At 42.1% G+C, this 57,671-nt stretch carries 53 protein-coding genes and 1 pseudogene (1 of these 54 running past the window's edge); 29 read left to right on the top strand and 25 right to left on the bottom strand.

The features are described 5' to 3' along the window. The 13 genes from murF to BKK48_RS07845 all read left to right on the top strand — a co-directional run. A protein-coding gene (murF, locus tag BKK48_RS07905) for a UDP-N-acetylmuramoyl-tripeptide--D-alanyl-D-alanine ligase (protein ID WP_077427579.1) crosses the window boundary here: on the top strand, positions 1-380 show its end. It extends 994 nt beyond the left edge of the window; 380 of the gene's 1,374 nt are visible here — the last part of the coding sequence; the start codon falls outside the window, past its left edge; the stop codon is at positions 378-380. Further along, positions 374-1,456 carry a phospho-N-acetylmuramoyl-pentapeptide-transferase gene (gene mraY / locus BKK48_RS07900; protein WP_077427578.1) on the top strand — a complete coding sequence of 361 codons (1,083 nt, stop codon included), beginning with the start codon at positions 374-376 and terminating at the stop codon, positions 1,454-1,456. The genes murF and mraY overlap by 7 nt, the downstream gene beginning before the upstream one ends. 115 nt (positions 1,457-1,571) lie before the next feature. Then, positions 1,572-2,882 (top strand): UDP-N-acetylmuramoyl-L-alanine--D-glutamate ligase, encoded by a 1,311-nt coding sequence (gene murD / locus BKK48_RS07895; protein WP_077427577.1) that lies wholly within the window; start codon positions 1,572-1,574, stop codon positions 2,880-2,882. A gap of 11 nt (positions 2,883-2,893) precedes the next feature. After that, positions 2,894-4,078 (top strand): putative lipid II flippase FtsW, encoded by a 1,185-nt coding sequence (gene ftsW, locus BKK48_RS07890; RefSeq protein WP_077427576.1) that lies wholly within the window; start codon positions 2,894-2,896, stop codon positions 4,076-4,078. Between the two features lie 8 nt (positions 4,079-4,086). Continuing rightward, positions 4,087-5,145 carry an undecaprenyldiphospho-muramoylpentapeptide beta-N-acetylglucosaminyltransferase gene (gene murG / locus BKK48_RS07885; protein ID WP_077427575.1) on the top strand — a complete coding sequence of 353 codons (1,059 nt, stop codon included), beginning with the start codon at positions 4,087-4,089 and terminating at the stop codon, positions 5,143-5,145. Positions 5,146-5,226: 81 nt separating this feature from the next. Next, positions 5,227-6,654: a UDP-N-acetylmuramate--L-alanine ligase gene (gene murC / locus BKK48_RS07880; protein ID WP_077427574.1), complete on the top strand. Its 1,428-nt coding sequence runs from the start codon at positions 5,227-5,229 to the stop codon at positions 6,652-6,654. Positions 6,655-6,732: 78 nt separating this feature from the next. After that, positions 6,733-7,653 carry a D-alanine--D-alanine ligase gene (locus BKK48_RS07875; protein ID WP_077427573.1) on the top strand — a complete coding sequence of 307 codons (921 nt, stop codon included), beginning with the start codon at positions 6,733-6,735 and terminating at the stop codon, positions 7,651-7,653. After that, positions 7,653-8,417: a cell division protein FtsQ/DivIB gene (locus BKK48_RS07870; RefSeq protein ID WP_077427572.1), complete on the top strand. Its 765-nt coding sequence runs from the start codon at positions 7,653-7,655 to the stop codon at positions 8,415-8,417. The genes BKK48_RS07875 and BKK48_RS07870 overlap by 1 nt, the downstream gene beginning before the upstream one ends. A gap of 23 nt (positions 8,418-8,440) precedes the next feature. Beyond that, complete coding sequence (gene ftsA / locus BKK48_RS07865; RefSeq protein WP_077427571.1) at positions 8,441-9,718, top strand: cell division protein FtsA; 1,278 nt, start codon at positions 8,441-8,443, stop codon at positions 9,716-9,718. 84 nt (positions 9,719-9,802) lie between these two features. Further along, positions 9,803-11,101: a cell division protein FtsZ gene (ftsZ, locus tag BKK48_RS07860; protein WP_077427570.1), complete on the top strand. Its 1,299-nt coding sequence runs from the start codon at positions 9,803-9,805 to the stop codon at positions 11,099-11,101. A 39-nt stretch (positions 11,102-11,140) separates the two neighbouring features. Next, entirely contained in the window at positions 11,141-12,058 is a 918-nt protein-coding gene (lpxC, locus tag BKK48_RS07855) for a UDP-3-O-acyl-N-acetylglucosamine deacetylase (RefSeq protein ID WP_077415744.1), read from the top strand. Positions 12,059-12,154: 96 nt separating this feature from the next. After that, positions 12,155-13,804, top strand: a complete 1,650-nt coding sequence (gene ushA, locus BKK48_RS07850) for a bifunctional UDP-sugar hydrolase/5'-nucleotidase UshA (RefSeq protein ID WP_077427569.1) — start codon at positions 12,155-12,157, stop codon at positions 13,802-13,804. An 8-nt stretch (positions 13,805-13,812) separates the two neighbouring features. Further along, positions 13,813-14,970 (top strand): chorismate mutase, encoded by a 1,158-nt coding sequence (locus BKK48_RS07845; RefSeq protein WP_077427568.1) that lies wholly within the window; start codon positions 13,813-13,815, stop codon positions 14,968-14,970. A gap of 191 nt (positions 14,971-15,161) precedes the next feature. Here BKK48_RS07845 and gyrA read toward each other — a convergent pair whose 3' ends face one another. The 5 genes from gyrA to moeA form a co-directional block, all read right to left on the bottom strand. After that, on the bottom strand, positions 15,162-17,807 hold the full coding sequence (gene gyrA / locus BKK48_RS07840; protein WP_077427567.1) for a DNA topoisomerase (ATP-hydrolyzing) subunit A: 2,646 nt from the start codon (positions 17,805-17,807) through the stop codon (positions 15,162-15,164). A gap of 137 nt (positions 17,808-17,944) precedes the next feature. Further along, on the bottom strand, positions 17,945-19,336 hold the full coding sequence (locus BKK48_RS07835) for a DegQ family serine endoprotease (protein WP_077427566.1): 1,392 nt from the start codon (positions 19,334-19,336) through the stop codon (positions 17,945-17,947). 172 nt (positions 19,337-19,508) lie between these two features. Further along, positions 19,509-20,048 (bottom strand): hypoxanthine phosphoribosyltransferase, encoded by a 540-nt coding sequence (gene hpt / locus BKK48_RS07830; RefSeq protein ID WP_077427565.1) that lies wholly within the window; start codon positions 20,046-20,048, stop codon positions 19,509-19,511. A 94-nt stretch (positions 20,049-20,142) separates the two neighbouring features. Then, entirely contained in the window at positions 20,143-20,883 is a 741-nt protein-coding gene (gene moeB, locus BKK48_RS07825; RefSeq protein WP_077427564.1) for a molybdopterin-synthase adenylyltransferase MoeB, read from the bottom strand. 3 nt (positions 20,884-20,886) lie between these two features. After that, on the bottom strand, positions 20,887-22,101 hold the full coding sequence (gene moeA, locus BKK48_RS07820) for a molybdopterin molybdotransferase MoeA (RefSeq protein ID WP_077427563.1): 1,215 nt from the start codon (positions 22,099-22,101) through the stop codon (positions 20,887-20,889). 138 nt (positions 22,102-22,239) lie between these two features. Between moeA and folE the strand changes: the two genes are divergently transcribed. The 3 genes from folE to BKK48_RS07805 all read left to right on the top strand — a co-directional run bounded on the left by folE (position 22,240) and on the right by BKK48_RS07805 (position 26,127). Beyond that, on the top strand, positions 22,240-22,896 hold the full coding sequence (gene folE / locus BKK48_RS07815; RefSeq protein WP_077427562.1) for a GTP cyclohydrolase I FolE: 657 nt from the start codon (positions 22,240-22,242) through the stop codon (positions 22,894-22,896). 376 nt (positions 22,897-23,272) lie between these two features. After that, entirely contained in the window at positions 23,273-24,610 is a 1,338-nt protein-coding gene (locus tag BKK48_RS09945; RefSeq protein WP_077427561.1) for a hypothetical protein, read from the top strand. Positions 24,611-24,684: 74 nt separating this feature from the next. Beyond that, positions 24,685-26,127, top strand: a complete 1,443-nt coding sequence (locus tag BKK48_RS07805) for a surface lipoprotein assembly modifier (RefSeq protein WP_077427560.1) — start codon at positions 24,685-24,687, stop codon at positions 26,125-26,127. A 70-nt stretch (positions 26,128-26,197) separates the two neighbouring features. Here BKK48_RS07805 and BKK48_RS07800 read toward each other — a convergent pair whose 3' ends face one another. Then, positions 26,198-26,752: an NAD(P)H nitroreductase gene (locus BKK48_RS07800; protein WP_077427559.1), complete on the bottom strand. Its 555-nt coding sequence runs from the start codon at positions 26,750-26,752 to the stop codon at positions 26,198-26,200. A gap of 109 nt (positions 26,753-26,861) precedes the next feature. On the opposite strand from BKK48_RS07800, the gene sppA reads away from it, so the two are divergent. Further along, a complete protein-coding gene (gene sppA, locus BKK48_RS07795; RefSeq protein ID WP_077427638.1) occupies positions 26,862-28,718 on the top strand; it encodes a signal peptide peptidase SppA in 1,857 nt (618 codons plus the stop codon). Between the two features lie 175 nt (positions 28,719-28,893). On the opposite strand, the gene BKK48_RS07790 is transcribed toward sppA, so the two are convergent. From BKK48_RS07790 to BKK48_RS07765, 6 genes are all read right to left on the bottom strand, one after another. Further along, on the bottom strand, positions 28,894-29,826 hold the full coding sequence (locus BKK48_RS07790; protein WP_077427558.1) for a bile acid:sodium symporter family protein: 933 nt from the start codon (positions 29,824-29,826) through the stop codon (positions 28,894-28,896). Between the two features lie 62 nt (positions 29,827-29,888). Further along, the gene (locus tag BKK48_RS07785; RefSeq protein ID WP_077427557.1) at positions 29,889-30,698 is read right to left on the bottom strand and encodes a peptide ABC transporter ATP-binding protein; all 810 of its coding nucleotides are present in this window, start codon (positions 30,696-30,698) and stop codon (positions 29,889-29,891) included. A gap of 3 nt (positions 30,699-30,701) precedes the next feature. Further along, complete coding sequence (locus tag BKK48_RS07780) at positions 30,702-31,754, bottom strand: peptide ABC transporter ATP-binding protein (RefSeq protein WP_077427556.1); 1,053 nt, start codon at positions 31,752-31,754, stop codon at positions 30,702-30,704. Positions 31,755-31,756: 2 nt separating this feature from the next. Then, positions 31,757-32,644 (bottom strand): ABC transporter permease subunit, encoded by an 888-nt coding sequence (locus tag BKK48_RS07775; protein WP_077427555.1) that lies wholly within the window; start codon positions 32,642-32,644, stop codon positions 31,757-31,759. Next, complete coding sequence (locus BKK48_RS07770) at positions 32,634-33,599, bottom strand: ABC transporter permease (RefSeq protein ID WP_077427554.1); 966 nt, start codon at positions 33,597-33,599, stop codon at positions 32,634-32,636. The genes BKK48_RS07775 and BKK48_RS07770 overlap by 11 nt, the downstream gene beginning before the upstream one ends. Further along, a complete protein-coding gene (locus BKK48_RS07765) occupies positions 33,599-35,296 on the bottom strand; it encodes an ABC transporter substrate-binding protein (protein ID WP_077427553.1) in 1,698 nt (565 codons plus the stop codon). Before BKK48_RS07765 ends, BKK48_RS07770 begins: the two co-directional genes overlap by 1 nt. A gap of 123 nt (positions 35,297-35,419) precedes the next feature. Here BKK48_RS07765 and BKK48_RS09970 point away from each other — a divergent pair, with 123 nt between their 5' ends. Genes BKK48_RS09970 through BKK48_RS07755 form a run of 3 tightly spaced genes read left to right on the top strand, consistent with a single transcriptional unit; the run spans position 35,420 to position 37,312 of the window. After that, positions 35,420-35,593 (top strand): hypothetical protein, encoded by a 174-nt coding sequence (locus tag BKK48_RS09970; RefSeq protein ID WP_167366162.1) that lies wholly within the window; start codon positions 35,420-35,422, stop codon positions 35,591-35,593. Continuing rightward, positions 35,586-35,870, top strand: a complete 285-nt coding sequence (locus tag BKK48_RS07760; RefSeq protein WP_077427552.1) for a type II toxin-antitoxin system RelE/ParE family toxin — start codon at positions 35,586-35,588, stop codon at positions 35,868-35,870. The genes BKK48_RS09970 and BKK48_RS07760 overlap by 8 nt, the downstream gene beginning before the upstream one ends. Further along, positions 35,870-37,312, top strand: coding sequence for a YcjX family GTP-binding protein (locus tag BKK48_RS07755; protein ID WP_077427551.1), 1,443 nt, complete (start codon positions 35,870-35,872; stop codon positions 37,310-37,312). The genes BKK48_RS07760 and BKK48_RS07755 overlap by 1 nt, the downstream gene beginning before the upstream one ends. Position 37,313: 1 nt before the next feature. On the opposite strand, the gene BKK48_RS07750 is transcribed toward BKK48_RS07755, so the two are convergent. After that, on the bottom strand, positions 37,314-38,195 hold the full coding sequence (locus BKK48_RS07750) for a VirK/YbjX family protein (protein ID WP_077427636.1): 882 nt from the start codon (positions 38,193-38,195) through the stop codon (positions 37,314-37,316). Between the two features lie 81 nt (positions 38,196-38,276). Here BKK48_RS07750 and BKK48_RS07745 point away from each other — a divergent pair, with 81 nt between their 5' ends. Further along, positions 38,277-39,335 carry a TIGR01620 family protein gene (locus BKK48_RS07745; protein WP_077427550.1) on the top strand — a complete coding sequence of 353 codons (1,059 nt, stop codon included), beginning with the start codon at positions 38,277-38,279 and terminating at the stop codon, positions 39,333-39,335. Between the two features lie 83 nt (positions 39,336-39,418). Here the strand turns inward: BKK48_RS07745 and BKK48_RS07740 are convergent, their stop codons facing one another. The 5 genes from BKK48_RS07740 to cls all read right to left on the bottom strand — a co-directional run bounded on the left by BKK48_RS07740 (position 39,419) and on the right by cls (position 46,748). Beyond that, a complete protein-coding gene (locus tag BKK48_RS07740) occupies positions 39,419-41,431 on the bottom strand; it encodes a TonB-dependent siderophore receptor (protein WP_077427549.1) in 2,013 nt (670 codons plus the stop codon). 37 nt (positions 41,432-41,468) lie between these two features. Next, positions 41,469-43,439 carry a Fe(3+)-hydroxamate ABC transporter permease FhuB gene (gene fhuB, locus BKK48_RS07735; RefSeq protein WP_077427548.1) on the bottom strand — a complete coding sequence of 657 codons (1,971 nt, stop codon included), beginning with the start codon at positions 43,437-43,439 and terminating at the stop codon, positions 41,469-41,471. After that, the gene (locus tag BKK48_RS07730) at positions 43,433-44,446 is read right to left on the bottom strand and encodes an iron-siderophore ABC transporter substrate-binding protein (RefSeq protein ID WP_244154886.1); all 1,014 of its coding nucleotides are present in this window, start codon (positions 44,444-44,446) and stop codon (positions 43,433-43,435) included. Before BKK48_RS07730 ends, fhuB begins: the two co-directional genes overlap by 7 nt. A 1-nt stretch (position 44,447) precedes the next feature. Further along, a complete protein-coding gene (locus BKK48_RS07725) occupies positions 44,448-45,212 on the bottom strand; it encodes an ABC transporter ATP-binding protein (protein WP_077427547.1) in 765 nt (254 codons plus the stop codon). Positions 45,213-45,287: 75 nt separating this feature from the next. Then, positions 45,288-46,748 carry a cardiolipin synthase gene (gene cls / locus BKK48_RS07720; RefSeq protein WP_077427546.1) on the bottom strand — a complete coding sequence of 487 codons (1,461 nt, stop codon included), beginning with the start codon at positions 46,746-46,748 and terminating at the stop codon, positions 45,288-45,290. A gap of 18 nt (positions 46,749-46,766) precedes the next feature. Between cls and BKK48_RS07715 the strand changes: the two genes are divergently transcribed. The 3 genes from BKK48_RS07715 to BKK48_RS07705 are packed head-to-tail and all read left to right on the top strand — an operon-like array spanning position 46,767 to position 49,063. Further along, positions 46,767-47,447: a TIGR01621 family pseudouridine synthase gene (locus BKK48_RS07715; protein ID WP_077427617.1), complete on the top strand. Its 681-nt coding sequence runs from the start codon at positions 46,767-46,769 to the stop codon at positions 47,445-47,447. A 30-nt stretch (positions 47,448-47,477) separates the two neighbouring features. Then, positions 47,478-48,281, top strand: coding sequence for an exodeoxyribonuclease III (gene xthA / locus BKK48_RS07710; protein WP_077427545.1), 804 nt, complete (start codon positions 47,478-47,480; stop codon positions 48,279-48,281). 8 nt (positions 48,282-48,289) lie between these two features. Next, on the top strand, positions 48,290-49,063 hold the full coding sequence (locus BKK48_RS07705; protein ID WP_077427544.1) for a TIGR01619 family protein: 774 nt from the start codon (positions 48,290-48,292) through the stop codon (positions 49,061-49,063). 94 nt (positions 49,064-49,157) lie between these two features. Here the strand turns inward: BKK48_RS07705 and BKK48_RS07700 are convergent, their stop codons facing one another. The 6 genes from BKK48_RS07700 to cysS all read right to left on the bottom strand — a co-directional run bounded on the left by BKK48_RS07700 (position 49,158) and on the right by cysS (position 53,810). After that, positions 49,158-49,820, bottom strand: a complete 663-nt coding sequence (locus BKK48_RS07700; protein WP_077427543.1) for an NAD(P)H-dependent oxidoreductase — start codon at positions 49,818-49,820, stop codon at positions 49,158-49,160. 198 nt (positions 49,821-50,018) lie between these two features. After that, positions 50,019-50,411, bottom strand: coding sequence for a 30S ribosomal protein S9 (gene rpsI, locus BKK48_RS07695; protein WP_017806615.1), 393 nt, complete (start codon positions 50,409-50,411; stop codon positions 50,019-50,021). Positions 50,412-50,427: 16 nt separating this feature from the next. Continuing rightward, on the bottom strand, positions 50,428-50,856 hold the full coding sequence (gene rplM / locus BKK48_RS07690) for a 50S ribosomal protein L13 (protein ID WP_077416350.1): 429 nt from the start codon (positions 50,854-50,856) through the stop codon (positions 50,428-50,430). Between the two features lie 279 nt (positions 50,857-51,135). Then, positions 51,136-51,588 carry a ClpXP protease specificity-enhancing factor gene (locus BKK48_RS07685; RefSeq protein ID WP_077427542.1) on the bottom strand — a complete coding sequence of 151 codons (453 nt, stop codon included), beginning with the start codon at positions 51,586-51,588 and terminating at the stop codon, positions 51,136-51,138. Further along, positions 51,588-52,226, bottom strand: a complete 639-nt coding sequence (gene sspA / locus BKK48_RS07680; protein WP_077427541.1) for a stringent starvation protein SspA — start codon at positions 52,224-52,226, stop codon at positions 51,588-51,590. Before sspA ends, BKK48_RS07685 begins: the two co-directional genes overlap by 1 nt. Positions 52,227-52,430: 204 nt before the next feature. Then, positions 52,431-53,810, bottom strand: coding sequence for a cysteine--tRNA ligase (gene cysS, locus BKK48_RS07675; protein ID WP_077427540.1), 1,380 nt, complete (start codon positions 53,808-53,810; stop codon positions 52,431-52,433). 106 nt (positions 53,811-53,916) lie between these two features. Between cysS and BKK48_RS07670 the strand changes: the two genes are divergently transcribed. The 5 genes from BKK48_RS07670 (at position 53,917) to BKK48_RS07650 (ending at position 57,389) form a co-directional block, all read left to right on the top strand. After that, positions 53,917-54,426: a peptidylprolyl isomerase gene (locus tag BKK48_RS07670; protein WP_077427539.1), complete on the top strand. Its 510-nt coding sequence runs from the start codon at positions 53,917-53,919 to the stop codon at positions 54,424-54,426. A 70-nt stretch (positions 54,427-54,496) separates the two neighbouring features. After that, positions 54,497-55,285, top strand: coding sequence for a TatD family hydrolase (locus tag BKK48_RS07665; RefSeq protein WP_077427538.1), 789 nt, complete (start codon positions 54,497-54,499; stop codon positions 55,283-55,285). 119 nt (positions 55,286-55,404) lie between these two features. Next, entirely contained in the window at positions 55,405-56,331 is a 927-nt protein-coding gene (locus BKK48_RS07660; protein ID WP_077427537.1) for a LysR family transcriptional regulator, read from the top strand. A gap of 12 nt (positions 56,332-56,343) precedes the next feature. Further along, positions 56,344-57,063 (top strand): azaleucine resistance protein AzlC, encoded by a 720-nt coding sequence (gene azlC, locus BKK48_RS07655; protein ID WP_077427536.1) that lies wholly within the window; start codon positions 56,344-56,346, stop codon positions 57,061-57,063. Then, a complete protein-coding gene (locus BKK48_RS07650; protein ID WP_077427535.1) occupies positions 57,060-57,389 on the top strand; it encodes a branched-chain amino acid transporter permease in 330 nt (109 codons plus the stop codon). Before azlC ends, BKK48_RS07650 begins: the two co-directional genes overlap by 4 nt. 145 nt (positions 57,390-57,534) lie before the next feature. On the opposite strand, the pseudogene BKK48_RS07645 reads toward BKK48_RS07650, so the two are convergent. Further along, positions 57,535-57,671: pseudogene (locus BKK48_RS07645) on the bottom strand (IS1595 family transposase); the annotation flags it as partial.

The following is a 57,671-nucleotide window of genomic DNA, read 5'->3' as shown; positions in this document are numbered from 1 at the left end:
ATGATACCTATAATGCGAATCAAGATTCGCTATGTGCCGCTATTGATGTACTAAAAAATTATTCCGCTTTCCGAATTTTGTGTGTGGGGGATATGAAAGAGTTAGGCGAAAATTCCCTTGAGATTCACCGTAAAGTGGGGCAATACGCTAAAATGGCCAATTTAGATTTCGTTTGTTCTTTTGGTAAGGAAAGTGCGGTCATTTCTGAGGCTGTTTTAGGCAAACACTTCACCGACAAAGAAGAAATGGCAGATTTTTTAGTGCCAATGATTGAGGCGCAATTAAAACAAAATAAAGATGTTGTGGTGCTAGGGAAAGGCTCCCGATCAATGAAAATGGAAGATGTGATTGATTTATTAAAAGGTAAAATTAAATGTTAGTTTGGCTTGCTGAATTTCTTGTTCATTATGAAACGGCTTTTAACGCAATTTCATATATTACAGTGCGTGCAATTCTTGCGTTGTTGACCGCTCTTTTTATTTCTCTTTGGATAGGCCCCAAGGTCATTAAACGCTTACAGATTTTAAAATTTGGTCAAGAAGTGCGTAACGACGGGCCGGAAAGTCACTTTGCCAAAAAAGGAACACCAACAATGGGTGGGGTTATGATCCTTTTTTCTATTGGGGTGAGTACATTACTTTGGGCTAATTTAGCCAATCCTTATATTTGGGTTTGTTTATTTGTCTTATTCGGCTATGGCGCAATCGGTTTTGTTGATGATTATCGCAAAATTACACGAAAAAATACCGATGGCTTAATTGCCCGTTGGAAATATTTTTGGATGTCGGTGGTTGCCCTTGCGGCGATTATTTGGTTGTACTGGCTTGGTCATGATACGGATGCCACCCGTTTAGTGGTGCCTTTCTTTAAAGATATCATGCCTCAATTAGGGCTATTTTATATCGTATTATCCTATTTTGTGATTGTGGGCACCGGCAATGCCGTGAATTTAACTGACGGATTAGATGGTTTAGCCATTATGCCGACATCGCTGGTTGCAGGGGCTTTTGCCTTGATTGCATGGGCAACAGGAAATATCAATTTTGCTGAATATTTGCATATTCCTTATATTAAATATAGCTCTGAAGTGGTGGTATTTTGTACGGCTATTGTGGGCGCAGGGTTGGGCTTTCTTTGGTTTAATACTTATCCTGCGCAAGTCTTTATGGGCGATGTGGGATCATTGGCATTAGGTGGTGCATTAGGCGTGGTAGCTATTTTGGTTCGCCAAGAGTTTTTATTGGTGATTATGGGCGGTGTTTTTGTGGTTGAGGCCCTTTCAGTAATCTTACAAGTGGGATCTTACAAATTGCGTAAGCAACGAATTTTCCGAATGGCACCGATTCATCACCACTTTGAATTAAAAGGTTGGCCGGAACCTAGAGTGATTATACGGTTTTGGATTATTTCATTAATGTTAGTACTCATGGGGCTTGTCACCTTAAAACTCCGTTAATCTTTCTTATGCTCGCTCTTTCAATGTTTGGAAGAGCGACCTTCTTTCTTTTATATGGGAAAGAAAGGGAATTGCAGCACTTAATCATTCAACAGAATTAAAAAGACAAAATAAAATGAACAATTACCAAAATAAAACGATTACGATTATCGGACTAGGCAAAACAGGGTTATCCTGTGTGGACTACCTTCAATCTCAGCATGCCAACATTCGGGTGATTGATACCAGACAAAATCCGCCGGGTGCAGACCAATTATCTCCGATTATTCCTCTCCATACCGGTGGCTTAAATCAACAATGGCTAAACGAAAGCGATATGATTATCATCAGCCCGGGGCTTTCGGTAAAAACAGCGGAAATTCAGACCGCACTTTCCAACGGCGTGGAAGTGATTGGAGATATTGAATTATTCTGCCGTGCAGCAACCAAACCTATTGTGGCGGTTACCGGTTCAAATGGTAAAAGTACCGTCACTACACTGGTATATGAAATGGCAAAAGCGGCCGGTGTAAAGGTGGGGATGGGGGGGAATATCGGTATCCCTGCACTCTCTTTGTTGACAGAACCCCATGATCTTTATGTGCTGGAATTATCCAGTTTTCAATTAGAAACCACCTATCACTTAAAAGCAGCGGCGGCAACGGTGTTGAATGTGACAGAAGATCATATGGACCGTTATGAGAATTTAGCAGCGTATCGTCATGCCAAATTACGGATTTATCACAATGCTGCCGTTGCTGTCGTCAATAAGGAAGATCCACTCACTTTCGGCGAAGGGGAAAACCAAGCCGAACGCTGCTTGTCCTTTGCCGAACACAATGCCGATTATTGGCTGAAAACCGAAGAAGGCAAACAATATTTAATGGTGAAAGACGAGGTGTTGTTAGCTTGCGAAGAAGTGGGGCTTGTCGGGAGACATAATTACATGAATATTCTTGCCGCAACCGCATTGGCACAAGCAGTGTGCGTTCCTTTAGATGCAATTCGTACCGTACTTCGTCAATTTAAAGGGTTGGATCACCGATTTCAATTGGCGTATCAAGAAAAAGGGGTACGTTGGATTAACGATTCTAAAGCAACCAATGTGGGCAGTACGGTCGCCGCACTTACCGGTTTATTTGTAGAAGGTAAACTGCACTTATTATTAGGTGGGGACGGCAAAGGCGCCGATTTTTCAGAATTGGCAACCTTGGTTAACCAACCGCACATTATTTGCTATTGTTTTGGTCGGGACGGTGCTTTGTTAGCAGCGCTTTCAGCACAAAGTCATTTATTTGACACTATGGAACAGGCAATCGGCTTTTTACGTCCAACCCTCAAAAAAGGGGATATTGTTTTATTATCGCCGGCTTGTGCAAGCCTTGATCAGTTTGCTTCCTTTGAAAAACGTGGCGAAGAATTTATCCGTTTAGCAAAATTAAATTAATTTACAAAACCATGGATTTTATTCAGAAAATTAAACAGAACTTTGATCGCTGGACAAGAATTACGCCTCAGGGATTACTCTATGATCGGGCGTTATTCTTACTTTTCATCATTCTATTAATCATTGGTTTGGTGGCGGTAACCTCAGCCTCTATCCCTTACAGCTCAAGATTATTTAATGATGCCTTTTATTTTGCAAAACGTGATGCATTTTATGTATTTCTTTCTCTTTTGACCTGTTATTTCACCATGCAAATCTCTACGGCAAAATGGGAAAGGTGGCATGCCAAAATCTTTTTCCTTGCTATTGCTTTACTTATTGCCGTGTTGATTGTGGGTTCATCGGTCAATGGGGCAAAACGTTGGATTTCCCTTGGTATTTTGAATTTCCAACCGGCAGAGTTTGCAAAATTAGCTTTGACATGCTTTTTAGCCAGTTATTTTACCCGCCGTTATGATGAAGTGCGGTCAAATAAATTAAGTGCTTTCAAACCCTTTATTGTGATGGGGGCAATGGGCGGCTTTTTACTGCTACAACCGGACTTAGGAAGTACGGTGGTGTTGTTTGTAGTGACCTTTGGCATGCTATTTATTGTCGGGGCGAACTTTTGGCAATTCGTAGCCTTGATCGGCACCGGTGCTTTATTGCTTTTTTGGTTGGTGATTTCGGCTTCTTATCGTTTAAAACGTTTTACCGGCTTCTTAGAACCCTTTAAAGATCCCTATGGCACAGGATTTCAGCTGACAAATTCCCTCATGGCATTCGGACGTGGGGAAATTACCGGTGAAGGCTTAGGCAATTCCATTCAAAAATTAGACTACTTACCGGAAGCACACACGGATTTTATTATGGCGATCATTGGTGAGGAATTTGGCTTTATTGGGATTTTAGTCGTGGTGTTTTTACTTGGGCTATTAGTTTTCCGTACCCTAAAAATTGGTCGTGAATCCTTACAATTAGAACAGCGTTTCCGGGGATTTTTTGCCTTTGGCATCGGGTTTTGGATTTTCTTCCAAGGCTTTGTCAATTTAGGTATGGCACTGGGGATGTTGCCAACCAAAGGGTTGACCTTCCCATTAGTGAGTTATGGTGGTTCAAGTATTATTATTATGTCGGCAACCATCGGTATTTTGCTTCGCATTGACCACGAAAACCGTTTACAACGGGGTGGGCAGGCACGTTTGCGTGATGATTAGGAATAACAATGAATAAACAGAAAAAATTATTAGTGATGGCAGGTGGCACAGGCGGACATATTTTCCCTGCCATTGCGGTGGCTCAAACCTTACAAAAACAAGGATGGGCTATTTGTTGGTTAGGCACAAAAGATCGAATGGAAGCCCAACTGGTCCCTCAACATGGGATCCCAATTTGTTTTATTCAAATTTCAGGTCTTCGTGGTAAGGGCATAAAAGCACTGCTTGGTGCACCTTATGCGATTTTACGCGCCGTGCTTCAGGCGAAAAAAATAATTCAAGAGGAAAAGCCTGATGCCGTATTAGGCATGGGCGGTTATGTTTCAGGCCCGGGTGGTGTGGCCGCCAAACTTTGTGGTGTGCCGATTATTTTACATGAACAAAATGCCATTGCAGGGCTTACTAATCAATGGTTGGCGAAAATTGCAACCCGAGTATTACAAGGCTTTCCAAAGGCCTTTCCCCATGCAGAAGTGGTGGGAAACCCTGTTCGTCAAGCGTTTTTTGATAAACCAGAACCGCAAGAACGCTTTGCATTGCGTGATGAAAAATTAAGAGTATTAGTGGTTGGCGGCAGCCAAGGGGCTAGAGTATTAAATCAAACCTTACCGAAAGTGGTCGTTCCGCTTGCAGAGAAATTAACGGTTCGTCATCAGGTCGGAAAAGGCATGGTCGATGAGGTGGCGGCGCTTTATGGCGAATATGCCTCACAAGTGCAGATCACCGAGTTTATTGATGATATGGCGGAAGCCTATGCTTGGGCTGATGTGGTGATTTGTCGCTCCGGTGCTTTAACCGTATGTGAGCTTGCGGCGGTGGGGGCAGCGGCAATTTTTGTCCCATTCCAACACAAAGACAGACAGCAATACCTGAATGCGAAATACCTCGCTGATGTGGGTGCGGCGAAAATTGTGGAGCAGGCGGATCTCAGCCCGGACGTGTTAATTGACTATTTACAAAATTTCACTCGAGATGAACTGTTAACCATGGCAATAAAAGCGAAAACGATGGCCACCCCATTGGCTGCACAACGTGTTGCCGAAGTGATTATTGAAAATGCAAAATAATGTAAATATTCTTTGGAATTTTTGACCGCACTTTTAGAATAGGCGGAAATTTTTCTAAAGGGTTAAAGGAAAAGAAAAAAGATGAAACATTCTCACGAGGAAATTAGAAAAATTATTCCTGAAATGCGCCGAGTTCAGCAAATTCATTTTATTGGTATTGGCGGTGCGGGAATGAGTGGTATTGCTGAAATATTGTTAAATGAGGGATATCGAATTTCCGGTTCGGATATTGCAGAGGGGCCGGTCACTCAACATCTTGCCCAAGCGGGAGCAAGAGTTTTTATCGGTCATTCTGCCGACAATATTGACGGGGCAAGCGTAGTAGTGGTGTCGAGTGCGATTAATGAAGATAATCCGGAACTGGTTGCGGCAAAACAAAACCGTATTCCTGTGATTCAGCGTGCACAGATGTTGGCGGAAATTATGCGTTTCCGTCATGGTATTGCCATTGCCGGCACCCATGGAAAAACCACAACAACCGCAATGATTTCCATGATTTATACCCAAGCAAAATTAGATCCGACCTTTGTTAATGGGGGATTGGTGAAATCGGCAGGGAAAAATGCCCACCTTGGTGCAAGCCGTTATTTAATTGCAGAAGCAGATGAAAGTGATGCCTCATTTTTACATTTACAGCCGATGGTATCGGTGGTAACTAATATGGAGCCTGATCATATGGAAACCTATGAGGGCGATTTTGAGAAAATGAAAGCCACTTATGTGAAGTTTTTGCATAATTTACCTTTTTACGGTTTGGCGGTGATGTGTGCCGATGATCCCGTGTTAATGGAACTCACCCCGAAAGTCGGGCGCCAAGTGGTAACCTATGGCTTTAGTGAGCAGGCGGATTACCGTATTGAAGATTATGAACAAACCGGCTTCCAAGGGCATTATTCGGTGATTTGTCCAAATGGTGAACGAATTAATGTGTTATTAAATGTACCGGGTAAACATAATGCCTTAAATGCCACCGCAGCCCTTGCGGTCGCAAAGGAAGAGGGCATTGAAAATGAAGCGATTTTAACGGCACTAGCCGATTTCCAAGGCGCCGGACGCCGTTTCGATCAATTGGGTGAGTTTATTCGTCCGAATGGTAAAGTTCGCTTAGTAGACGATTATGGACATCACCCGACAGAGGTGGGGGTAACGATTAAAGCCGCGCGTGAAGGCTGGGCGGGCAAACGTGTTGTGATGATTTTCCAACCTCATCGTTATTCACGAACCCGTGATTTATTTGATGATTTTGTTCAAGTGCTTTCGCAGGTTGATGCGTTGATTATGTTAGACGTTTATGCCGCAGGCGAAGCACCGATTGTTGGGGCGGATAGCAAAGCCCTTTGTCGTTCAATCCGTAATTTGGGGAAAGTTGATCCTATTTTAGTATCTGATACGGAACAATTGGGTGATGTGCTTGATCAAATTATCCAAGATGGCGATTTGGTATTGGCACAGGGTGCTGGAAGTGTGAGCAAAATTTCTCGCAATTTGGCAGCCTCTTGGGAAGATTAAAAAGCATAAAAAAATGGACGTAGGATTAAATCGTTCATATTTAAAAATCAATCAAAACAAAAGAAGAATGGGATAAAAATGAATTTAAAACAAGAAAAAATCGCTGTGTTATTAGGGGGAACTTCCGCCGAACGTGAGGTTTCGTTAAACTCAGGGAAAGCCGTGTTAGAAGCATTGATTGCTCAAGGCTATAATGCGCATCCTATTGATCCGAAAGAATATAACGTAGCCAATCTGAAAAAGGATGGATTTGATCGGGCTTTTAATATTTTGCACGGTCGGGGTGGGGAAGACGGCACCATGCAGGGATTGTTAGAGCAAATCGGCTTACCTTATACCGGCTGCGGTGTGATGGCTTCGGCACTAACAATGGATAAAATGCGCACAAAAATGTTATGGAAAGCCTTTGGTCTGCCGGTTGCGGAGATGGAAGTGGTGACGCGTGAAACCTTCGCTCAATTAGATCCGCAAGCAGTTGTGGCAAAATTAGGCTTGCCGTTAATGGTGAAACCTTCTTTGGAGGGATCGAGCGTAGGGCTGACAAAAGTGAATGCGGTGGAAGAGCTGAAAAGTGCGGTCGAATTTGCGCTTAAATTTGATAATACGATTTTAATTGAAGAATGGCTTGCCGGTGATGAGTTGACAGTGCCGGTATTGGATAGCCAAGTCTTACCTGCCGTGCGCATTGTACCGGAGGGTGAGTTTTACGATTATGAAGCGAAATATCTTTCCGATAATACCCAATATTTCTGCCCAGCGGGTTTAACGCCTGAACGTGAACAGGAATTAGCCTTATTGGTAAAACGTGCTTATGATGCGGTGGGCTGTCGTGGCTGGAGCCGTATTGATGTGATGTGTGATGCCAAAGGGGATTTTCGTTTAGTTGAAGTGAACACCAATCCGGGAATGACAAGCCATAGTTTGTTTCCAAAATCTGCAGCGACAGTAGGGATTTCCTTTGAACAATTGGTGGTGAAAATTCTGGAGTTGAGTGCGTAATGAATGTGCTGAAACGCAAAAGTACGCAAAATGTTCGCTATGGCGAAGCCCCTTTTAAATACCTCATTCCTTTTCGTTTGTTGATAATACTTGCGTGTGTGGGAATGGGCTATTTTGTTTATTCAAATTGGCAGGATTGGCTGGAGCGTTTTGACTCTAAGCCTATCACGGCCTATGCCCTTGTGGGAAAAACCGAATTTACCGATTATGCGGATGTGCATGATGTGCTCCTTAAAATGGGTACCTTAAAAGGGTTTTGGGGACAAGATGTGAAATCGATTCAAACACAATTGGAAACCTTGCCTTGGGTGAAAGGGGCGGTTGTTCGGAAAATTTGGCCAAACCGTTTGAGCATTTGGTTAACGGAATATACACCGGTGGCGATTTGGAATAAAACCGAATTTGTTACAAAAGATGGGACGGTTTTTCAGTTGCCAATGGATCGTTTGAAAAACCAAACCTTACCTTATTTAGGGGGGCCTGATTACCAAAGTTCAAAAGTGCTTGAAGCATGGAACCAGATTTATTCGGATTTTAAAGCGAAAAATTTAAACGTAAAAGGGGTAACGATTGATGATCGTGGGGCATGGCAAGTGACTCTTGATAATGATATCGTGTTAAAACTTGGACGAGGTGAATGGCAATCAAAACTGGAACGTTTTGTTACAATTTATCCGCAAATTGAAGTTTCTGAAAATAAGCGAATTGATTATGTTGATTTGCGCTATAAATCAGGAGCGGCAGTCGGAATGGTAGAGAAATAAAATTCAGTGGGTGTAATAAAGAAATGGCAAAAGTAGTTGAAACAAAAGCAATTGTCGGACTGGAAGTCGGCACATCGAAAGTAGTGGCTGTTGTAGGTGAAGTGCTACCCGATGGCGTAGTGAATGTGCTTGGTGTGGGAAGTTGCCCTTCAAAAGGGATTGATCGAGGAAGCATTACCGATTTAGATGCGGTGGTTAATGCGATTCAACGAGCGATTGAAGCAGCAGAGTCTATGGCAGATTGTCAAATTATGAGCGTAACCTTGGCAATTACCGGTGAGCATATTCAAAGTTTAAATGAAAGCGGATTTGTTCCCATTGGAGAAATGGAAGTGACCCAAGAGGAAATTGATTCTGCACTATATAACGCCAGTACGATTAAATTGCCGGAAGGGGTTTCTTTACTCCACGTTATTCCACAAGAATATGCCGTTGATCGCCAATTAAATATTAAAAACCCTCTTGGCTTACAAGGGGTGCGTTTAAATGCCCATGTGCATTTAATTGCCTGCCATCAAGATTGGCAAAATAATTTGAAAAAAGCAGTTGAACGTTGTGGCTTGCAAGTAGACAAAGTAGTGTTTTCCGGTTTTGCGGCAACCCACTCGGTGCTAACTGAAGATGAAAAAGATCTCGGCGTTTGTTTAATTGATTTTGGTGCCGGCACAATGAATGTGATGGTGTTTACAAACGGTGCATTACGCTTTAGTAAAGTCATTCCTTATGCAGGCAACATTGTTACCAATGATATTGCGCACGCTTGTACGATTTCTCGTGCGGAAGCTGAACGTGTGAAAGTGAATTACGCCAGTGCCATTTATCCGGCTCGTTTACATGGCGATAAAAAAATTGAAGTAGCGGGAATTGGCGGTCGCGCCCCTCGATATCTGACAAAAAGTGATTTATCTTTAATTACAGCAGCACGTTATACGGAACTTCTTGGCGTTGTGAAGGACGAATTAGATAAACTTAAAGCAGATTTAGAACGCAAACATATTAAATTTGAGTTAATTGCCGGCGTTGTTATTACAGGCGGTGGAGCACAAATTGAAGATTTAAAAGAATGTGCCATGGAAGTGTTTGGTTGCCAGGTGAGAATTGGTAGCCCGTTAAATATCACCGGATTAACGGATTATGTGAATCGCCCACAGTATTCAACGGTGGTCGGATTATTGCAATATAGCCATAGTAATAGTGATGATGACCTTATCGGTAACGATCATTATTCTGAGGGCAATCTCTTCGGAACAATTTGGAGCGGAATTAAAAAAATTGCAAATAAAGTGCGGTCAGAATTTTGATTATTTTGATTTTTCATCTACAATACGAAAAATTTAACTTTTATTAATGTGCTAGCAGAGTATTTAGCGGAACGGAGAACACAAATGTTATACCCAGATTACGGTGATTTTGAAGAACAATCAGGCGCACTGATTAAAGTGGTCGGTGTTGGTGGCGGCGGTGGCAACGCTGTTAACCATATGGTTGCGAATATGATTAAGCAAGACATCGGCGGAACCTTTCTTGGGGAAAATTCGTTTGACAGTGAAGAGCATGGGAAAATCATTTTCTATGCTGTAAATACTGATGCTCAGGCATTGCGTAAAAGCCAAGTTCAACAAACTGTACAAATTGGCGGTGCTACCACAAAAGGCCTTGGTGCCGGTGCCAATCCGAATGTTGGGCGTAAAGCGGCGGAAGATGATCAAGAAGAAATCCGTAAAATGCTCGAAGGGGCGGACATGGTTTTCATCGCTGCCGGTATGGGTGGCGGTACTGGTACAGGTGCTGCGCCGGTTGTCGCAAAAGTCGCAAAAGAATTGGGTATTTTGACTGTCGCTGTGGTGACTAAGCCTTTTGCCTTTGAAGGCAAAAAACGTATGCAATTTGCCGAGTTGGGAATTAAGGATCTTGCACAATACGTTGACTCAATGATCATTATTCCAAACCAGCAAATTCAAAAAGTTCTCCCTAAAAATGCCACATTAATTGATGCTTTTGCTGCTGCGAATGATGTATTGCGTAACTCCGTGATGGGTATTTCCGATATGATCACCTCACCGGGTATGATTAACGTGGACTTTGCCGATGTGAGAACCGTTATGTCTGAAATGGGCCAAGCAATGATTGGCTTTGGTTCGGCAAAAGGCGCACCGGGTGAGGGAAGAGCAGAAGAAGCCGCAAGAATTGCAGTTCGTAACGATTTATTGGAAAAAGTCGATTTAACCAATGCGAAGGGTATCTTAATCAATATTACCGGTGGTTTTGATATTGCTTTTGATGAATTCAATGTGGTGGGGGATACCATTCACAGTTTTGCATCAGAAGATGCCACTATTGTGGTGGGAACAACCTTAGTGCCGGAAATGAGTGATGAAATTCGTGTGACGATTGTTGCGACAGGCTTGGGCGAAATTGCACCTAATGAAACCATTCAGCTGCAAAAAACGATGCCGAACCCAGATCCTAGAACGTATCCGAATGAAAGTGGCAAACCGATTGAATTAAGAACACCGAATTCATTGGGCGGCTCTTTAAAACGACCTGAGCCAATTTCTTCTTACTCTCAAGAGGTAAGCCCAAAACCGGAAGAATATCGTAGCGAATTGGACAAACCGATTACAGATCGTTTACCTTCTTTCCAAAGGTTTGATCCAAGTAGCATTGATAGAAACGATAAATAGCAAATAAAATCTTGTTGTTAGGCAATAAGGTGAACAATTATGATTAAACAAAGAACATTAAAACAAACCATTAAAGTCACAGGTGTTGGCTTACATAGTGGTAAAAAAGTGACATTAACATTGCGTCCGGCTATGCCAAATACCGGCGTGATTTATTGCCGTACAGATTTAAACCCACCGGTCACTTTTCCGGCTAATCCCGAATGTGTCCGTGATACGATGCTTTGTACTGCCCTTATCAATGAACAAGGCGTACGCGTTTCCACCGTTGAGCATTTAAATGCCGCATTAGCAGGGCTTGGCATCGATAATATCATTATCGAAGTCGATGCGCCTGAAATTCCGATTATGGATGGTAGTGCAAGTCCATTTATTTATTTGCTCTTAGATGCAGGTATTGAAGAACAAAATGCAGCGAAAAAATTTATTCGTATTAAGCAAAAAGTGCGTGTAGAAGAGGGTGATAAATGGGCAGAATTTAAACCTTACAATGGTTTTCGTTTGGACTTCACCATCGATTTTGAACATCCTGCCATCAGCAAAGATGTCCGTAATTATGTGATGGATTTTTCTACACAATCTTTTATTCACCAAATCAGCCGTGCAAGAACCTTTGGCTTTATGAAAGATATTGAATATCTTCAATCACAGGGTTTAGCCTTAGGTGGTAGTTTGGATAATGCCATTGTATTGGATGATTATCGTATTTTGAACGAAGAAGGCTTGCGTTTTAAAGATGAATTGGTTCGTCATAAAATGTTAGATGCCATCGGCGATCTTTATATGGCGGGTTATAATATCATCGGTGATTTTAAAGCCTATAAATCCGGTCATGGTTTGAACAATAAATTACTTCGAGCGGTGTTTGCAAATCAAGAAGCCTGGGAGTTTGTTACCTTTGAAGATAAGGAAAAAGTCCCGCAAGGCTATGTTGTTCCGGCTCAAGTATTGATCTAATTATTTTTGGTAAAAAAGCTATATTTCGACAAAGAAGTATAGCTTTTTTGTTTCTATTTGCTTTGAAAAAGAGCGGTTAATTTCGGGGGACTTTTCATGAAAAAATTATTCAGGGTTTTACCTTTGGTTTTGGCAACATCAGCAGCAATGGCTTATGAACAGGACAAAACCTATCACTTCACGCTTCTCCACACCAATGATACCCACGGACACTTTTGGCCAAATAGTAAAGGCGAGTATGGTTTTCCGGCACAAAAAACCATCATTAATCGAGTAAAAGCCGAAGTGGAGAAGAAAGGCGGTTCAGTGATTTTATTAAATGCGGGGGATTTTAATACCGGGGTGCCGGAATCCGATATGCAAAATGCCGAACCGGATATCCAAGCGATGAATGCAATGGGCTATGAAGCGACCGTATTAGGTAACCACGAATTTGATAACCCACTACAAATGCTTGCAATGCAAGAATCTTGGGCTAAGTTTCCTTTTTTATCCGCCAATGTATTTAATAAGAGAACCAATCAGCCACTGGTTAAACCCTATATCATTTTAGATAAACAAGGCTTGAAAATTGCTGTGGTTGGATTAACTACCGAAGATACCGCAAAATTGGGCAACCCGGAATATACGGGAAATGTGCTTTTTAAAGATCCGACAGCATCGGCAAGAGAAACATTGAAAGCCTTGAATGAACATGAAAAACCGGATGTCAAAATTGCCTTAACCCACATGGGTTACTATTATGATGCACAATACGGCTCAAATGCACCGGGTGATGTCTCCCTTGCTCGTAATCTCGATAAAGGGGCATTTGATATGATTGTTGGCGGACATAGCCATGATCCGGTGTGTGTCGACGAAAAAGGTGTGTGGATCAAAGATTATAAACCAACTCAACCTTGTCAACCTGATTTCCAAAATGGCACTTGGATCATGCAGGCTTACGAGTGGGGAAAATATGTCGGACGTGCAGATTTCGAGTTTAAAAATGGTGAATTAAAACTGGTGGGTTACGAATTAATCCCGGTGAACTTGAAGAAAAAAGTGACAAAAGAAGACGGTAAAACCGAATATATCACTTACGGTGAAGAAATCCCGCAAGATCCGGAAATGGAACGTTTGCTAAAAGTTTATCAAAATAAAGGCGATGAATTATTAGGTCGCGAATTAGGTGAATTAAAAGGTAAGCTGGAAGGTGATCGTAATATTATTCGTTTCCAACAAACCAACCTTGGTCATTTAATTGCGGAGGCACAACGTGAACGTGCCGGGGCTGATATCGGCATTATGAATTCAGGGGGAATTCGGGATTCTATCCAACCGGGTAAAGTGACTTACCGTGATATTCTCAAGGTTCATCCATTCGGTAATATTGTGAGTTATGTGGATTTAACCGGGAAAGAGTTGATTGACTATTTGAACGTGGTGGCATTAAAAGAAGTGGATTCCGGAGCCTATGCCCAATATTCCGGCATCTCAATGGTGGTGAACAAAGAAGCCAAAAAAGTCGAAGAGGTTAAAATTCAGGGTAAGCCATTAGATCTTAATAAAACTTATCGTGTTTCTTTACCAAGTTATAATGCAGCAGGCGGCGATGGTTATCCGGTTGTGACAACCAATCCGACTTTCTTAAATACCGGTTTTATTGATGCGGAAGTGTTAGCCAAATATATTTGGAAAAATGCACAAAAAGCGCCACTTGATGCCTCAAAATATGATCCCAAAGATGCGGTCATCTTTAAATAAGGACGAATATGGCTTTAGAATTATCTGAAATTCGACAACTTATCACACAGATTGATCGAAACCTTTTAAAGTTGCTCTCTGAACGTCATCGTTTGGCTTTTGATGTGGTAAGAAGCAAAGAAATCACGCAGAAATCCTTGCGGGATGAAAAACGTGAGCAAGAGCTTTTGCAAGATCTCGTTCAGTTTGCGGAGAATGAAAACTATCAGTTAGAACCCCAATATATTACGGCTATTTTTCAAAAGATTATTGAAGATTCCGTACTAACCCAGCAGGTTTATTTACAAAATAAATTAAATGAGCAGCGAGCCAAAAATTTACATATCGCTTTTTTAGGAAAACGGGGATCTTATTCTAATTTAGCAGCACGAAATTATGCCGCACGCTACCAAAAGCAGTTTGTCGAACTAGGCTGCCAATCTTTTGATCAAGTCTTTGAAAAGGTAAAAAACGGCGAGGCGGATGTGGGGATTCTTCCTTTAGAAAATACCACCTCAGGTGCAATTAATGAAGTTTATGATCTGCTTCAGCATACGGATTTATCCCTGATTGGTGAACTTGCCTATCCGATTAAGCATTGCGTTTTAGTCAATGGCACAAGGGATTTAAGCCAAATTGATACCTTGTATAGCCATCCACAGGTCATTCAGCAATGTAGCCAATTTATTCAAAGTTTAGATCGGGTTCATATTGAGTATTGTGAAAGCAGTTCGCACGCCATGCAGCTGGTTTCAAGTTTAAATAAACCCAATATTGCAGCCCTTGGAAATGAAGATGGGGGCAAACTCTATGGATTAACGGTGTTGAAAAATAACATTGCAAATCAAGAGAACAACATCACACGTTTTATTGTTATTGCAAAAGAACCTCGTGAAGTTTCCCCTCAAATTCCAACGAAAACCTTATTGTTGATGACAACGCCACAAAAAGCGGGTGCTTTAGTTGATGCACTTTTGGTATTCAAAAAATATCAAATTAATATGACGAAGCTTGAATCCCGCCCGATTTATGGCAAGCCTTGGGAAGAAATGTTTTATTTAGAAATCGAGGCAAATATTCATCATCCGGAAACACAAAAGGCCTTGGAAGAATTGAAAGATTACAGTCATTACTTAAAAATCTTAGGTTGCTATCCAAGTGAAATCGTTAAACCGGTCAATCCTTAGGGAAATATGTAAATGATGTTTGGGTTGTACATGAGAACGAAATAAACAACTCAGGGTTATACAACGGCTACATACTATCGATAAAAAGACATTATTTTTGACTGCTTATTTATAAGATAAGACTTTAGAAAGCTTAATTGAAAAAAGGATTTCACCCATAGGGTATGGGTGAAATCCTTTAAGTTTTAGGGTTATTCTTCGGTTATCCCTGTTTCTTCTGAACTGTCTTCATCGTCCATATCACACACCCGTTCAAGGCTAACCACTTGCTCGTTTTCCGCTGTGCGGATTAAACGAACCCCTTGTGTGTTACGGCCGACAATGCTCACTTCGCTGACACGGGTGCGAACCAAAGTACCAGCATCGGTGATGAGCATAATTTGATCCGTTTCTTCCACTTGGGTGGCGGCGACCACTTTGCCGTTACGTTCGCTCACTTTAATGGATATCACCCCTTTAGTATTACGGGATTTGGTTGGGTATTCACTTAATTGTGTGCGTTTACCATAACCGTTTTGCGTTGCGGTGAGGATTGCCCCTTCGCCTTTCGGAATGACTAAAGAAACCACTTTGTCGATATTGAGATCTAAAGATTCTTCTGCATTTTCATCAGAAACCTCTTCAATTTCGACCGCACTTTCCTCTTCTGACATATCATTGGTTAAAGCGAGTTTGATCCCTCGAACCCCGGTGGCTAAGCGTCCCATTGCCCGTACGGCAGTTTCAGCAAAACGCACCACACGGCCTTGAGAAGAGAACAGCATGATCTCGTTATTGCCATCGGTAATATCGACACCGATCAGTTCATCTTCATCTCGTAAATTTAAAGCGATAATACCGCTTGAACGTGGGCGGCTGAATTCGGTGAGGGCAATTTTCTTCACAATCCCACCAGCGGTTGCCATCACCACAAATTTATCTTCCTCATAAGCCGAAACCGGTAAAATAGCAGTGATACGTTCGTTTTCTTGCAGCGGCAGAATATTGACAATCGGACGACCACGAGCGCCACGGCTGGCTTGTGGAAGCTGATAGACTTTCAACCAATATAAACGTCCTCGGCTTGAGAAACAGAGGATAGTGTCATGGGTATTGGCGACCAAGAGTTTTTCGATGAAATCTTCTTCTTTCATCTTCGTGGCAGATTTGCCTTTTCCACCCCGGCGTTGTGCTTCATAATCGGTGAGTGGTTGGTATTTCACATAGCCTTCATGGGAAAGAGTCACCACCACATCTTCTTGGGCAATAAGATCTTCTAAATCAATATCCCCTGAAGCCGTGGTGATTTCTGTTAAACGTTCATCACCAAATTGTGATTTTACTTCTTCCAATTCTTCACGAATCACTTCCATTAGGCGTTCAGCACTGCCTAAAATATGAAGAAGATCGGCAATTTTCACCAATAACTCTTGGTATTCTTTCACCACTTCTTCAAAAGCAATACCGGTTAGGCGATGTAAACGAAGTTCTAAAATCGCATTAACTTGTGCAGGCGACAGATAATATTGTTCGCCTTGAATACCTAGGCCTTCCTCAAGATCATCAGGACGGGCGGTGATATCAAGTAAATTGATAATGTCGGAATGTAATGCCCAAGAACGTGAGCTAATGGCGTTGGCCGCTTCTTCCCGATTTTTAGAGTTGCGAATGATGGCGATCATTTCGTCAATATTAGAACGTGCTACTGCTAAACCCTCTAAGATATGGGTACGTTCACGGGCTTTGCGCAGTTCAAAGATCGAACGACGGGTAACCACTTCACGGCGGTGTAGCACGAAGGCTTCAATGATTTCTTTCAGGTTAAATAAGCGTGGCTGACCGTGATCCAATGCCACCATATTGATCCCGAAAGTAACCTGCATTTGGGTGAGTGAATAAAGGTGGTTTAACACCACTTCACCGACCGCATCCCGTTTGATATCGATTTCAATGCGGATCCCTTCTTTATTTGAAAGATCGGTAATGTTACTGATCCCCTCAATTTTTTTCTCACGAATCAGCTCAGCAATTTTTTCTACAAGTTTTGCCTTGTTCACTTGATAAGGCAATTCTGAAACGATAATTTGTTCACGGCCTTTGTCGTTGGTTTCAACGGTTGCACGGGCACGAACATAAACTTTACCACGACCGGTGCGGTAGGCTTCTTCGATCCCTTTGCGACCATTAATTAACGCAGCTGTCGGGAAATCAGGGCCCGGGATATGTTGCATTAATTCATCAATCGTGATGTCGTTATTATCAATATAGGCCAAACAGCCGTTTAGCACTTCATTGAGGTTGTGAGGCGGAATATTGGTTGCCATACCCACCGCAATACCCGATGAACCGTTTGCCAGTAGGGCCGGAATACGGGTAGGCAGAACATCCGGAATCATTAATTCGCCATCATAGTTTGGCGAGAAGTTGACGGTTTCTTTATCCAAATCCGTAAGCAAAGCTTGTGTAATTTTTTGCATACGCACTTCGGTATAACGCATGGCAGCCGGGGCATCACCATCAATCGAACCAAAGTTACCTTGCCCGTCTACCAACATATAACGAAGTGAGAACGGTTGTGCCATACGGACAATGGTGTCATAGACGGCAGAATCACCATGAGGGTGATATTTACCGATCACATCCCCAACTACACGGGCAGATTTGACATATTTTTTATTTGCCGTATTGCCTTCACGGTCCATGGAAAACAGCACACGACGATGCACGGGTTTTAAACCGTCACGCACATCAGGTAAGGCACGTCCAACAATGACCGACATCGCATAGTCGAGATAGGAGGATTTGAGTTCTTCTTCAATATTGACAGGGGTAATTGAGGATTGGATTGAATCCGTCATGAGTATTCCTTTTTAGCTCCAAAAAATTGCACGAATTGTAGCATAAAAGCAGGCATTTTCCCATGAAAAAACGGTGTCTTATCTTGGATAACACACCGTTTTATAAAATTGGCCGTCAAATCGACTGCACTTTTAATTTATTGTACTAATAAATAAAAGTTGTTGTTTCCACGCAAAATATTGAGCGCCACTGCTGATGGTTTTTGTTCTAAAATTTTGCGTAAATCTTGGGTTGATTCCACGGCTTGACGGTTGATACCAATAATAATATCACCGGTTTTCAAACCACGTTGTGCGGCAAGGGAATTCGGTTGAACTTTGGTAATTTCAATCCCTTTGATGCCTTTCGCATTATAGTTATTGAACTCCGCACCGTCTAATGCCGGTAATTCAACATTACTTGCACTTTGATCTTTTCCGTCATCGGCTTGTAAGGTCACTTTCACATTTTGTGATTTACCGTCGCGTAAATAGGTTAGTTCAATTTCTTTTCCAGCCCCGGAAGTCGCGATTTTGGCACGCATTTCCGCAAAGCTTGAAATTTTTTGACCATTCATAGCGGTAATTACATCGCCCGCTTTAATGCCTGCTTTTTCTGCCGCAGAGTTTGGGATCACTTCGCTGACGAAAGCCCCTTGTTGGGCATTCACATTAAAGGCTTTGGCTAAATCGGCATTTAATTCACCGCCTTTAATACCTAATAATCCACGGCGGACTTCGCCAAATTCTAAAATTTGTTGAACGATATTATTCGCTTGGTTACTCGGAATGGCAAAGGCAATGCCCGCATTTCCTCCACTTGGTGAGATAATGGCCGTATTAATGCCGATTAACTCGCCATTTAAATTCACTAATGCGCCGCCGGAATTCCCACGGTTTACCGCCGCATCGGTTTGAATGTAGTTTTCATAAGCACCGCTGTCCGACCCTGTTGATCGGCCGAGGGCGGAAACAATACCGGAGGTAACGGTTTGTCCTAATCCGAATGGGTTACCAATGGCAACCGTGAAATCCCCCACACGCAATTTGTCTGAATCGGCAAATTTAAGTGCGGTCAAATTTGTTGGATTTTCAATTTGAATGAGAGCGATATCCGATTGTTCGTCTTTGCCGACTAATTTGGCTTTAAATTCACGTCCGTCTTGTAAGGTGACGTTAATTTTATCGGCATCATTAATCACATGATTGTTGGTTAACACATAGCCTTTATCGGCATTGATAATCACACCGGAACCTAAGCCACGGAAGTTACGCCCGCCACTACGATTGCCAAACTGTTCAGCGAATTGATCGCCAAAGAAAAATCGAAATTCTTCCGGAAGATCATCAGGCAATGCAGAACGGCTATTACGTTTCGCTTTACCTTCCACAGAAAGGGTCACCACTGCCGGTTGTACTTTTTCAAGCATTGGGGCAAGGCTGTTTTGTTCGGTGATAAAACTCGGTAGGCTGGCCTGTGTGCTGACAGAAGTGCCTAAAACCGTTAAACCTAATGCAATACCACTTAATAAAAAATGACTTTTTTTCATAGAATCTCCAAGTAGAAATAGAAGACAGTATCCAAATATGCGAGCGGTTAGACAAAGATATAGGGAAAATGTTCAGGAAAACAAGGGGGAATGGGAAAGTGATTTGAGTGATTGACTAAAATCTGACACAGCGAGAGAGAAAAAAGGCATCAGTATGATGCCCCTAAGTAAATTATTCTTCTAATACCACTTTCCCAATGTAACCTAAATTACGGTGGCGTTGGGCATAGTCAATGCCATAACCGACCACAAATTCATCGGGAATTTCAAAGCCTACCCATTCCACCGGCACGCTGACCTCACGGCGTGAAGGCTTATCCAATAAGGTACAAATGGTGAGGCTTGCCGGATCCCGTAAATTTAAAATTTCACGGACTTTTTCAAGGGTATAACCCGTATCAATAATATCTTCTACAATAAGAACATGTTCGCCACGGATATCACCTTCTAAATCTTTTGTGATTTTCACATCATGGTTTGTTGTCATCCCACTGCCATAACTTGAGGTGGTCATAAATTCAATTTCTACCGGCAGTTTTAATTCACGGACTAAATCTGCCATAAACATAAATGAGCCTCGTAATAAACCGACAACAATCAGCTTATTAATTGATTTTTGTTGATAAAAAGCGGTGATTTCTTCACCTAAAGCGGCGATACGGGCTTTAACATCCGATTCAGAAATGAGGACATCAACGTGATGTTTTTTCATGGTGTTTCCTTTTGGCGTGATAAGACGAATAAACCCCGCTATTTTACAAAAAAAAGCCTGAAGTTTAAACTGTCAGGCTTTTTCTCTTCATCGATTAGCGGGCGGAAAAGGGCATTTTAGGCAATGCCATTTCCCGAATTGCCATAGAAAGCCCATCAATCATCAATAATCGACCACATAAATTCTTACCAATATTTAACCGCACTTTAATGGCTTCTAAGGCTTGCATTGAGCCTATCACCCCCACAATGGGGGCAAGCACACCGGCTTCCACACAACTTAGGCTGTTTTGTCCGAAAAGCCGGCTGAGATCACGATAAGTGGGGGTATCAGGTTCATAAGTGAACACCGAAATCATCCCCTCCATGCGAATGGCCGCCCCGGAAATTAAAGGGATTTTCGCTTTTTCACATTGGCGATCCAGTTGATTGCGAATGTCCACGTTATCGGTGCAATCTAACACCACATCAAAGTGCGGTAGAATTTCGGCGAGTTTTTCCTCATCTAATTTGGCATTGATAGTGCGGATTTCAACGTGCGGATTCATTTGTTCAAGGGCAATTTTAGCGGATTCCACTTTCGCCATATTCAATCGGGCATCACAATGCAGCACTTGGCGTTGAAGGTTGGAAAGGGAAACCCTGTCGAAATCCAATAAGGTTAAATGCCCAACACCTGCCGCCGCCAGATATTGTGCCGCCGCACAGCCTAAGCCGCCCAAGCCCACAATCAGCATATGGCTTTCTTTAAGTTTTTCCTGTCCGTCAAAATCTACCGATTTCAAAATGATTTGACGGTTGTAGCGTAGTTCTTCTTCGTAACTGAGTGTTGTCATTTTTTAACCTAATAAATGATTAAAAGGTTCGATGGTGACGGTTTCACCGGCGTTCACATTGCCTCTGTCTTGTTCTAACACAATAAAACAATTGCTTTTCACAAAGGCACTGAATAAATGTGAGCCTTGGAAGCCCACAGGCTGCACCTCAATTTTTCCTTCTGCATTGATTTGATAAAAACCCCGTTGGAAATCTAAACGCCCCGGTGCTTTTTTCAAATGCGTTGTTGCAATAGCCGAAAAGTGCGGTGGTTTTTTCCAATATTTTTGTCCTTGGAGTTTCGCAATGACAGGTTGAACCAGTTGATAAAAGGTGACGAGGGCAGAAACCGGATTACCGGGTAAGCCACAAAACCAAGCCTGTTCAAGTTGCCCAAAGGCAAAGGGTTTACCCGGTTTAATTGCCAGTTTCCAAAAATTGATTTTTCCCACTTTCTCTAACACGGTTTTGGTGAAATCTGCCTCACCCACCGAAACGCCCCCACTGGTTATCACCAGATCGGCTTGTTTTTGAGCGTTCATAAAAGCCTTTTCAAACTCCGCTTCATTATCTGGGAGCAGACCAAAATCCAGCACCTCGCAATGTAGTTTTTCAAGCAACAATTTAATCGTGAAACGATTGGTATCATAAATTTGCCCCGGTTGAAGTGTTTTTCCCACCTCAATCAACTCATCACCGGTGGAAAGGAGGGCAACTTTTAAACGGGGATAACATTTCACCTCAGCAATACCAAGAGAGGCTAATAAGGGCAATGAAACCGCATTTAAAGGTGCGCCTTGTGGCAACACTATTTCCCCTTTTTTCACATCTTCACCAATACGGCGAATATTTTGGTGAGCCTTTGGACGCTCAGATAAGGTGATCGTGCCATCCTCATTAAGCAGCACTTGCTCTTGCATCACCACCGCATCAGTGCCTTCAGGGATCATCGCACCGGTCATAATTCTGATTGCACTTTGCGGCGGCCATTCCCCTTGAAAAGGATGACCGGCAAAGGCTTTCCCTGCCACAGAAAGGGTGAGTGATTGGTGTAAATCGGACAAACGCACCGCATAGCCGTCCATCGCTGAATTATCAAAAGAAGGTACATTAATCGGTGAAATCACATCCTCTGCACAAATTCGATTGGCAGCATTTTGTAAATTGAGGGTTTCGATGACTGAGGGAAAGGGGAGCTGTTCCAACATTTGATGGCGTGCTTGATCCAAGGTGAGCATGGAAAATCCTTAGTTTGAGAAAAATTGTCGGCTATTTTATCCCTAAAGATTTATTCATTCAAATGAGCAATTTTTCTCATTTTACGATCTGCCTATCCTTTGCTAGAATAGCCCATCATTTTTTTAGGAAAGACTGTTATGAGCGAAATTTCACCCGATGCCCTCAGCGTAAGAAATGCGTTAAGAGAAAAAGGCATTGAAACCCCAATGATTGACCCGAGCAAAAATAAAGATGAACGCCGCATTAGCATTGCCAAGCATATGAATGAAGTGATGAAACTCATCGGGTTAGATTTGGCTGATGACAGTTTGGAAGAAACCCCGCACCGTTTGGCAAAAATGTTTATTGATGAAATTTTCAGTGGAATGGATTATGCCAATTTCCCGAAAATGACAAAAATTAAAAACCAAATGAAAGTGAGTGAAATGGTGCAAGTCAACGATATTACACTCACCAGCACCTGCGAACATCATTTTGTGACCATTGACGGCAAAGTTTGTGTGGCGTACTACCCGAAAGATTGGGTGATTGGGTTGTCTAAAATTAACCGAATTGTGTCCTTTTTTGCCCAACGTCCACAAGTACAAGAGCGTTTAACCGAGCAACTTCTCACCGCTTTTCAAACCATTTTAGAAACCGATGATGTGGCGGTTTATGTGAAAGCTACTCACTTTTGTGTGAAAGCCCGTGGCATTAAAGACACCCACAGCTATACGGTGACCTCCGCTTATGGCGGGGTTTTCTTAGAAGACCGAGACACCCGCAAAGAATTTCTCGCCACTGTTCAAAAATAAATGATAAAGGTAGGGACACACTGCGTGTGTCCGTTATAAAATCAAATTATTTCAATAGGTTAAAGTTCGGACACACGCAGTGTGTCCCTACTGTTTTTCCCAAAAAATCACATTTAAAGGGCTAAAAATCTGAAATTTAGTCTTATTTTCGACCGCACTTTTCCTGTTTTTATTTCAATCAAACTTCCTACAAACCGCTGTGCTGATAAAGCATAAGGGGGCTAAAGTCATAGCATTTGGTGCTAAATGGCATTAATTCAACTACATTGTTCTATTTTTGTTTTGATTATGTTTCATATTTGTTAATATCCTCCTCGTTTCTGTGGAAAAGTAGAAACATTTATATCGTAAAAATTAATTTAATTCGGAGGTAACAATGAATGTTACAATGAAAACAGCAGCGGCAGTGCTTGTTGCTTTTATGCTTGCAGGTTGTGGTTCTAACCATAGCAGTAATGCTTCTGATAAAAAATCCCAATCTGTTCAGCCGGCAAAACCAAGCCTGCCAGCTAAACCGAAAACGTCAGGGAAGGCAACGCAATCCGCTAAAGAAAGCCAATCGGGGCAGTCAAATCAATCTGCTAAACCAAGTCAATCCCCTCAACAGAACCAAACAGGGCAGGCAAGCCAATCACCTCAACAAAACCCAGCAGGGCAGGCAAGCCAACCTTCTCAGCAAAACCCAGCAGGGCAGGCAAGCCAACCTTCTCAGCAAAACCCAGCAGGGCAGGCAAGCCAACCTTCTCAGCAGAACCCAGCAGGGCAGGCAACTCAACCTCCTCAGCAGAACCCAGCAGGGCAGGTAACTCAACCTTCTCAACAAAACCAAACAGGACAGGCAAACCAACCTTCTCAGCAAAACCCAGCAGGGCAGGCAAATCAACCTCCCCAACAAAACCAATCGGGGCAACCAAACCAACCGTCTAACCCAATTCCACCGACAGTATCCACGCCACAACCTAATCCGGTTCATCCGAAAGTACCTGTTATTCCGGAAGGTGAGCGGGTGATTAATTTAGAAGGTAAAAGTCAGGGACTAAACTATCTTACCCTTGTCTCCCGTAATACAGGGCTTTTTACTGAGAACAATAATCAGGCAGTGAGGGTCGATTTAGGCAAACTCGCTAAGGGGCAATTAGGCCTTCATGAGGGCGTATTCACAGATCCGAATTTGACGGTAGATGATGGCTCCGGAAAAAATGAAGTGAATTATGTGGTGATGAATACCCCTTATAGCTCTTATGGTATGTTATTTACCGATAACCAAGGGATAGGTGCAGAAGTGGCATCATTTATTATTGGAAAGCCGGGGATAGAAACGTTGATTAATGTTCCTCAAGGCACTGCCACTTATCGGGGAGAGGTGATCGCTTCAATTAGAACTTATGGAGCAAATTCTCCGTACATTATAAATAATGCTTTTCAGAAAGAGGGTTCAGTAACATTAACCGCTGATTTTGATAATAGACGTATTTCCGGGCTGTTAGATTCCACTAATTTTGGAAAGATTAATTTAAATGCAACGGATATCGATAATCCTAATCCCGATTACTATACTTATAGAGGAAGTATTTCACCTGATAGCGGGGTAGATCATGGTGATTATCGAGGTGTTCTAGGTGAGCACGAAAGTTGGGGTGTGATTAATTTGAGGGTTAATGATAACGGTCAGGATAAAATATACAATGGGATTTATAGTGCACCCAAACAATAATTTAACCCTTTAAAACGCTTGTTAACAACGCCTCTGAAAAGGGGCGTTTTCACTCAGACAGAAATCTAAATATCATGAAAATACCCCAAATTTTAACCGCACTTTTCCCCCTGCTTTTTACCTTACCCACCTCAGCCAATATCGGCGAGCCACAACAAAACCTCAAAGTGGCAGAGCCAAAGAACGCAGAGCCAAAGAAAGCCGAGCAAGAGGTGAGCCTTCAGGGGCAAAATCAACCACCGCTTCACCTTTCTGAAGCGGATTTAAAACATAATCTGGCATTAACCCAACAACTGTTAAGCCAAGCCATTTACGCCCGTGAACTACAGTTGATTGAGCAATTGCTGGCGATTTATAAAACCTTTCCTCATACCGATCCTTTGCTTATCCAGTTTGCGGAAGCCAAACTGGCGGCATTAAAAGGGGAATTCAGCAAAGCCATTCGGGTTTATCGTGACATGTTGGCAGAACGGGCGGATCTTAATCCTGTGCGTATTGAACTCGCCATTGCCTTATTTAACGATAAACAAAACACCGCCGCCACCGAACAATTTCAAAAAGCCTTGAGCGCCCCTGCCACGCCCGCCCCAGTGCAACAGCTTATTAAGGCTTATTTAGAGGCGTTGCAGGAACGGGAGGCTTGGCAGATTTCTGCCAGTGCCTATTATGTGCGTGACACCAACGTGAATAACACCGCCGACAGCCGCAATATTGAGCAAACGGGCTATGTGAAAAATGACGATATGATGCCCCAAACTGCACATGGCATGGCTTACAATGTTTCGCTTGGCAAAGATTTTAACCTTGGCAACCGCTATTATTTAGGCTTTGAAAATGATTTATCGGGTAAAAGTTATTGGGATAATCACGATTATGACGATATTTATAACCGCACATCCCTAGGGCTGCGTTACAAAACCGCACAATCTACGCTAAGCCTGATGCCTTTTTATGAAAAACGTGGGTATGGCGGCGAAAGCTATCAATGGGCAAATGGCGCAAGGTTGGAATTGAGCCATTGGCTCAACCCGAACTGGCAACTTTCAAGCGCCGCAGAATTTGCCAAACAGCGTTATTTCAAAAGCCAAGCGCAAAACGGCAAGCGAAAACTGATTTCCGCCACACTGGTTTGGGCAAGAACGCCACGCCAATTTTTCTACCTTGGCGGTGATTTCAACCGAGAAACCACCCAGGTGAAACAGTACGGCTCGGACACCAAATCCCTCCGCCTCGGCTGGGGACAAGAGTGGGGCAAAGGGATTTCAAGCCGTTTGGCTTTCGGCATTTCACAACGACACTACAAAGATAAAGCGGTGCTAGGCGGGCTGATTGCCTTGGGCAAAGTGCGTAAAGATCGCATTTTCAACGTGAATTTCACCCTATGGAAACGGGATTGGCATGTTTTCGGCATCACCCCGAAACTACAATTTTCTTACCGCAAACAAAAAAGTAACATTCCGACTTTGTATTCCTACAACCGCCAAAGCCTGAATGTGATTTTTGAGAAAACCTTTTAAATTTATGAGAGGGAAAATAGCAATGTGGGTGAACAAGGTTCACCCACATTGTGTTGTTAAAGAGGCGTTTTTATAAATAACTGACAAAGTCTTCAAGGCTTTCTTGTCGACATTCTCTTTCCACTTTTTCTGTGGAGGTGCCGAGCATTAATAATGCCACAATTTCATCTTGTTCACGGCAACGGAGTGCTTGCCGAAGCGCACTACCTGATACCCATTTTCCGGTGATCCAAACATTATCAAAACCTTGGGCATGGGCGGCAAGTTGAATCCCATAGGCGGCACAACCTGCGGTGACGAGTTGTTCCCAAGCAGGCACTTTAGCAATATCCGGATTGATTTTGGCGATAACGGCAATCACCATCGGGGCGCGGTGTGCCAAATTCTCTGCTTTTTTTAAGCGCTCTTCACCGAGATTGAACTCAACGACCGCCTCTTTAAGTAACTGCTCTAACTTATTCAGCCCCTCGTTTTCGATCACCACAAAATGATAAGGGGATAATTTGCCATGATCCGGTGTACGAAGTGCCGCTTGGAACATTTTTTCAAGCTGCATTTTATTTGGGGCGGGGGCACTGAGTTTTTTGTTTGAACGGCGGGTGGTTAAAAGGGTTAATGCATCCATTTTTCTTCTTCATCAATTAAAAGTGCGGTGGATTATAACATAGTTTTTACTATGGGTTTATGTTACTCTAAGCGCAATTTTTTTTAGCTTCTGAAACCCTATGAACCCTATTTTTCGAGTGATTAAATTTTGTTGGCGGGCACTAAATTTTATTCGTGATTTAGTGATGAATTTTTTCTTTTTAATTTTCATTTTATTGGTAATCAGCCTATTTAGTTTGACGAGTAATACGAAAAAAAACACGGTGAATTTAGCTGCCGATAAAGGGGCATTGTTGCTGAATTTAGACGGCTATTTGGCGGATAATCGTGATGAGGCATTTGGCTGGCAACAGGCGTTGCGGGAGTTAAACACAACGGAACGTACCCCACTCCAAATTTCCACCTTCGATGTGGTTTATGCGATTAGTTTGGCAAAAAATGATGACAGTATTCGAGGTTTGGTACTGGATCTGAATTATTTTTCAGGCGGTGATCTGCCGGCTATGGATTATATTGGCAAAGCGATTAAAGATTTTAAAACGTCCGAAAAACCGGTGATCGCCTTTGCGAATAATTATTCCCAAGGCCAGTATTTTTTAGCGAGTTTTGCCGATCAGATTTATCTTAATCCGATTGGGCAGGTTTCCATTCAAGGTTTGGCACAAGAGAATTTATATTACAAAGATTTATTAGATAAATTGGCGATTACCCCTCATATTTTCCGTGTGGGCACCTATAAATCGGCGGTTGAGCCTTTCTTACGCAATGAGATGTCGCCGGAAGCCAAAGCGAATATGAGCCAATGGTTAAACGGTATGTGGGAAAGCTATATGCAAATTGTCAGCACAAACCGCCATATTTCAAAGGAAACCTTATTACCGAGTGCGAAGCAGTATTTAACCGAATTGAAAGCGTTGAAGGGCGACAGCACGGCTTATTCAAAACAACGTCAATTAGTCACGGATTTGGCGACCCAGTTAGATTTAGATAAAAAATTGACCGCACTTTTTGGTAAAAATGCAGAGGGGGAAGTGAATATGGTGGATTTTTCCACCTATTTATCCGGCTTTGAGGATCGTATGGCGTCATCAATGGGACAGAATAAAATTGCTGTGGTGAATGTTGAAGGGGCAATTATTGATGGGGAAAGTGCCGAAGGCGAAGTGGGCGGTGATAGTGTTGCCCGTTTGTTGCGTAAGGCTTATGACGATGAAACTGTGAAAGCCGTGGTGTTACGGGTTAATTCACCGGGAGGCAGTGCCTTTGCTTCAGAGCTGATCCGTCAAGAAGTGGATAATTTACAAAAAGCAGGCAAACCGGTGGTGGTGTCCATGGGGGCGATGGCTGCATCGGGGGGCTATTGGATTTCAGCCACATCGGATTACATTATTGCGGATAAAAATACCCTCACTGGATCCATTGGGATTTTTGCCATGTTGTCCACCTTTGAAAATACGATCAAAAAAATAGGTGTCAATGCCGATGGTGTGGCAACAACCGATTTGGCAGGCACTTCTGTTTTCAGCCCTCTCTCTAAAAATACGCAAGATATTTATCAGCTGGAAATTGAGCATGGCTACGATCAATTTTTAACTTTAGTGAGCCAAGGACGCCAAATGCCGAAAAGTGCCGTAGATACTATCGCACAAGGTCAAGTATGGTTGGGCAAAGATGCTTTCAAACATAACTTGGTGGATGAATTGGGGGATTTTGATCGTGCGGTGGAAAAAGCCGGGGAATTAGTCAATTTACATCGTGATCCTGTGATTGAGGATTTTTCCGTGGAATGGATGATTGAGGAAGACAGCAGCTTAGTGGGGAAATTATTCCGAGATCTCAGACAAAGCGGACAGGCATTGATGACGCAATGGCTTGATCTCCCTAAACCGTTCCAACAAGTTAAACAACAGCTCCATCAGCTAGATAAATTGAATGATCCCAAAGGACAATATTTATATTGTTTGAATTGTGGGAGTGTGAAGTAGTGAAAACTATTGTGATGAATTTAATTTAATTTAATGCTTGCTGCTTTTTATCAAGATCAAAGTAAGCGGGAAATCTTACTTCAATTCTTGTATGAAAATTGTATTCAAGGCATTGATTATTAGAAAGGCAGGGAAATCCCTGCCTTTGGTTTATCAAGTGCGGTCAATTTTTCCGTTATTTTTCATTTTTCATATTTGAGAAAATATTGGCTAAAATCGGGCCGGAAACATTGTGCCAGAAACTAAATAACGCACTTGGTACGGCGGCAATGGGGTTAAAATGGGCGCTTGCTAGGGCGGCCCCTAAACCTGAATTTTGCATGCCTACTTCAATGGCGATGGCTTTGCTGTCTGCTGTATTGAGTTTAAACAGTTTGGCTGCAAGAAAGCCGATGAAATAGCCGAGGCAGTTATGTAATACCACTACACTGAAAATGAATAATCCGGATTCTACAATTCTATCTTTGCTCACCGCGACCACTGCCGCCAAAATTAAGACAATGGACACTACGGAGATCAATGGCGTAATTTGGCTTGCTTGAACAATGACGTTTTTGAACAGCATACGAACCACTAAGCCTAAGAAAATAGGGAATAACACCATTTTTAGCACCGACATAAACATCGCTGAGGCGTTAATATCCAACCATTGGCTTGCCAGCAAATAGAAAATTGCCGGCGTTAAAAGTGGAGAGAGTAGGGTTGAAATGGTCGTGCAAGCAACGGAAAGTGCGGTATTGCCTTTAGCAAGATAAGTCATCACATTTGATGAAGTGCCGCCGGGGCATGAGCCGACTAAGATGACGCCTACTGCAAGATCCGGGGGTAAATGAAAGGCTTTGGCTAAGCCAAAAGCTATCATTGGCATAATGATAAATTGCCCTACCACGCCGATAAATACGGCTTTTGGGTGTTTGGCGACTTCAGCGAAATCACTAAAGGTGAGCGTGATCCCCATACCGAACATCACTAAGCCTAATAAGTAAGGGATATAAGGGGCGAAAATTTTGAATTCCGCAGGAAATAAGAAGGCAAGTACAGCAAAAACAATAGCCCATAAGGCAAAGGTTTTACTGACAAATTGGGTTAATTTAAGGAGTGTTTGCATGACATTTTCCATTAAATAGTTAAAAAAAGAGCGGTCAATTCTAAAGCGGTTTTTTTGCTAAATCAATCTTCTCGATTTTGTTGAAGCCAAGCGCTTTCATCAAGCAGTTTGCCAAAGTGGCTTTCTACTAGACGTTTTGTTACGGTGGTTTGAGGGGTACAAAATAGATCTTTGGGAGAGCCATATTCAATAATCTTTCCTTGATCCATTACCAGCACGTTATCTGCTAAATGTTTGATAACGCCTAAATCTTGTCCCACATAAATATAGGCAATACCAAGACGTTCTTGGAGGGCTAGAGTGAGATTGAGGAGTTGAATTCGAACCGAGGCATCTAACGAACCGAGAGCATCATCAACAATAATAATTTCAGGTTCTAAAATGATGGCTCGGGCGATAGCGACCCGTTGTTTTTGGCTGACGGAAAGGTTTTTGATTTTTAGGTTGGTATAGTCAGGGTAAAGCCCAACCATAGAAAGGGTTTCAAAGATTTTTTGATTGCGTTTTTCCTCATCCCAATCGGTTGCCAATCGAAGTGGCGCATCTAAGGTTTGCCCGATATTTTGTCGAGGATTAAAGGCGGAATTGGCATCTTGGAACACCATACGAATATGCTGGGTTCGATAACGGGAGTTGTCAAAATCAAGTCGTTCATGATTGAATTTTATTTCCCCTGAAGTAGGTTCAATCATGCCGGCAATCATTTTTACTAATGTGGATTTTCCTGAGCCGTTTTTTCCGATAATGGCAAGGGTTTGTTTTCTCTCAAGGTTAAAACTCACGTTTTCTACGGCATTAAAGGATCTTGAACCGAACCAACGGGCCGGGCCATCAAAGGTTTTACAGAGGTCGATAACTTCTAATAAAGGCATAGATTAGTCCTTATTGGATTCTGTCGATAAGGTCAGTGGGGTGTTTAGCACTGTTTCTTTTATCTGTTTTTCTCTAAAGTTAATCGGAAAATGGCAAGAAAATTCATGTTGTTTAATACGATAACGTGCCGGTTTTTTTATGCATTGTTTTTGTGAAAAAGGGCAACGGGGGCCAAATCGGCATCCTATGGGCATTTGCTCTAAAATAGGCACGCTACCTTCTAATGTTCCCAATTTTGCTTTAAACCCAAAAGGTTGGGTGAAATCCGGTACGGAGTGAATAAGCGCTTTGGTATAGGGGTGGTGAGGTGATTCCAACAAGGTTTGTGTTGGTGCAGATTCTGTATTTTGCCCACAATAGAGTACGGATACCGTATGGCAAAAATCGCTCACACTCGGAATATCATGGCTGACTAATAAAATGCTGGTACCTTGGTTTTGATTCATACTGGAAAGTAAACGGAACACTTGGCGTGCCGTAATGGATTCCAAGGCATTGGTCGGTTCATCGGCAATGAGTAGACGGGGCTGATTTGCCACGGCAATGGCTATCATCACTTTTTGTCCTTCCCCTTCGGTAAGCTCATTGGGATAGCTTTCCATAATATCGCGATGGTTTTTGATCCCCACTCGATGAAGTAGTTCTATTGCTCGGCGTTTTTTCCAACCAAACCAATGCCACCATTTACCACGAAATGTCCAATTGGGGATACTTTGAATTAATTGATGGCCCACTTTTTGGCTTGGGTCAAGACAACTCAAGGGGTTTTGAAAAATCATGGAAATTTCTTTTCCCACGAGTTTTCTACGTTGTGTTGGGGAGAGTTTTAACAGCTCCACATCATTAAAGCGGAAGCGATCGGCGGTGATAATCCAATCTTCTTTAATGGCATTACCAATCACTTTGGCAATCAAACTTTTGCCCGAACCGGATTCGCCCACAAGCCCTAAAATTTCGCCGTCATTGAGCGTTAAATTGACGCCATCAATGATTCTCACCTGACCAGTTGGGGTTTTGATTTCAATGTTGAGGTTACGAATATCCAGTAGTGCCATAGTTATTGATAATATTGGTTAATGGCTTGACATAAGCCGTTGATAAAAACAATGCTTAACAAAATAGTGAGGATAATTGCAAAGCCGGGGAGTAATACTGTCCAAGGGGCGAGGTAAATCAGCTCAAGAGAGTCTTTTATCATCGCTCCCCATTCAGGCATCGGGCGTTGCGCACCAAGGGAAATAAAACTTAAGGCGCTAATGTCTAAAATAGTGACCACAAATGCCCGTGAAATTTCCTGAATATAGAGAACGGTGATGTTGGGTAAAATAGTCGAGCGAAGTAGCTCGCCATTGGTGATGCCGTCGAGTTTTAGCATCATGACATATTCTTTTTTAAGCTCTTGTTGAATGGCCCGATAAATGGCATGAGTGAAATAGGGCAGTACCGCCAATAAGGTGGAAATAATGGCGTTCATCAAACTGGGTTCCATAAAGGTGGAAATGATGATCGCAATGAGCAAAATCGGAATAGAGAGAAAGGCATCAAAAATATGACCGAGAAAACGAGCCTTAATGCCCCCGGACATTCCCGCCCAAATACCCAAAGCTCCCCCTATTATGGCAGCCAATATCACTACAATTAAGGAAGAACCGAGGGTATAGCGAGCCCCCATAATCACACGGCTTAATACATCACGAGCCAAATCATCGGTGCCGAAGAAAAAGGCGATTTGCCCTTTTTCCACCCAAGAAGGCGGCATGAATTCTTGCCCTACAAATTCCATACTATCGCTGTATGGGGCGATAAAGGGGGCAAAAAGTGCGGTCAAAATTAACAGAAAAAACAAGTAAAAGCTGAATAAGGCAATACGGTTTTTGCGAAACAGTAACCAAATTTGATAGATCGAGGCGCTTTCACGAAATTCATCCGCTTCTTTATCTTTCATACCAACCTTTCTTATTAAATGGATCGAGAATAAACATGATGATTTTGGCTAGGGTGTCAACGGTAATAATACAAATCCCTAAGACAATCATACCGGCTGAAATACTGTTGTAATCTTGGGCGGTAACCGCATCAATGAGCCAACGCCCGATCCCCGGCCAACCGAGGACGGTTTCAACCAGCATACATTGTGTGATAACCAAGGTAAACACCCGTGTAATTTGCGGGACAAGTAAAGGAAAAGTATTACGAAAGACATACTTTTGTAAAATTTTCCATTTTGACCACCCCCGGGTGATGGCGACCTTGGCATAATTTTGCTGAAGAATATATTCCGCCCGTTGTTGAATGATACGGATAATTTCCATTGTCGGTAAAATACATAAAACCAACGTTGGGAGGGCGAGGTGTTGCAATACGCTCTGTACAATTTTTGTACGATAAGGCACATCCACAAACCAAACATCAATCACCGGAAAACCGGTGATCGGTTGGATTTCATAGAGCAAATTATATTGCCCGGTGGCAGAGATTTCCCAGCCATAAATCGCTGCCATATAAAGTAAAATGGGGGCTAGCCAAAAAATCGGGATCGATAACCCTACATAAGCGAGGGATTGGAGCGTTTTGGAAAAAACACCCTGATTATTGACCGCACTGAGAATACCAAGGGGAATACTTAAAATAAAAGCCAGGAATAAGGCGCTAAAACACAGCTCTAATGTGGGCGGTAAAACGGTAAAAATAAGTGCGCTAAGTGATTGCCCCCCATTGTAAGTGATGCCGAAATCTCCTTGTAATAACGCACCAAGATAATGAAGATAACCGGTAAAAATGTTGTCGGTAATCAGTGTCGCATTAAGCGGATCACGCATTAAAATGGCAAAGCTAAGTAGGGTGAGAATGAATAATAATAAGAGCACCCAAAGGAGATGACGAAGGGCTGACCACAACATTATTTTTTCTCCTTAGCAAAATAAAGGGTTGAAAAATTGATACTGCCGAAAGGTGTCATTTGCACGCCTTTCACTTTGTTATTGGCCACTAAAAAACGTTTTGCATTGGCAATAGGGACAATGGGAAGTTCTGTCAGCACCAAATCTTGAGCCAGATTATAATTTTTAGCCCGTTCCCGTAATTGGGTAGCGGTTAATGCACTATCCATTAATTCATTAAATTGAGGGTTGCACCAGTTGGATAAATTGGTGATCTCATCTTTTGTTTCACAGCTTAAAATAGGACGCATAAACCCATCAGGATCTAAATTGCCGGCAAGCCAACCGGTGAGGATCATATCGTAATCTTCAGTTTTTCTATTCTGTGATGATAATAAAAAGGTGCGGGTTACCGGGCGTACATTCACCTCAACCCCTACTTGTGCTAGATCCCATTTAATTAATTCTGCCATTTTTATTGGGGAAGGGTTATACATCTGTTCTTCATTTAACACCCACATTGTCAGTTGTAGATTTTTATCGGCAAAGACTTTTTGGGCTTGTTTTGGGGCATAGTCAAAATCAAATTCCGGGGTGTTAATATTCGATGCCCAAGAAACATTAGGAATAATATTGTTCGCTACTGTTGCGGTGTTGTGGTAAACATTGCGGACAATGCGTGCCCGATTGATACTTTGCGAAATCGCTTGGCGGATTTGAGTATCTTGCATTAAGGGTTTATTGAAATTAAACGCCAAATAGGAAAGGTTCATTCCTTCTGCAGATTGTAAATAATAGCGTTCATCATTATTGCGTAATAAGCCCAATTGGCTCACTTCAGGATAAGCGGCAATTTGACATTCGTTATTGAAAAATTTAATCAAACGAGCCGTGCGTTCAGTGGACAAATCAACCAATATCTGTTTAATTTTTGCCTCTTTGTTCCAATAGTTTTCATGGCGTAACAAACGGACATATTGGTTATAAACATAATCTTGAACTTGATAAGGTCCCGTGCCCACAGGGTGTGTATCTAATTGGGTGAGATTGTCATCTGCACTTAATTGATAGGCATATTCTTGCGAAAAAATGATCGCATATTGACTGGCAAGATGCGACAAAATGGAAGAATCTGGCTCAAAGAGTTCTATTTTTATTCTGTAAGGATTGAGCGCTGTAATGGATTTAATTTTTTGGTTTAATCTAATGCTGTCAAAATAGGGGAAACGGACTTTTTTCGCCTGTTCATGAAAAATGCGGTATTGGGGATTTTTACCGTTTACCGGATTATCTTGATTTAACACCGGTAAATAGGTGTCATGACCTAACACGCGATTGATGGAAAATATCACATCTTCCGCATTAAAATCTCGGGTAGGGGTAAACCAAGGGGTGTGGTGAAATTTCACCCCTTTGCGTAAATTAATGAAGATTTCTTTTCCATCGGCAGAAATACTATAAGATTGCGCCAAAGAGGGCGTGACAGTTGCACTGTGATTTTTAATTTCAAACAGCTTATTATAAATTTGCTCTGTCACCACATTCATACTTGTGCCGGCATCTGCGGTTTGTGGATTGAATGAAAAACCTGATGCATTCGCACAATAAATTAACCCATTTTCTGTTAAACTTTCCGGCACACGAGGGGCGCCTTGAACTTGGCTCAGCAAGCCCAAATTTAAAAGCAAACAGGAAAATAGCAGATGTCGGCGTAACATAAATGAAGCGGTTAGGGTAAATGAATGGCGCAAATTGTAAGATATATTGCCAAAAATGGCTAGATATTGCTTTTATCGCCCCTGAGGCGTATAGTCGTTTCAGTCTGAGATTGGGAGAAAAATATGTTAAAAGAAAAAGGTTATGATGAGTTTTTGGCTCAACAACTAAAAGAAGCGCGTGAAGAAGTTGAATTAGGGAAAGTGTTAAGTCATGAGGCTTCTAAGGCACAAACGCTCAAACTATTAGAACGTAAGGCTCGAGAGTTTTCAGCAATGGAAAATAAGATTTATGCCTAACGTTATTATCACGCAAAAAGCACAGAAACACATTGATAAAATTGTTGAGAATGTTGTCGAATATACTCATTCTATTGAAAGTGGAATAAAATTATTTAATGACTTAAATGATAAAATTTCCCTTATTGGCTTTATGCCGGAAGCGATAGGTCGGTTACGAGAAGACGGAAGTCGAGAGGCATTTTGTCGAGGCTATCGTATTGTTTATGAAATCATTAATAATTATGTTTATATTCATTTTGTCATCCACAGCCGCCGTATTTATCCAAGACCCTAATGTTTAATTCCATTCAAAAAGAACTCAACCAACTGATTAACCGAGGATTTGACCGCACTTTACGTCTTGCGGTAACCGGGTTAAGTCGTAGTGGTAAAACCGCTTTTATTACCAGTCTTATTAACCAATTGCTATCCGTTAATCAAAGCTCACGCCATCATTTACCCCTATTCGAAGCGGTGAGAAACGGCACAATCATTGCGGTTAAACGTGTACCGCAGCAGGATTTGAGTGTGCCTCGTTTTGATTACGAAGCTAATCTTAATGCGCTTTCCCAACAACCGCCACAATGGTGTCAATCAACGCGAGGCGTGAGTGAAACACGTTTAGCCATTCGTTTTCAACGTCAAAGTGGTTTGTTTCGCCATGTGAAAGAGCGGGGAACATTGTATTTAGATATTGTGGATTACCCCGGCGAATGGTTACTGGATCTCCCTTTGTTGCATTTGGATTTTGAACAATGGTCCCTTGAACAAAGCCAAATTCATCAAGGCATACGGGCAGAACTTGCTCAGCCTTGGTTAGATGAAGTGAAAAAATTAGACTTAAGTGCGGTGGTGAATGAAGATGTTTTAGCAAAGCTTGCCAACCTTTATACGGCGTATCTTCACCAATGTAAGGCACAGGGCATGCAATTTATTCAGCCGGGACGTTTTGTGTTACCCGGGGAATTAGAGGGTGCGCCGGCATTACAGTTTTTCCCGTTAATTCACCTCACTCCGGCACAATGGAAAACGCTGAAAAAAGAGGCAAAACCAAACAGTTATTTTACGGTATTGAATAACCGCTATGATTACTACCGCAATAAAATTGTGAAAGGGTTTTATGAAAATTATTTTTCAACCTTTGATCGTCAAGTGATTTTGGCAGATTGTTTAACCCCGCTGAACCATAGTCGACAAGCATTTTTAGAGATGCAAACGGGGTTAAATCAATTATTCAAAAATTTTCATTATGGCAAACGCCATTTCCTAAACCGTTTGTTTTCCCCACGCATTGATAAATTGATGTTTATTGCGACGAAAGCGGATCATATCACCAGTGACCAAATGCCGAATTTAGTGAGCCTAATGCGACAGCTCGTCCAAGAAGGGGGGCGTCATGTGGAATTTGAAGGCATTGAAACGGAATACACGGCAATTGCGGCGATTCGTGCAACAAAGCAAGTGATCGTCAATCAAAACGGCAAACCAATTAAAGCCATTCAAGGGGTACGCAGCAAAGATAAACGATTGATTACCCTTTATCCGGGTACAGTACCGAGCAAATTACCCAGCCAGGCATTTTGGCAACCCCCCCAGCACCTGACGGAAAATGAGGGAAAAACCACAGCCTTTGACTTTGACAGCTTTGATCCGCAACCTCTTGAACAGGGGGGAACAATTCCCCATTTGCGTATGGATGCAGTGTTGCAATTTTTGTTAGGGGATCGGTTTGATTAGGCTAGCGAAAACGGCTTGCAATTTCATCGCTTAGGCGATCGAGCATTTCATAACGTTTACGATACATTGAACGCTTTTTACTGGCGATATCTTCTAAAGGTTTACGTTCAATATCAAGGGGAAGTTGCCAATAAGGGGATTGATAAACCCCTTGGTTTTCTTGCCAAAATTCATCGTAATTGAACAGTATTTTGCTGCGGGCTGAAAGGCGGTATTTGCCTTGAGATTTATGGGGTATCCCGATTAAATCACATTGCCAATGTTTTGCCAATTCACGAAATACCTGCATTAGCATAAACATTGGACGCATACCCTGTAAATCTTTTGTTGCTGTTTTGATGAGGTCTTGGGCGTTTTCATAATAAGGCCCTTGCATCGAGGCAATCAACAATTTATTAGGCGATAAAAAGGTAAAAGAGGCATCATAAATTCGCTCATTATTTTGATTGCGAATATTGATAGCAAAATAGCCCTCAAAAGGATCAATAAAATTGAGGCTTAAATTCAGGGAAAGATCCTCGGTTAATTGGCTGAGCGGGATAACTTGCTCTTTAAGCAATGTTGAACAGAATGACGCCCCCCATTTTTGTTCGGCAAGTTGTAAATGTTGTGTAATAGCGCTCAAGCGTTGCGGTGCAGAAAAGCGTTTATCGCAATAGGTTGTCAGCAGCGGATTAAAACGATAATAATCCTGTGTGAAAAGAGGTTGCCATAAGGGATTTTTATTTAGAAATTCAATGAGTTGTCGGCATTGCTTTTGATAAAGGAAGGTATAGGTATAATAGCGAAATTTCTCACGCAATTGTTTGGCTAACGGACGATCCTTAGAATAGGGATACATTTGAACATAGGTGGGGAACGAAATTTGAGTTTGTGTTGTCATGTTTGTATTAATAATAAGTGAAAATATCATCGCACTGTCTCAATGCGATGAAAGAAAATAAGAAACAGGGTGTATTTTATAATGGAAAAGCAAATTTTCAACCAATATGATGAACCTTCGACAGAAAGTTTCCAGCCAAAACAAGAATTTACTGATGTAGAAACTATTGAAGATGAACCCCTAGAGGGGGAATGGCTTGATGAGTCATTTGAACAGGTGATAAAACCAAAGCCAAAAGGTTGGAAAACCCTGTTGAAATTGACCGCACTTTTATTTGGTTTGGCAATTATTGCCCAATCTGTGCAGTGGATTTGGGATAGTTTTCAACATCAGCAATGGATTTATTTCGCCTTTTCTCTGGTGAGTCTGGTGGTGGTATTATTTGGCATAAAAGAGATTGTGGGCGAATGGCGGCGTTTAGTACGCTTGAAAAAACGGGAAAAATTACAACAACAAAGCCGATTGCTCTGGCAAAAAAGTGCGGTCAAAAATGACGGTGTTTTTGAACCGGCAGGCGAAGAGGGGAGAACACTTTGTTTAGCGATGGCAAAAAGTTTGCAGTTAGATGAGCAATCACCCTTAATTGTTCAATGGCAAAATCAGCTCAACGAAGCTTATTCAGCCACAGAAGTGGCTCAATTATTCAGCCAAAATGTGCTTAAACCTTTTGATTTAAAAGCGAAAAAGTTGATTAGCAAAATGGCAGCAGAATCCGCTGTGGTGGTGGCAATTAGCCCGCTTTCCTTGGTGGATATGTTTTTTGTGGCTTGGCGGAATATTCGCTTAATCAATAATATTGCTGACATTTATGGCATTGAGTTAGGCTATTTTGCCCGTCTTCGCTTATTGCGTATGGTATTGGTGAATATCGCCTTTGCCGGTGTCACCGAAGTGGTACAGGATATTGGTATGGATTGGCTTTCGCAAGATATCACCGCAAAACTTTCCGCCCGTGTAGCGCAAGGCATTGGCGTAGGCTTGCTCACCGCCCGTTTAGGGGTAAAAGCCATGGAATTTTGCCGCCCCCTTGCTTTTCAATCCAATGAAAAACCAAAACTCTCCCATATTCAAAAAGAGCTTCTAAGCACAATAAAAGAGGTGGTGTTGAATAAAAAGGTGAAGGAGAAAGAGTTGGTTTGATAGAAAATAAAGAATAATTAAAAAGATTTTAAAAATCCCAATTAGGTGAATGCATAATTGGGATTTTTATTATGGCGGTTAAATTACCATTTATAGCTTAAATTTGCGCTGAAACGACGCCCTTCACCGTAGTAACAAGTGCTATAAAAACAGCTGGCAACATATTTTTCATCGGTAAGGTTGGATACATTTGCTTGCAACTCCCAGTTCGCATTAATGCGATATTTCAACATTAAATCACCTAAGGTTTTTGCTGGAGCTTTGATGTTATCCGCCGTACCATTTGAAGAAGTACCAATATAACGAATGGCTGCGCCGGCAATTAAATTATCAAGAAATTGATGCGTAACCTGCGCAGAGGCAGTATGACGAGGAATTAATGCCGGACGGATAACATCGCCTGTTTCCCGAATATCTTTTACACGATTAAAGGTATAACCCAAGGTAATCGCAGTTTTTTCCGAAACATTAAAGTTTGCTGCTACTTCCACACCTTTGCTTCTTAATTCTTTCGTTTGGAAAGCGTTACCTGTCGCACTTGGTGTGAAGGCGTTATCTTGTTTCAAATCAAAGTAAGCAATAGAAAAGGAGCCATCAATAAAACTTGGTAAATATTTTAGACCGGCTTCATATTGTCTGCCTTCGGTCGGCTTATATTGTGCGGTTTCTGGTACGAAGGATTCGGAATAACTAAAATAAGGGGCAAGTCCGTTATCCGCCACATACATCACCCCACCGGAATAAGACGTGTGATTAATTTTATAGCGTGCCGTGCCTTCTTCGCCTTTGGCTCTGTCATTACGGATTCCACCGGATAAATGCCAGTTGCCGATTTTGATTTGATCTTGCAAGTAGAAACCTAATTGACGCTGAGTCACATCATAGTCAGGGCGGGCACTGTTCGGCACTTGGATACCGTTATAAATCGGGGCAAGGCTGTTGAGCGTATAAAGTGGTGCTGAAGTAAAGCAATCTGGACAGTAATAACTATTGTATGCCCCTTTTGCCGTTAAATATTGATAATCCACACCAAGGGTTAAACGGTTTTCATAGTTGTCATGGGTCCAAGTTTTCGTCAAGCGGTTATCAATAGAATGGCTTCTTGTAATGACATCATTAAATACCGCCCCTTGACTGATTGTTGGGAAAACGGTTACCCCATTGGAGAACGCAGATTGTTGTTTCAAATCTTGCATATTGAATTTGTAATTTTGTGAGAAGGTTAAGGTCTCATCAAATTTGTGAGTAAATTCATAGCCCAGTGAATACTGTTTGCGATCTAAAGTATCTGTTGTGGGATCACCTAGGTTGGTGCGGCGATCAATTTTTCCTAAATTGGTTTGAAGCGTCCCTTGCATTGGGAAGAAACCGGTTGTTGGTACACCCACATCTTTTTGCACGCTTGCCAATAAGGTGAGAGAAGTCCGGTCAGAAATATCCCAAGTGAGGCTTGGCGCAAAATAGTAGCTTTCTAACCAAGTGCCTCGTAATTCACCTTGTTTTTTGTTGTAGTCGGCAACAAGACGATAACGTACATTTTCTGTTGCTTTATCACTGACATCTGCGCTGATACCGCGTTCGTGGCGATTACCTAGTTTGAAATTTACTTCACCTTTAGGTTCAGTAGTAGGGCGTTTGGTGATTAAATTGATTAAACCGCCACTTTGTGCAGAACCATAGGTTAAAGAATCCGCACCTTTTACCACTTCTACCGCTTCAACACCGTACATATTCGGTGCCCAGTGGCTGTAGCCGGTATTGTAAACGGCAGACCCATCAATGGTTAAACGGGCATCCATTCCACGCATTTTGATCCAATCGTTCGTATCGAGGTCGGCACCATAAACTTGTGATAAAGCACCGGTTTCATAACGAAGGCTTGCATCAAGTTGATCGAGATCCCAGTTTTTTAAGGTTTCATCATTGATCACGGCGATAGAACGTGGCGTCATATATTCCACTTTACCGGTTTTGGCTACAGAGCCAACCACATTAATTTCATCCAACTCTTCCACTTTTTGTTCATTCGCATAAGCGGAATTCATCGCTAAAATAACGGCACTGGTTAGTGCGCTATATACAAAGGTTTTCTTCATTTTATCGTCCTATGAAGGTTGAGGTTAATAAATAAGGTTAGACTTTTCGCATCATCAGTAAGAAATAACTGCCGCCCACTAAAGTGGCGACTAAACCTGCAGGGATTTCATAAGGGAACAGGATTTGTCGCCCAATCCAATCGGCGATGAGCATAATCGTGCTACCAAGTAATGCGGAAATCAGTAATTGTTGCCGTGCTTTATAGACCCCTAAAAAATGGGTGAGATGAGGCACAAGCAAGCCAATAAAACTTAATGGCCCAACCATTAAGGTGGCAAGTGCGGTTAAAATCGCACTAAAAATAATTAAAATCCAACGTGTTTGTAAAATATTCAATCCGAGGGCTTGTGCCATAGGGGATTGTAGGCGGAGTAAATCTAACCAGCGGCTAAATAGCAAGCTCACCACCAATAAAACCAATGCCAATAGAGTAAAAGGAATGGCAAGGGTAGGATCGAGGCTTTGGGTTGAGCCTGATGTCCAGCTGATGAGTTGATTTGCCCGGGGATCGCCACTGGCAATGACAATACGTTGGAGCGTATCAAACAGGGCGGAGAGGCTGATCCCGGTGAGTAAGACTTTTTCCGGTAACATTCCGCTACGCTGGTTGATGCTGGCAAGGATGAACAAGGCAAGGAGTGCGCCACTTATGCCGGCAAGCCAAAACCAAAGCGTATCTTGTGCGGAGAAGACAAAAAGCAACACCAAAATTCCCATGCCGGCACCGGAGGAAACGCCTAATAATTCGGGGCTTGCCATCGGGTTTAAGGTTAAACGTTGTAATAATACACCGGCGACAGAAAGCAGAATACCGGCACAAATAGCAATCAACATACGGGGATAACGTAGAGCGAGAATGTCTAACTGAAAGGTGTGTTCAGGAATGAGCATCTGCCAACTATTTTGCGCATTTTTTCCCAAGCCAAGAGCTAAGATCACACTCACGACAAAAAAAGCAATCATCAGCCAAGTAAAGTGCGGTCGATATTGACGGATTTTTTGGAAATGTGTCGTTGTTAAACGCCCGCTATGAGGTAAGGTGCGAAACATCAACCAAAGGAGTAGCGGTGTGCCAAGCAACGCTGTCGCCGCGCCTGTCGGTAAACTTATCTGATAATAAACATTCACCAGTTGTAAAATTAAATCGGTGATTGCCAGTAATAATGCGCCAAGTACAATTGATGCGCTCAGTTGCCAAGTGAAGGTGCGAATACCCAGCTGGCGAACCAAGGTTGCGGCGCTCAAGCCGATAAATCCAATCATTCCCACCGCACTGACTACCGAGGCAATTAAATAGGCACTGATGATAATGCCGATAAAACGAAGTTTGCCCACAGGGACCCCCAAACTTTTAGCATTGCTGTCATTGAGGGAGAGAATACTAAGTGGACGGCGTAATAAAAAAATCAGAGAAAAACAGACCGCACTTTGTAATGCAAGCTGTTGGCTGTCATGCCAGCTTTCTTGCACAAGAGAGCCTGCTCCCCATTGTGCCAACCCTCGGGCTTCCTCCGGATAAAATAACATTATCATTGCGGTGCAAGCGCCAAAATAAAGATTAACCACAAGACCGGCAAGAATCAGTAATAAAGGCGATAGGGTTTTACGCATCGCCAGTACAAGGACGAATAATAGACTGAATATTGCCCCCACGAGTGCAATTAAACCGGTACTGTATTGCAAAAATTGAGGGGCAAAAATCGCCACGGTAAATAAGCTAAATTGTGCACCACTGTTAATGCCAAGGGTGCTATCGGAAGCGAGGGGATTCCCCATCACTTGTTGCAATAATAGGCTGGCAAAAGCCAATGTGCCACCGGCAAGCAAAGCGATCGCAATGCGAGGTAGGGTATAGCTTTGTACCAAGAGTAAATCCAGATTATCGGTGGGGTGGATTAGCCCTAAAATACTTGTATTTTCAGGCAGTTGTACGGTTAATAAGCCGATTGAAAGCGCGCAGAATAATCCGCCTAACAGGATAAAAAATAAGGAAGGGCGGTTTACCATTGTTCGCCTCCCTGTAATAAGCCATGGGCAAAAATACCGATAAAACGTTGGGCGGAGGGAATGGCACCGAATGTCCAAACGGCCGGTAAAATTAAAGGTTCTCTGGCAAGGGGTAAACGTTGCCATAATGTATTGTGCGTGAGTGCCGTGGCAATATTATTCGGATAAGGTTTTATCACCACAAAGCGCGTATTTTTAGGCAATTTTGCCAGTTCGGTGATGTCAATATTTTGAAATCCCCAAGTATTCACTTCCGGTAAGTAGGCGTTTTTAAAACCCAGTTGGCGGATAACCTCACCCGGTAAGCTATTTTCACCATAAATGCGTAAATGACGGGTGTCGATAAATTGCACCAAAGCGATGGGGCGATCGGTAAATGCCTGTAATAAGGGGCGATAGTGGTGAATGGTTTGCTGATATTTTGCCAGTAATTGTTGTACTGTTTGCGGTTTGCCGATGATCTCACCAATTTTCCAAGTAGCAGCGACAACATTTTCCCAAGCCTTGCCTTCTTTGTAAAAATCAACGTTATAGACTTTTCCATAGGGCGCTAATTTTTCATTGAGCGTGGCATAGAATTGGCTGTGAATAAAGCTTAATGATTGTGGATTAACGGAATGAGAAAGGGCGGCAATACGCTCCATATTCGGTTGTAAACGAATGCCTAAATCAATCGTATTGTGAGGTAGTTTGGGTTCTCTCACCCAAGTTTGGTAGCTTTTCACATCACCTACGGCAAGAGGCGGATGTTCAAGCGCAATGAGGGTTTCGGCCACCGACCAATCTACCGTGGCATAGGCTACGGTGGCATTAATGGCTTGTTTTTCTGTGGCAAGGCTTTCAGCCCCAACGTTTTCAGCCCCAAAGCTTTCAACGCCGAAGAAAAGTGCGGTCAAAAAAAGCAACGTTTTTTGCACCTTGGCAAAACTGAGGGGAGCGAAGCCATAAATCATCCTGTCAGCGATGGCGTATAACATTTGTAGTGAGTTTTTAACAGAAGAGAACATATTAATAAAAACTCACGGGACGATGGGTATTGGGGTGTTTTATGACATTGAGTTCAATGCCGTAAATTTGTTGTAATGAAGGCGTATTGACAATATCGTGCGCATTGCCTTGGGCGAGTAATTTTCCGCTATGCAATGCCACTAAATGATCGCAAAAACGGGCAGCAAGATTGATATCGTGAATGACAATCACCACGCCCAGGTTTAATTCACGACTTAAGCGATGAATCAGTTGCATCACTTCCACTTGATGAGCGATATCTAAGGCCGCTAAAGGTTCATCCAATAATAAAAATCGGCTCTCTTGTGCCATCAACATGGCAAGCCAAATTCTCGAGCGTTCTCCACCGGAAAGGGTATTCACCCATTGATCGGCAAATTTTTCTGTGTGAGTGAGCTGTAATGCCCTTGTGATCGCTTGTTTGTCTGCATCGGTTTTTCGCCCAAATAAGCCATTCCAAGCATAACGTCCCATGGCGATGAGTTCTTTTGCCGTCATATTGGTGGCTTGTGGCAAATGTTGCGGTAAATAAGCCACTTGCTTGGCAAAATCCCGACTATTCCATTGGTGAACAGAACGATTAGCCAACAAAATCTCACCTGAAGAGATTTTTTGTTGGCGTGCCATGAGTTTGATTAATGTTGATTTGCCCGAACCGTTATGCCCGATTAATCCATAAACCTGACCTCTTTCAAAGGAAAGGGAAATGGGGTGGAGTAAGGTTCTGTTGGGAAGAGAATAGGAAACTTGTTGAAGTTGAAACACAAATTATCTCGAATACATCAAAGTTGGCGTCATTCTATGTGAAAATCATTCTTATTTCAACTTCAGGTTTTTTGCTTATAACAATGGGCTAAATAAAAAGAATAAGCGCTCAATAATGCGGTGATAAAGGGGGCGGGAAAGCCATTTTTCACTGTCTAGGCGATCTGAATTGGCAATGTAGCTTTCATGCAAAATGGAAACTTCATTGGCAAAGGCAAGATCTTCCACGGCAAGGGCTACTTCAAAATTTAAGAAGAAACTGCGTAAATCCATATTCATCGTGCCAACAAGGGCCAGTTTGTTATCAATCAGCACACTTTTGGTGTGAAGTAAACCAGCCTTAAATTCATAAATTTTTACTCCTGCGGCAAGCAGATCGTCAAAAAAGGTACGGCTTGCCCAGCTCACCATTAAAGAATCATTTTTCTTCGGTAGAATAATGGAAACTTCCACCCCTCGTAAGGCCGCAATACGCAATGCTTCGGCAATACTATGGCTTGGCACAAAATAAGGGGAGGTGATAACAATGCTTTCTCTTGCCGCATAAATCGCCAACGCCAAACTTTGTGGCGCAAGATCATCGGGGAACGCAGGTCCAGTGGCGATCACTTGAACGGAGTGAGTGTCATAATCATCAATGGGAACGAGGGGACAATTGGGTAAAAATAAAGGCAATTCCACGCCGGTTTCAATTTCCCAATCCCAAGCATGCAGACTGTTTAACACCGCCGATACCGGGCCATTCACCCGTACCATCACATCTACCCAATTGCCTACGTTGCTATTTTGTTTAAAAAAGGCAGGATCCACCATATTCATACTGCCGGTATAGGAAATTTGATTATCAATGACAATAATTTTACGGTGTTGGCGTAAATCGATCCGACTAAAAAACATCCGAAAGAGGTTCACATACAGCGTTTCTACAATGTCGATGCCTTGTTTTCGTAGCTCCCGACAGGCTTTGCTTTTGAGAAAAGGACGGCTGCCTACGGAATCCAATAAAATTCGGATTTCCACGCCACGCTGTTTGGCATCCAACAGGGCTTGGCTCACTTTTTCCACCAGCCCTTTGTTCGACCAAATATAAAACACCATATTAATGGAATACTGCGCCTGTTCAATATCCTTGATAATGTGCTGAATAATGCTTTCGGGTGTATCTAAAATATGCAGTTCATTGCCTTTGATACAAGGAATACCAAGGCGTTGATAATTCAAATCAAAGAGCGGTCGATATTGCAGACTTTTTGGCGTGCTAACCAACGCTGACTGTTGAGATAAGTGGGTGAGCCAGTGGTGATATTTCGGGTGTAATGTGCGAAATGCTTTGGCTCGCTTTGTTCCCAATTTCACCTCACCAAAAATAAAATAGGCAAGCACACCGACCACCGGTACAAGATAGATAAGCATAAGCCAAGAAAGGGTGGCCGAGGAGGATTGTTTTTTCACCAAAAGACGAAGGGTTATCGAGATAATTGTCAGCCACGCCAACACAGGAATGATATAAACCAGTATAATATGTTCAAAACTCATAAAATTTTAACCGCACTTATGGAATTTGACCTTCTTTATCAACACCGTGATTTTATCATTATTTATAAACCTTGTGGTATGAGTGTCCATAAAGACAGTGAAGCCGAGGGGCTAACCTCATTGTTGGCAAAACAAATCGGCGTTGAGAAAGTGTGGTTGGTGCATCGACTGGATAAAGTGACCTCTGGCTTATTAATTCTTGCCTTAAACGCAGAAAGTGCGGCGGAATTTTCACGGCTTTTTGCTGAACATCGTATTCACAAAACCTACCTCGCCTTAAGCTTTCAAAAACCGAAAAAGAAACAAGGTTTGATTATCGGCGATATGAAAAAAGCGCGTAACGGTGCATGGAAACTTTGCCAAAGCAGGGAAAACCCAGCGATAACCCGATTTGAAAGCCTCAGTTGCGAACCGAATTTACGCCTGTTTTTCCTTAAACCTCAAACCGGTAAAACCCACCAGTTGCGTGTGGCGATGAAAAGCCTAGGCAGCCCGATTTTAGGTGATGAACTCTATGGTAAAAACACGCCCAAAATGGACCGCACTTATTTGCACGCCGCAAGGCTTGAATTTGAATTTCACGGGAAGAAATTTGATGTGGCGGTGAGGCCAAAAGAGGGGGATTGGTGGCAAAAAGACAGTGTGAAGATGAAAATAAATGAAAACCCTTTTTTCGGAAAAGGGAAAATCCCTGTATAATACCGACAATTTTTGTAACTAGGAACTGAAATGAAATTTATCTCTTTTAATATTAATGGGTTGCGTGCTCGCCCTCATCAATTAGAAGCGGTGATTGAAAAATATCAACCGGATGTGATTGGTCTTCAGGAAATTAAAGTAGCTGATGAGGCTTTTCCCTATGAAATCACGGAAAATCTGGGCTACCATGTTTTTCATCATGGGCAAAAAGGCCACTATGGTGTGGCGTTATTAACCAAACAAGCGCCAAAAGCCGTTCGCCGTGGTTTTCCGACAGATGCTGAGGATGCACAAAAACGCATTATTATGGCAGATTTGGAAACGGATTTTGGTTTGCTGACGGTGATTAATGGCTATTTCCCACAAGGCGAGAGCCGTGCCCATGAAACTAAATTTCCGGCAAAAGAAAAATTCTATGCCGATTTACAGCGTTATTTAGAACAAGATCACGATAAAGCCAATCCCGTTTTAATTATGGGCGATATGAATATTAGCCCGAGCGATTTGGATATCGGTATTGGAGAGGAAAACCGCAAACGTTGGTTGCGTACCGGAAAATGTTCTTTCTTACCCGAAGAGCGTGAATGGTATCAGCGTTTATATGATTATGGTTTGGAAGACAGCTTCCGTAAATTGAACCCTACCGCAAATGATAAATTCTCGTGGTTTGATTACCGTTCAAAAGGGTTTGATGATAATCGTGGTTTACGCATTGACCATATTTTAGTAAACCATGCCTTGGCAGAGCGTTGTGTTGATGCCGGCATTGCTTTGGATATTCGGGCAATGGAAAAACCTTCTGATCACGCACCGATTTGGGCTGAATTTAAATAGGATAAAAAATGGATATGGCAAATTGGCAGAATTATCGTTCTATGGTGAATGATATGCCTGCTGTGTTTACCGCAAATATTGAAAATATCGATCAATTCCATGGTAAGAATTGCAATAAAATTGTGCAATTCACCATTAATTATCAGAGCGATGAGAGCGGGCTTCCCTCAGAAGGGGAGTACGATAAGCTAATTAATCGTATCTTCAAAATTTTGGCGCAATTGAGCGCACTGCCTAATGTCTTTTTTGCTGGACATTTTATCTGTAACGGACAGGCGAAAATGCATTTTTATTGCGAACATTCGGAAATCTTACTGGAAACCTTATCACAGGTTGAATTTGTCGAGGCAGTGAGTGTTCAAGATGATCCGAATTGGGATACTTATTTTGATTTTTTACTTGCCTCGCCTCTTGAGATCAAAATGAATGCCACGGAAGAATTATTGGGGTTATTGCAAAGTAAAGGTCGAGATCTGAGTGATACTTATTTGGTGGAGCATAGTTTTCATTTTGACGAAGAACAAAAGATGTTTCCTTTTATGGATGAATTGAGTTTGGGAGATTATTCTTTCATCACACTACAATATTCCGCTCAAGCCATTCAATTTAACGAGGATGATGAGCCTTATTATCTAGTCAAACTAGAGCAAGAACTTTCTCTCGATAATAGTGAAATTTTTGAGCAAGTGGAAAAGTTTGAAAAGTTAGCTCAACAATTTATGGGGGATTATATTGGTTGGGAATGTGATAGTTTGATGGAGGATAATAAACAGTTAAACTGATCACTTCTTCACTCGGGGTATTTCGCCTGATTTCTTCCGTCTGTATGCTAGCGGGAGAAGGAAAATTTAATCTATCCTTCTCCCACAAAAAATGTTATTTCACCCAAGTGACAATTTCATCCATCGCTTTGCGGGATTTCTTCGCAATATCACGGACTCGATAACCAAAGGTTGCGGCAACAGAAACGCCGTATTCATTCGGGTCAAACAAGCCTTCTTCAGCAAGGGTTTGGTTCATTAAATCATAATGAAAGCCTTCAATCGGACAAGAGTCAATCCCCATCGCTGCCGCACCGGTCAGCATATTTGCAAGAGCGATATAGGTTTGTTTGCTACACCAATCAAATAAAGTGCGGTCACTTTCCAACAATTTCATATCGTTTTCTTGCAGCGTTTTGTATTTGGCTAAGGCTTGTTGCTGCTGTTCTTCATTAAGCCCTTTTCTTGCCATCACATCCACAAAAAATGGGCTGTCGTAGCGGGCATTTTTCTTCGCCAGTAAAATGACTACATGGCTACAATTGTCTAATTGATTCATCATCCCCCAGCTAAAAGGTTTGATTTTCTCCCGTAAGGCTTTATTTTGAATGACTAGAATTTTCCAAGGTTCAGATCCCACAGAACTCGGTGAAAGGCGGGCGCATTCTAAAATGGCGTGGAAATCTTCATCGCTGATTTTTTTAGCCGGATCGTAATAACGGGTGGAACTACGTTGATTAAGAAGCTCGATAACCTCTTGAGCGGTAAGTTTTACCATGATTTTTCCCTATATTTGATGTTAAAAATTAGTCACATTTTACGTTTTTCTGGACAAATCGGCAAACGGGTTATCATTGTTTATAGGGGAGGTTTGGCAAAGACTGAAAATAAAAAAGGTTGGCATAAATACCAACCTTTTTTTGATAATATCTTGATAAACAAGAGACTATTGTTATCAATACGAGAGTTCGCCGTATTAACGTTTGGAGTATTGTGGACGACGACGAGCTTTGTGTAAACCCACTTTTTTACGTTCAACGCGACGAGCATCACGAGTAACAAAGCCGGCTGCACGAAGTGCAGGACGTAGGGTTTCATCGTATTCAATTAATGCACGAGTGATACCGTGACGGATTGCACCCGCTTGACCAGAAATACCGCCACCTTTTACAGTGATGTATAGGTCTAATTTATCAGTTAATTCAACCAATTCTAAAGGTTGACGTACGATCATTCGTGAGGTTTCACGACCGAAGTAAACGTCTAATTCACGTTGGTTGATAGTGATTTTACCACTGCCCGGTTTGATAAATACACGAGCTGAAGAGCTTTTGCGGCGACCTGTGCCGTAGTTTTGATTCTCTGCCATATCCTAAACCTCGTGATTAAATATCTAAAACTTGTGGTTGTTGTGCAGCGTGTTGGTGTTCAGAACCTGCATACACTTTTAATTTGCGGAACATTGCACGGCCTAATGGACCTTTTGGCAACATACCTTTAACCGCAATTTCAATCACTGCTTCAGGACGGCGTGCGATCATTTCTTTGAAAGTCGCTTGCTTGATACCGCCAACATAGCCGGTGTGCCAATAGTAAAGTTTATCAGTTTCTTTACGACCGGTTACCGCTACTTTGTCTGCATTGATGACGATGATGTAATCACCGGTATCAACGTGTGGCGTATATTCAGCCTTGTGTTTACCACGAAGACGACGTGCTAATTCAGTCGCTAAACGACCTAAAGTTTTACCTGTCGCATCTACTACGTACCAGTCGCGTTTAACCGTTTCTGGTTTTGCTACAAAAGTTTTCATTAATTAATTACCAAAAATTAGTTTGATACCCAGTGTTCTTAATGAACACAACCAGTCATCAAAATCTTCACCCCTTCGAGTGCGATTTCAATAAAATAATGCACGATGGGAATTCGTGCATCAACAGGGTCGGCGTATTATACCTATTTTTCAGACAAATGCTAATTTTTTATAGCAAAATCTATGATTTAATTTTGCATAAAGATTGAACTGATTTCTTATGCATCTATCGCTTTTGAAATTATCTGAAATAGATAGGTTGCATGGCGTCATTGAAGACTAATCCACAATTCTTAAATGCGAGGTGGATTTCGCTGAAGGTTTTTTCTTTTCCCCTTTGGGTTTATCCACCGCTTCTGCAAAGCTATTAGGCTGATCGGTGCTCGGGGCGTTATTTAACTCATCATAAATGGCTTCCGGCTCAAACATCACGCCATCACCGTTTTCACGCGCATAAATAGCAAGCGCTGCCCCCATAGGGATATAGAGTTCTCGTGATACGCCTTTAAAACGGGCATTAAATTGAATGAAATCATTGGTGAGTTGTAAATTCCCTGTGGCATTGGCGGAAAGATTAAGCACAATTTGTCCGTCTTGCACATACTCAACAGGGACGTTGACCCCCCAATAAGTGGCATCGACCACTAAATAAGGGGTGAAGTCATTATCAATAAGCCAATCATAGTATGCCCGTAATAAATAGGGGCGTTTGGGGGAAGATTGATATGCCATTATTTATCATCCATCAAATTTTTAGGAGCGGCTTCTCCGACTGATTGTAAAAAGGAATCACGGCTGAACACACGATCCATATAACCTTTCAAGGCTTTGCTGCCTGCACCGGTAAATTCCACCCCAAATTGTTTTAGTTTCCATAGCAAAGGCGCAATGTAACAATCAATTAAGCTGAATTCTTCGCTCATAAAATAAGGGGTTTGTTGGAAAATAGGGGCGGCCGCCAATAATTCTTCTTTCAGTTGTTTTAACGCTTCCGCACGCTCTGCTTCATTGCCTTTTTCCGCTTTCATTAGGGTTGGATACCAATCTTGTTCAATGCGGTACATTAAAAGACGGGTTTTACCACGAGCGATCGGGTAAACCGGCATAAGAGGAGGGTGAGGAAAACGTTCGTCAAGGTATTCGATAATAATACGGGAATTAAAGAGTTCTAAATCACGGTCGACTAAGGTTGGTAACGTGCCATAAGGATTTAATTCCATTAAATCTTCTGATAATGCTTGCGGATCAACTTCTTCATTTTCATAAGCTACGCCTTTTTCTGCCAGCACAATTTTCACTTGATGACAGTAAATATCATCTTTATTTGAAAAAAGTGTCATTACAAAACGTTTACTTGATGCATTGGACATGAATTCCTCCGAAGATCCAAATTAAATAATTAAAAGAGTTTCAAAAGTTCGCTATTTTATCACAAGCCCAACTAAAAAAGCCAAGAAAAACTTATTTTTTATTTATATTCAGTAAGTTAGAGGATAAGTGATATCGCAAATAAAAAATGAAAAAACGGAGGAAACCCTCCGTTTTATGAGATAGGGATAGCTATTTTCTGATGATTATTGTTTACGCCAAGTGGTGCCGTTTGCGCCGTCTTCTAACACAATTCCCATGGCCGTTAAGGCATTTCTTGCTTCATCTGCCAAAGCCCAGTTTTTGGCTGCTCTGGCTTCATTGCGTTGTTGGATTAAGGCTTCAATTTTAGCGATTTCATCTTCATTAGAGCCGGCTTGCAAAAAGCTTTCCGGATCTTGTTCTAATAATCCCAAAATGTGAGCCAATTCCCGTAGGCGTGCGGCTAATCCATTGGCTTTTTCCATCTCTTCTGATTTTAATTTATTGACTTCCCGTGCCATTTCAAATAACACGGAAATCGCATTTGGCGTATTAAAATCATCGTCCATTGCTTCACGGAAGGCTTCAACAAAATGTTCTCCGCCAAAAGCGACCGCAGTTTGATCCGTTCCCCGCAAGGCGGTATATAACCGTTCCAATGCCCCATGGGCTAAATTCAGGTTTTCTTCACTGTAATTGAGCTGGCTGCGGTAATGAGCGGATAATAAGAAATAGCGTACGCTTTCCGCATCATAATGGTTGAGAACATCACGAATAGTGAAGAAATTGCCGAGTGATTTCGACATTTTCTCTTTATCTACCATAATCATACCGGAGTGAATCCAATAATTAACGTAATCGCCACCGTGCGCACAGCAAGATTGGGCAATTTCATTTTCGTGATGAGGGAACATTAAATCCGATCCGCCGCCGTGAATATCAAAATGTTCACCTAACTGCTTACTATTCATTGCTGAACATTCAATATGCCAACCCGGACGCCCCGCTCCCCAAGGGGATGGCCAACTTGGCTCGTTCGGTTTTGACATTTTCCATAGCACAAAGTCCATTGGGTTTTTCTTCACTTCGGAAACATCCACCCTTGCGCCCGCTTGGAGTTGTTCTAAATCTTGACGGGATAATTGACCATATTCTTTGAAACTTTCTACATCGAACATGACATCGCCGTTTTGTGCGACATAAGCATGCCCACGTTCAATTAATTTTTCAACAATTTCAATAATTTCGGGAATATGATGGGTGGCACGAGGCTCTGAGTCGGGGCGTAAAATATTTAACGCATCAAAATCTTTGTACATTTCCACAACCATGCGATCAACCAATTGTTCGCAAGTTTCTTGATTTTCTAAGGCGCGTTTAATGATTTTGTCGTCCACATCGGTAATATTGCGTACATAGGTCAAATCATAGCCTAAATAACGCAAATAACGGGCGATCACATCAAAGCAGACAAAGGTGCGTCCGTGTCCGATATGGCATAGATCATAGACGGTGACCCCACACACATACATACCGACTTGGTTGGCATGGATCGGTTTAAAAATTTCTTTTTCTCGAGTTAGGGTATTGAAAATTTTTAGCATTTTTTTCTCGGTTTTAAATTTGACATTGAAACTGACCGCACTTTTATAGCACTTATTGCCTATTTATGGAATAATGGCGTTCTTTAAATTTCATAGGGAAATCAAAATGGTTATTTTACACACAAATTTGGGTGATATTAAAATTGCATTAAATGCAGAAAAAGCGCCCATTACAGTCGAAAATTTCTTAACTTATTGTAAAAACGGGTTTTATGATAACACAATTTTCCACCGTGTTATTGACGGATTTATGATCCAAGGTGGCGGTATGGAAAGCGGAATGAAAGAGAAAGCGACCAATGCGCCAATTCAAAATGAAGCAGCAAACGGCTTAAGCAATAAACGTGGCACCATTGCCATGGCTCGTACCTCCGATCCTCATTCTGCTACGGCACAATTTTTTATTAATGTAGCGGATAATACCTTTCTTGATTACCGTGCTAAAGAAATGTTTGGCAAAAATGTGGTACAAGAATGGGGCTATGCGGTATTCGGTGAAGTGGTGGAAGGCATGGATGTGGTCGATCAAATCAAAGGGGTGAAAACCGGTAGTAAAGGTTTTCATCAAGATGTGCCGAAAGAGGATGTGGTGATCCACTCCGTTACTGTAGAATAATGGCATAGAATAATGAAATAAACCTGAGCGTTGCCTCAGGTTTTCTCTTTCTATTTCAGTGCGAGAGATTATGGCTTTTTTCGATACTCATACTCACCTTGATTATTTACAGCAATTCACCGGCGAGCCGCTTTCACAATTAGTGGAAAATGCCAAGCAAGCTGGGGTAGAGAAGATACTGATTGTGGCGGTACTGGCTCGGGATTTCAAAACTATCCAAAAAATGACCGCACTTTATCCCCAAAATTTATATTATGGGCTGGGGCTACACCCGCTTTATATTAAAGAACATTCAGAAGGGGATTTATCGCTTTTGGAACAAGCTTTAGCGCATCGTGATAAAAATTGTACGGCAGTGGCGGAAATTGGTTTAGAGCGGGCGATCCCCGATTTATTGACAGATGAACTTTGGAAAAAACAATGCGATTTTTTTGAACGTCAGCTTTATCTTGCAAGACAATTTGCCTTGCCTGTGAATATTCATAGCCGAAAAGCACACGATCAAGTGTTTAGCTTTTTAAAGCGTATTTCATTGCCTCAATATGGGGTGATACATGGTTTTGCCGGCAGTTATGAGCAAGCCAAACGGTTTGTGGATCTCGGTTATAAAATCGGTGTGGGGGGCACGATTACTTATCAACGGGCGAATAAAACCCGCCAAGCGATAGCAAAATTGCCGTTGGATGCTTTGGTGCTGGAAACTGATAGCCCCGATATGCCGGTGTTTGGTTTTCAGGGGCAACCGAACCGCCCCGAACGGATTGTGGAAAGTTTTAATGCATTATGTTCGCTACGCAATGAGCCGAAAGATGAGATCGCACAAGTGATATGGGAAAAGAGTGTCAACCTGTTTGGTTAAAGGTGATTTGTTGAATTCGGTAAAATTATCATAAAAATGACCGCACTTTCACCTTTAAATTTCCTTATTTTTCAGTATCATATTCCTCATTTATTTTTTGTATTTTATGAATAACGCTCATGAAGCCCACATTTCTTGAACTTCGACATTTAAAAACATTGCTTGCTTTGAAAGAAACAGGCAGTGTTTCTTCCGCAGCCAAAAGGGTCTATCTCACCCAATCTGCGCTTTCTCATCAAATTAAACTCATTGAAGATCAATTCGGCCTCGCCTTATTTGAACGCAAAAGTCAGCCTCTACGCTTTACTTCAGCAGGTGAGCGTTTAATTCGCCTTGCCAATGAAGTGATGCCTAAAATTATTGATGCAGAGCGTGATTTAATTCGTGTGAAGCAGGGAGAGGCAGGGCAGTTGCGTATTGCGGTGGAATGTCATACCTGCTTTGATTGGTTAATGCCGGCCATGGATGCTTTTCGTCAAAATTGGGGGTTGGTGGAATTGGATATTGTTTCCGGTTTTCATACCGATCCCGTTGGTTTGTTACTTTCCCATCGAGCGGATTGTGTCATTGTGTCAGAAATTGAAAATAATGATTCGGTGATTTTTAAACCGCTCTTTTCCTATGAAATGATGGGGATTTGTTCAAAAGATCATGCTTTAGCCGAAAAAGCCGTTTGGGAAGCAGAGGATTTTGCCGATGAAACTTGGGTAACCTATCCGGTACCTGATGATATGTTGGATCTATTGCGTAAGGTGTTGAAACCGAAAGGGATTAACCCAATGCGCCGCACCACAGAGCTTACTATTGCGATGATTCAATTGGTGGCAAGCCGTCGTGGGATTGCCACCGTGCCTTATTGGGCAGCATTACCTTATCTTGAAAAAGGTTATGTGGTGGCACGCAAAATCACCCAAGAGGGATTATTTAGCAATTTATATGTGGCGATTCGTCGGGAAGATAAAGATCTTGCCTATGTTGAGGATTTCTATCAAACCGTCAAATCCCAAAGTTTTTCTACCTTACCCGGATTATCGGTTTTAGCCTAAGCGAAGTGGTTGATGGCAGTTTCTCAGCAATATCCAATCCGTGCTGCAGCGAAAGCGGCACTCCCTTATAGCGCCCCTATGCTTGCCGGTTTTTTATTTCTTGGCGTGGCCTACGGCATTTATATGAAAGCCCTTGGTTTTGGTGTGTGGTATCCAATGCTGATGGCATTACTCATCTATGCCGGTTCGGTGGAGTTTATTGCCGCTGCTGCGCTGGTTGCCCCTTTTTCGCCTCTGAGTGTTTTATTAATCACCCTGATGGTGAGTGCCCGCCAAATTTTCTATGGCATTTCAATGTTGGAAAAATACGGCGCACAGCTTGGCAAAAAACGTTGGTATTTAATCAGCAGTTTGGTGGATGAATCCTTTTCCCTAAATTATATGGCGAATATTCCCGCCCATTTGGATAAAGGCTGGTATATGTTTTTTGTCAGTTTATACCTGCACATTTATTGGGTGATGGGAGCGGCTCTGGGGAATATCTTTGGTGAAATTTTACCGATAGATTTAAAAGGGGTGGAATTTGCCATGACGGCGCTTTTCTTGGTGATTTTTGCGGAAAATTGGATGAAAGAGAAATCCCATGAAAGTGCCTTATTAGGCTTGGGCATTAGCTTAGTTTTCTTATTTATTGTCGGTAAACAACATTTTCTTATTCCTACGCTTATCAGCATTTGGCTGGTGTTGACATTACGCCGTCCTAAATTAAAAACGAAGCTGGAGGCATTATGACCCTATCAGAAGAAATCATCACAATTGGTCTATGTGTGCTTGCGGTTCAATTTACACGGCTTTTACCTTTTTGGGTTTTTCCGGCAAATCGTCCTATTCCCGAGTATATCCGCTATCTTGGCAAAGTATTGCCTGCGGCAATGTTTGGGATGTTGGTGATCTATTGTTATAAAAATATCGATTTATTGAGTGGCTATCACGGCATACCGGATTTTCTTGCCGGTGCGCTGGTATTAGTGTTGCATTTCTGGAAAAAGAATATGTTTCTCTCTATTGCCGCAGGCACGATTTTTTATATGGTGTTGGTTCAAACGGTTTTTATTTAACCTCTTCCCGTCTGTGATGAAGATAGTTGAAATTGGGGATTGGCTATCTCATCACCACATCTAAAAATTCAAGCCATTTTCTTGTGGTTCACACTGTTGAGAGCATTCATAGGGAGCATAAAAATTTTGGGGCTGTCCTAGATAACTAACCTAATACACCCTTAACTAATTGTTTTAAAATGGAAATTTGATGTTTTAGGTCGCTATGATTAAAACGCCATTCACACTCCTTCAAGTACAACTCAAAATGTGCTTTGGGAATACCGTTAAACTTGCGTAAAT

The organism is Rodentibacter heidelbergensis (assembly GCF_002000125.1).
Lineage (GTDB): Bacteria > Pseudomonadota > Gammaproteobacteria > Enterobacterales > Pasteurellaceae > Rodentibacter > Rodentibacter heidelbergensis.
This window is presented reverse-complemented; position numbering and strand designations above follow the sequence as displayed.

What these genes read in the sequence shown, in the direction of transcription:
- BKK48_RS07835 (WP_077427566.1), bottom strand. Translation starts at nt 19,336, where the DNA reads ATGAAAAAAAGTCATTTTTTATTAAGTGGTATTGCATTAGGTTTAACG.
- xthA (WP_077427545.1), top strand. Translation starts at nt 47,478, where the DNA reads ATGAAATTTATCTCTTTTAATATTAATGGGTTGCGTGCTCGCCCTCAT.
- ushA (WP_077427569.1), top strand. Translation starts at nt 12,155, where the DNA reads ATGAAAAAATTATTCAGGGTTTTACCTTTGGTTTTGGCAACATCAGCA.
- BKK48_RS07685 (WP_077427542.1), bottom strand. Translation starts at nt 51,588, where the DNA reads ATGGCATATCAATCTTCCCCCAAACGCCCCTATTTATTACGGGCATAC.
- BKK48_RS07715 (WP_077427617.1), top strand. Translation starts at nt 46,767, where the DNA reads ATGGAATTTGACCTTCTTTATCAACACCGTGATTTTATCATTATTTAT.
- BKK48_RS07875 (WP_077427573.1), top strand. Translation starts at nt 6,733, where the DNA reads ATGAATTTAAAACAAGAAAAAATCGCTGTGTTATTAGGGGGAACTTCC.
- ftsZ (WP_077427570.1), top strand. Translation starts at nt 9,803, where the DNA reads ATGTTATACCCAGATTACGGTGATTTTGAAGAACAATCAGGCGCACTG.
- BKK48_RS07770 (WP_077427554.1), bottom strand. Translation starts at nt 33,599, where the DNA reads ATGTTGTGGTCAGCCCTTCGTCATCTCCTTTGGGTGCTCTTATTATTA.
- BKK48_RS07740 (WP_077427549.1), bottom strand. Translation starts at nt 41,431, where the DNA reads ATGAAGAAAACCTTTGTATATAGCGCACTAACCAGTGCCGTTATTTTA.
- BKK48_RS07760 (WP_077427552.1), top strand. Translation starts at nt 35,586, where the DNA reads ATGCCTAACGTTATTATCACGCAAAAAGCACAGAAACACATTGATAAA.
- BKK48_RS07845 (WP_077427568.1), top strand. Translation starts at nt 13,813, where the DNA reads ATGGCTTTAGAATTATCTGAAATTCGACAACTTATCACACAGATTGAT.
- BKK48_RS07755 (WP_077427551.1), top strand. Translation starts at nt 35,870, where the DNA reads ATGTTTAATTCCATTCAAAAAGAACTCAACCAACTGATTAACCGAGGA.
- BKK48_RS07705 (WP_077427544.1), top strand. Translation starts at nt 48,290, where the DNA reads ATGGATATGGCAAATTGGCAGAATTATCGTTCTATGGTGAATGATATG.
- rplM (WP_077416350.1), bottom strand. Translation starts at nt 50,856, where the DNA reads ATGAAAACTTTTGTAGCAAAACCAGAAACGGTTAAACGCGACTGGTAC.
- hpt (WP_077427565.1), bottom strand. Translation starts at nt 20,048, where the DNA reads ATGAAAAAACATCACGTTGATGTCCTCATTTCTGAATCGGATGTTAAA.
- BKK48_RS07765 (WP_077427553.1), bottom strand. Translation starts at nt 35,296, where the DNA reads ATGTTACGCCGACATCTGCTATTTTCCTGTTTGCTTTTAAATTTGGGC.
- BKK48_RS07700 (WP_077427543.1), bottom strand. Translation starts at nt 49,820, where the DNA reads ATGGTAAAACTTACCGCTCAAGAGGTTATCGAGCTTCTTAATCAACGT.
- cls (WP_077427546.1), bottom strand. Translation starts at nt 46,748, where the DNA reads ATGAGTTTTGAACATATTATACTGGTTTATATCATTCCTGTGTTGGCG.
- BKK48_RS07785 (WP_077427557.1), bottom strand. Translation starts at nt 30,698, where the DNA reads ATGCCTTTATTAGAAGTTATCGACCTCTGTAAAACCTTTGATGGCCCG.
- sspA (WP_077427541.1), bottom strand. Translation starts at nt 52,226, where the DNA reads ATGTCCAATGCATCAAGTAAACGTTTTGTAATGACACTTTTTTCAAAT.
- BKK48_RS07650 (WP_077427535.1), top strand. Translation starts at nt 57,060, where the DNA reads ATGACCCTATCAGAAGAAATCATCACAATTGGTCTATGTGTGCTTGCG.
- moeA (WP_077427563.1), bottom strand. Translation starts at nt 22,101, where the DNA reads ATGCTCACCTTGGATCAAGCACGCCATCAAATGTTGGAACAGCTCCCC.
- BKK48_RS07780 (WP_077427556.1), bottom strand. Translation starts at nt 31,754, where the DNA reads ATGGCACTACTGGATATTCGTAACCTCAACATTGAAATCAAAACCCCA.
- BKK48_RS07665 (WP_077427538.1), top strand. Translation starts at nt 54,497, where the DNA reads ATGGCTTTTTTCGATACTCATACTCACCTTGATTATTTACAGCAATTC.
- ftsA (WP_077427571.1), top strand. Translation starts at nt 8,441, where the DNA reads ATGGCAAAAGTAGTTGAAACAAAAGCAATTGTCGGACTGGAAGTCGGC.
- murC (WP_077427574.1), top strand. Translation starts at nt 5,227, where the DNA reads ATGAAACATTCTCACGAGGAAATTAGAAAAATTATTCCTGAAATGCGC.
- mraY (WP_077427578.1), top strand. Translation starts at nt 374, where the DNA reads ATGTTAGTTTGGCTTGCTGAATTTCTTGTTCATTATGAAACGGCTTTT.
- BKK48_RS09945 (WP_077427561.1), top strand. Translation starts at nt 23,273, where the DNA reads ATGAATGTTACAATGAAAACAGCAGCGGCAGTGCTTGTTGCTTTTATG.
- ftsW (WP_077427576.1), top strand. Translation starts at nt 2,894, where the DNA reads ATGGATTTTATTCAGAAAATTAAACAGAACTTTGATCGCTGGACAAGA.
- BKK48_RS09970 (WP_167366162.1), top strand. Translation starts at nt 35,420, where the DNA reads ATGTTAAAAGAAAAAGGTTATGATGAGTTTTTGGCTCAACAACTAAAA.
- BKK48_RS07750 (WP_077427636.1), bottom strand. Translation starts at nt 38,195, where the DNA reads ATGACAACACAAACTCAAATTTCGTTCCCCACCTATGTTCAAATGTAT.
- BKK48_RS07660 (WP_077427537.1), top strand. Translation starts at nt 55,405, where the DNA reads ATGAAGCCCACATTTCTTGAACTTCGACATTTAAAAACATTGCTTGCT.
- murD (WP_077427577.1), top strand. Translation starts at nt 1,572, where the DNA reads ATGAACAATTACCAAAATAAAACGATTACGATTATCGGACTAGGCAAA.
- moeB (WP_077427564.1), bottom strand. Translation starts at nt 20,883, where the DNA reads ATGACAACACTCAGTTACGAAGAAGAACTACGCTACAACCGTCAAATC.
- BKK48_RS07730 (WP_244154886.1), bottom strand. Translation starts at nt 44,446, where the DNA reads ATGTTCTCTTCTGTTAAAAACTCACTACAAATGTTATACGCCATCGCT.
- BKK48_RS07790 (WP_077427558.1), bottom strand. Translation starts at nt 29,826, where the DNA reads ATGCAAACACTCCTTAAATTAACCCAATTTGTCAGTAAAACCTTTGCC.
- rpsI (WP_017806615.1), bottom strand. Translation starts at nt 50,411, where the DNA reads ATGGCAGAGAATCAAAACTACGGCACAGGTCGCCGCAAAAGCTCTTCA.
- BKK48_RS07805 (WP_077427560.1), top strand. Translation starts at nt 24,685, where the DNA reads ATGAAAATACCCCAAATTTTAACCGCACTTTTCCCCCTGCTTTTTACC.
- murG (WP_077427575.1), top strand. Translation starts at nt 4,087, where the DNA reads ATGAATAAACAGAAAAAATTATTAGTGATGGCAGGTGGCACAGGCGGA.
- azlC (WP_077427536.1), top strand. Translation starts at nt 56,344, where the DNA reads ATGGCAGTTTCTCAGCAATATCCAATCCGTGCTGCAGCGAAAGCGGCA.
- cysS (WP_077427540.1), bottom strand. Translation starts at nt 53,810, where the DNA reads ATGCTAAAAATTTTCAATACCCTAACTCGAGAAAAAGAAATTTTTAAA.
- BKK48_RS07775 (WP_077427555.1), bottom strand. Translation starts at nt 32,644, where the DNA reads ATGAAAGATAAAGAAGCGGATGAATTTCGTGAAAGCGCCTCGATCTAT.
- fhuB (WP_077427548.1), bottom strand. Translation starts at nt 43,439, where the DNA reads ATGGTAAACCGCCCTTCCTTATTTTTTATCCTGTTAGGCGGATTATTC.
- BKK48_RS07670 (WP_077427539.1), top strand. Translation starts at nt 53,917, where the DNA reads ATGGTTATTTTACACACAAATTTGGGTGATATTAAAATTGCATTAAAT.
- BKK48_RS07800 (WP_077427559.1), bottom strand. Translation starts at nt 26,752, where the DNA reads ATGGATGCATTAACCCTTTTAACCACCCGCCGTTCAAACAAAAAACTC.
- BKK48_RS07745 (WP_077427550.1), top strand. Translation starts at nt 38,277, where the DNA reads ATGGAAAAGCAAATTTTCAACCAATATGATGAACCTTCGACAGAAAGT.
- BKK48_RS07870 (WP_077427572.1), top strand. Translation starts at nt 7,653, where the DNA reads ATGAATGTGCTGAAACGCAAAAGTACGCAAAATGTTCGCTATGGCGAA.
- lpxC (WP_077415744.1), top strand. Translation starts at nt 11,141, where the DNA reads ATGATTAAACAAAGAACATTAAAACAAACCATTAAAGTCACAGGTGTT.
- folE (WP_077427562.1), top strand. Translation starts at nt 22,240, where the DNA reads ATGAGCGAAATTTCACCCGATGCCCTCAGCGTAAGAAATGCGTTAAGA.
- gyrA (WP_077427567.1), bottom strand. Translation starts at nt 17,807, where the DNA reads ATGACGGATTCAATCCAATCCTCAATTACCCCTGTCAATATTGAAGAA.